Below are 57671 nucleotides of genomic sequence, written 5' to 3'. Positions count from 1 at the left end.
CACAGTTATTGGCAGGACGCGGTGCAACGTACCGTGCTGACCATGGACACGTTGCGCCAGCGCGGTGACGTATTTGTGGAACATGAAGCCGCTGGCTGCCCGCCGGTTCTGATCTACGACTATGAGCTTGTGGTGGACGGTACCGATCTGCCGCGCCCATGCAACTACATGCTGCTAAAGATTACCCCTCCAAACGACTCCAAGTTTCGTGACCATCAACCCTGGAAACGGCCTTACATCATCATCGACCCGCGTGCGGGCCACGGTGCAGGCATAGGCGGTTTCAAGTCCGATAGCCAAGTTGGTGTCGCGCTCCGTGACGGCCATCCCGTCTATTTCGTTGCTTTCAAGCGTTGGCCTGAAAAAGGTCAGACGCTCGCCGATGTCACCAACGCTGAAGCTGCTTTCGTTCGAAAGGTAAAAGAGCTGCACCCGGAAGCGCCAAATCCGATCGTGACCGGCAATTGCCAGGGGGGGTGGGCCACACTTCTCTTGGCTGCCACCAATCCCGATCTGACAGGGCCAATCGTCCTCAACGGCGCACCCGTCAGCACCTGGTCCGGGCGGGTTGGGGAAAACCCGATGCGATACAATGGCGGGATACTCGGCGGAACTTACAACGCCATGTACTATTCCGATCTTGGGCACGGCGTTTTTGATGGCGCCGATATCGTCCAGAATTTCGAATTGCTCAATCCGGCGAGAAATTACTTCGGCAAATACTATGACCTCTATTCGAAGGTCGACACGGAACCGCAGCGTTTTCTGGATTTCGAACGCTGGTGGGGCGGGTATTTTCTGCTGAACGAAGCGGAAATGAAATGGATCGTCGAACAGCTGTTTGTCGGTAACCGACTTGCCAAGAATGAGGCGCAGCTTGAGCCGGGCCGCAATATCGATCTCAAGGAGATCAGGGCACCAATCATTGTCTTTGCCAGCTGGGGAGACAACATCACGCCGCCGCAGCAAGCGCTCAACTGGATCGTCGACAGCTACACGGACGAACGGGAAATCGCAATCCGGGGACAGCGTATCATCTACATGGTGCACGACCAGGTCGGCCACCTGGGCATCTTTGTTTCTTCAAAGATCGCAAAGAAAGAACACACGGAAGTCACATCGACCCTGAAAACCATCGAAGCTCTGCCGCCTGGGCTCTATGAAATGACGATAGATGATTATGCCGGCGACATCCTGGAGCGTGAGTTCACCGTGAGTTTTCATGAACGCACAATGGATGACCTCAGAGAGATAGACGATGGCCGGGATGAAGAACACGCGTTTGCGGCAGTTGCGCGCGCTTCGGAACAGCAGTCTGAATTTTACGACGTCTGTATCCGGCCGTTTGTACAGTCCGGCGTGACTGAGCAAAGCGCGGACCTGCGTCGCCGGCTGCATCCGCTTCGCGTACAGCGGTCCATGATATCCAGCCTCAATCCGTTTCTTGGACTTTTACCGGGTTGGGCGGAAAAAGTGAAAGAAAGCCGGACGCCTGCGGCCCCTGAAAACCCGTTTATAGAACTTGAGCACCTCAATGCGGCGCTCGTCGAACAGTCGATGGATCTCTTCCGGGACCTTCGCGACACCATGTATGAGAACTTGTTCCTGTCCGTTTGGGGCTCGCCCTATATGCGGTGGTTCGGCCGTAGCAGACTGCCGGGACGCACGCTGAAACGAAAAGAAGACCTGCGCAGCTTGCCACCGGTTCAGGCCGCCTTGATGCGGATCGAAGAGGGTGGCTTCTGCGATGCAGTCATTCGCATGCTGATCTTGCTTGCGGAAAGCCGCGGAGCAGTGCGCAAGGATCGACTGGAGCGGTCGGCCCGGGTTCTCACGCAGGATGAGCCCTTCAAGTCACTGGCCCCCGATGAGCGCAGCTTTATCCTTCAGGAACAGACGCTGATCGTTGAATTTGCCCACGACAAAGCGATAGAAAGCCTGCCGAAACTGCTAAAAACGGCCGAAGAGCGAGAGCTTGCGTCCAATGTGGTTCGATATATCCCGGGTGCCTTGAAGGAAATGGCGCCTCATACTCTGGAGACCTTGCAGAAGTTTCAAAAGGTTTTGGGATTGCCGCCGGTCTCGGATGACATCACTGAAAACCCGCTGGAAGCGCAAGTGAAACGGGAACGAGCAGCAGCTGACGCCAAGGCATTGAAGGGCTCAGGCACCGAAATGTCGGGATCTTCCGGACCGAAAGAGGTGGCTTCAAAAAAGTCGACCACCCGTAAAGCGCCGGCACGAAATAGAACAGCCAAAAAGTCAACTTCAGCGCGCAAGCCGCGTCGCGCCGTCGGCAAATCGCAAGAGCCGGCTGAATGAAAAAGGGCGTCCGGGCCTCTCGGACGCCCCTCAGAGCCCCCCTGGATTGTTGTTGGAGTTTGGCTCTGAACAGCAGTGGCAGGAAATGCCAAGCTTGTCTGAAGTTCCGAAATTCGGCACATCGGCTCGTCTCGGAACGGTCGTTCGGTACAGATTCTGCGAAATAGAATACCAAGACAACGACGCTCGGCAAGACCTGAAGCGCCCTGCAAATATTAAATTTTGTCCTTTTGGTGACCGTGCATAGAAAGTATGCATGGCTGCAACCATAAGGTGTGACTTCCGCATGGGGAGCAAAGGTCAACAGGGGCTGTCTCTTCATCGGAAAAGAACCGCTGCCAAACCTTTGGCCCAATTTGCGGTCAACTCTTCCAACAATCGAGTGGTGCTTTGGCAGCCGAATGACTGCTACGGTGGAACACAACGAAAATCGGTGGCAGTGCGGAATGTTCGACTGGGCGTACAAGAAGAGACTGAAAGACGACCTGGAGATCTGGGTGTCCAACGGATGGGTTAACCCGGATGGAGCGGCGCTGATCCTCAAAGAGCAAGAGCAGGGCGATGGCCGGTCCCGATTGCCGATGGTACTCGCGGGTATTGGCATGGTGTGTGTAGCATTGGCCCTATTCGCTTTTATCGCCGCTAATTGGGGGGTGATCCCGAAAGCGGTCAAGCTCGTTGGCATAGCGTGTCTCATTGTAGCGAGCCACAGCCTGGCGGCATTGGCTTCCAAGCGTGGAAAAAGAGGCATTGCGGATTTGGCGACCGGATTTGCTACGCTTGTTTTTGTTGGGGGCATGGCTCTTGTCGGCCAGATCTTTCATTTACCTTCCGACTGGGCTGGCGGTGCTCTACTGGTCTGTCTAGGTGCGCTTGTTGCAGCCTGGATCACAGGGTCCAGGGCATCTGTGGCAGTCGCTGCGGTTGCCGCGATCACATGGCAGGTCATGAGGGAAGACTTCGGTGAACCTGGCCTGCTTCCCGGCCTTGTTGGACTGGCGTTGCTTGTTGCGATTTTCGCACATTCGGTGGTCTATCCGGCACGCCTGTCAAGGTGGGCCGCGATCGTGATCTTTTGGGTGACCTATGGCCGCTGGTTTGCCGAAACAGCTGAAATTCTCAGAGGCGGGGACGACATTGTTCTGGCGATGGCCTTAGCTGGCATCGGCGGCGTGGCAGCGCTCATGGTTCAGCTCGACCCGGTTGCAGATCTGTTCGTCAAATGGTCGAGCGACCGACCGCTGCGAAACCATGGCCATTGGATGATGGCGCGGTCGCTTCAAGATGCCGGTATAATGATCCTTTGCATCTTGCTGGTTGTGTCGCTTATTCTAGTGCCCGAGATTTCCGACAGCCTTGTCTCGGCAGGCCTTCTGGCACTTCCTGCCCTGGTACCGCTCACACTAGCGGTACTCTTATGCGTGGTCGGCCTGGTTCTTTCTTTCAAGACTACGAAGGCCCTTGCACTCTTTGCCGCTGTGGGATTTGCGCTTCTGGCGGTTCTGATGCCCTTGACCACTCTAAATGTTCTGCTTCTATCAGCATTCAGCCTGGCCGCTCTTGTCGGCCTTTGTGCGCTTGGTACCTGGTACAGTAACCGGTTCTGGATGCTCTGCGCCTATCTCGGGCTAACAGCCGTTGCCCTTTGGCTGCTTGAAGTCACCATAGGGTCATTGTTGGGGCAATCCCTGTTCTTCCTGGTCGCGGGCGTGTTGTTGCTTGGAGTAGCGCTTTGGCTGGCGCGCGTCTTCAGAAGGAGCGGGCAGGTAAAACAATCACCGGAGAACGAGGAGGTCCTGCCGACATGAGCGATGTTGCCGGAACACTTCCATCAACCCGACCCAAACCCCTTCGACTTCCGTTTTTGCGGTGGGGACTTGTAGCCGTCGTGCAGCTGTTCCTGATTGCAATTCCACTTGCAGACAGGTTTGACGTCCAGCGCAACGGGCAGGTGGTGCCGTTGGAACTTGTGCCCGTGGATCCGAGGGATCTCCTCAGAGGCGACTATGTCATCATAAATCTCGCGATCAACAATCTCTCCAAAGATCTAAGCGAAGACGGTGAGATCGCAGTCGGAGACAAGGTCTTTGTCGGTCTGAGGGCAGGTGCAGGCAAAGCTGCGCAGCCAATTGTCGTGACTTTAGAGCGGGACAATGCTGGTAATCTCGCCATGTCTGGCACCGTGCGTTCGGTGACTGAAAACGAGATCCGGATTGACTATGGCATAGATGCTTTTTTCCTTCCCGAAGGCGAAGGCAGGGTCATTGAACGTCTTGATACCAGCCGTGTTCTGCTTGAAATCGCTGTGACGGAGGACGGTCGGTCTCTGCCGCTTACATTGCTGGTTGACGGCAAGGCGTTTCAGTCTGACGCAGCCTTTTGACCTGGAGGCCGTCAGACGTTAAGAGCGCTGGGTATCGTCGTCCCTCAATCAGGTTCTAAATGTCCGATCTCGCGCTCGAAACACTGTTGCTACCTCTTTCATCCGGTGAAGTGGTGCCCGGATCCGATCCAAAGGCTCTGTTCCTGCGCGCACGCGCAGGGCAGTCACTGACAGATCTGGCGCTGAACAAGCTCGTTTGCGAGCAGAGCTTTGCTCCGGATCGCGACGCCTTGCACAAGTCGGGTCTTGAGGTTGTGGCCGAGGTCGCCGAAACCGGATTTGATCTGGTGCTCGTGCTGCCGGGGCGCCAGCGCCAGGAAGCGCGATCGCAGCTGGCACGGGCTGTTTCAAAGGCAGTCTCCGGTGGTGTGGTGATTGCCTGCTCCGCAAATACGGAAGGCGCAAAGACGCTTGAAAGCGACCTTTCTGATTTGCTTGGGCACACAGAAAAACTGACAAAGAACAAGTGCCGCGCCGTCTGGGGAGCTGTGCAGCCTGAGGATCTGAACCAGGAACTTCTGGAAGAATGGTCAATCCTGGATCAGCCCAGACCGGTTCTGGAGGGGGCCTATGTCAGCCGGCCAGGCATTTTTGCCTGGGACCGCATAGATCCGGCTTCAGCGTTGCTGGTCAGTTATCTGCCGGAAACCCTGAAGGGACGGGGTGCGGATCTCGGAGCAGGCTTTGGTTATTTGAGCCGTGCGGTCTTGGAAAAAGCTCCGAAAGTTGCGGCAATGGATCTCTATGAAGCCGAGAAACGGGCTTTGGATCTTGCGGAGCGAAACCTCTCGGCCTTCAAAGGAAAGCGCGCCCTGAACGGCGTCTGGTCGGACGTCACAAAAGGCGTCGAGGGTCCTTATGATTTTATTGTTTCCAATCCCCCGTTTCACCAGGCTGGAAGGGCAGATCGGGCCGATGTCGGGCAAGGCTTTATCCGCTCTGCAGCCGGAGGGCTGAGACCGGGTGGAGATTTCTTCATGGTGGCCAACAGGCACTTGCCCTATGAGCAGACACTTTCCGATGTATTCGCCAGCGTGGTTCAATTGGCTGACGAGGGCGGATACAAGGTCATCCGGGCCATAAAGGGAAAGGGAGGGCGATAGCGTGCATCTTGTAAAGCTTCTCGCCAATCTGGGCTATGGCAGCCGCAAGGAAATGCAGCTTGCGATCCGGAATGGATGGGTGACAGACAAGGCAGGCAATGCCCTGAAAGCCGACAGCCGCGTCAGCCATGAAGACATCCTGTTTGACGATGAACCGCTGGATCCGGCACAGGGCGTTGTTTTGCTCATGAACAAGCCCCTCGGATACACGTGCTCAACCAAGGATCAAGGTAGGCTCGTGTATGATCTGCTGCCTGATCGGTTCCGGATGCGTAAACCCGTCTTGTCGACAATAGGGCGTCTGGACAAGGAAACATCAGGCGCCTTGCTGTTTACCGATGACGGGACATTTCTGCACAAGGTGATTTCACCGAAATCAAATGTCCCGAAGATTTATGATGTTGTTCTGGATCGCCCCTTGAAAGGCGATGAAGCTGACATTTTCGGATCCGGTGAAATGATGCTGGACAGCGAGGAAAAGCCACTGAAACCGGCTCTTCTGGATATTGTGGATGAAACTCATGCGCGCCTGACGCTGCACGAAGGTCGGTATCATCAAGTGCGCCGCATGTTTGCAAGTGTTGGCAACCACGTCAATGAACTGAAACGCAGCGCAATAGGTGGTCTTGGCCTTGATGGCGTTGAAGAAGGCAATTGGCAGGCACTCACCGATGAGCGCAAGGCCGCGATTTTCAAGTAATCCCGCAAAATTGGAGTGCCCGGCAACTTGCCGGACACTTTGTCTTTCAATTCAAATTGGGTCCATTCCTGAGGTCAGCTTTCGCGGCTGAGCACCCGAATCCGGCTGTCGAACTCTCCCCGATCGACGTAGCAGCCCCGCAAATGGCGAAAGCCTGTGTTTGGGTCAAATGCCGCCCTGCCATGCAACACACGACGATTGTCAAAGATGACCATCTCGCCGCCATTGAGGCGTGTGGTGATGACGTAGTCGTCCGAGCGGGTCATTTGCATGATTGTCCGATAGGCTCTGTAATATGTTTCCATGATATCTGCCGGCAGGTCGAAAATGCCGGCCAGATGAGCATTGAAATGCAGTTCCTGCAATCTGCCGAATGGATCCAGGTCGATAACTGTCTGGTGGCGCCGAATGTCGAAATCCGCATCGTGGAACCGGAAAGGCACCGGCGTATCGGCCAGTAGCTTGAATGTTTCAGGGTCGTTTTCCAGAAGGTCGGAGGCTATTGCAAAACCGTCGCAGAAGGTCGAGCCACCGCCATCGGCCTCATTGGCCAGACAGTGCAGGAATTGGAAGCCCGGAGGGAGTTCCTGGTTGGCAAGGTCCGTGTGCAGGGGAAGTGCGTGCGATGTGTAGGCCAGATTGTTCGGGTTCGGCTTGGACATAACCTCAAAGGTCGTGCCGAAATTGGTCTGCCGAAGGAAGCCGATCCGGCCTGCGACCGTCATGCCGGCTTCAGAATCATCGGCCATACCGGTAACGATAGACAGGCCGGTTTTCTTGGTTTCTCTCAGAAACTCCAGAAGGGCAGTATCATCGGCCAAAAGATCCTGCGCATCGGCCCGTGGCAGGCTGGCCGGCGGCAGATCTCCACGCCAGAGTGTCGGCTCGATCTTTGCCGGGTCTTTCAATCCGATCCCGGGCCGATGTTTGTGCAGCCAGCCAGTGTCAAACCGGCTGACATGGTCTCCGTGATTCCAGGTCAAAACGATCTCTTCTGTCTCCAGATCGGCATTGGAGACCGAAATGTCCATTGGAATACTTGTCAGGTCGAATTCGCGTTCCTGAGTTTGCGGGTGAAAGCCGCTTGGACAGTTGTCACGCAGCCAGACGAATGGAAAGTCTGCACTTGTACCGTCAACCCAGGCAACATGAAGCACGCGGTCGTCACCGCGCAGGGATATGCTGGTCATTCTAAAGTTCCGTTGATGTCTTTTGGTCGTGGTTAGGCGGCGCTGTTGGCGCGCTTCAACGGCTGGAGAGGGGGCGGCCACCACCAGTAGGCTTTGTTATGCGGATTGCCAGGGTTGCGCCCGAGAATAGCAAACATCAACGTAAGCCTTTTGCAGGGAATACCTGCGATTAAACACGTGAGCAAAGTGACATCAAACAAAACACCCGGCAATAGAGATTTTGCCGGGTGAAACAATCTTTGGAAATCCGGTGGTTACAATGCGTATCTAACCTTTGGCGGCACGCGCTGCGAGGGCGATGGCTATATAGCTCCAGCCGTTGATCAACACGGAGACGCCTGCGATCAGGCCGAGGGCCCAGCTTGCTGAACCGGGCAGGTCGATTGCAATCATCAATCCTGCGGCAAGTGACACGATCCCGGCAACGAGGACCCAGACCCAACCCTCGTGTGGCTTTAGTTTGAAGGCCAGCAGGATTTGACTGATACCTTGTGCCGCAAAAATGGCTGCAAGAAGAAGCGTCAAGGTAAAGGCACCGACAATCGGATTGACGTAGATCAGGATCCCGCCGATCACCGCTACGATGCCTGTAATCAGGTTCCAGAGAAAGCTGGAAGTCCCTTTGGTTTTCAAAGAATTATAGATCTGCACAAGGCCGCCGATGAACAGGACGGCTGCAATCAGAACGGTGACGGCGATTGAAGTTGCCAGTGGGGCCGCAATCAGGATCATGCCGCCGATTACGAGAGCAACGCCGAGCGTCAGAAACCACCCCCAGTTTTCCTGAATTTTCTGTTTCATGTCTTCTACAGCTTGCAACGCGTCCGTCATTTGGATCTCCTCAGATTGCATCGTTCCGGTTGTCGAAGCTGACGGTAATCGCTTCTGGAGAAAACGCAAACTGCAGGTCATTGTACCCGATGGCAACCTTACTCGACGTGCGAACTTGACAGTTAGTGTGTATTTGCACAGTAAAAGACATGGAAGAAGACGACTTCTCTCTTTGTGTAGTGAACAACGCACGGAAGGCCGCGCGTGCCGTCAGCCGTCACTATGATCGATTGGCGCGAACGGTTGGTATGACTGCAGGCCAGTTTTCCGTTCTGGTCGCGATACGCCAGACGCAGGAGGAAACGACTGGGCAGCTTGCGGACCGGCTTTCCATGGAGAGGACAACACTGGTACGGAATGTCGCTTTGCTTGAGCGCAAAGGCCTTGTCGCATCGGGCCCTGTGCATAAAGGACGCGGCAAAACCTATTTGCTGACGACACGAGGGTCTCAATTGCTCGATCAGGCCTTGCCCCTTTGGCGGCAGGCTCAACGCGACGTGGAAACTCTTCTGGGGAAAGAGAACTTCACGAAGACGATCGATGCCTTGAAACAGCTTTCGGAGCTCTGATCAATTTGCGCGGGATTGCTGAGCCAGGGCCGATGTCCTGACAGTTGCGACTGAAACATGCGGCCAATTGAGCCAGCGAAGCGTTTTGCCGCTGCTTGTGTGTTTCGTCCAGTTCGGTTTTCAACTAAATAGCCATGCTGTGCGTTTTAGGAAATAAAGACAGTTCATTTTCAACTTAAGAGAATAAGTAATAATACCACTTATACAATTGTAGATGTTCCTGCGAAGTCTTATCTCAAGTACTGGTGGCGTCGTGATTGTACTAAGTCGCAATCGAGGGTCATTTTAGTTGTGCTTTAGTCTAACTAAATTTGAATCTGATCGGTGGCCAATTTTAAATTGTTGATCTCAGAGGATAATCATTGTGTTAGACGGCGCGGCGACAGAGGGTTTTGTTTGCGAGTCTTATGAGCGCCTGGCAAATATCAAATCAGCTTATGAGATATTTAAGTTCTTGAGATCTGTCGCTGAAAGTTACGACTATTCTCATTTCTCGGTGCTTTACATACCTGTATTCGGAGAAGAACAGCTCCGCCGCAAGATCGTATTGAGCAACTGGCAGCCCGAATTGCTGCGCGCCTATGATGAAATGAAGCTGCTCTCAAACAGTCCAATAATCAGGATGCTTCGGAAGTCTCACAAGCCGCTTGAATGGGAACTCGAGAAGCTGAATCTTGAACGCTCGGAAACGGAGTTGAAAAGGAGTGTCGAGCTGTTCCGAAGCTTCGACATGCATAACGGCGTGTATTTTCCGACATACGATATCAAAGGAATGAAAGGTGCCGTCTCTTTTGCGGGAAAACGCGCGCCGCTGCAGATGAACGAAATTGCCGTGCTTCACATCATTTCCGTGTTTGTGTTCAAGAAACTCTCGCTTTTCCTCGAAGAAGAGGACGATACCGGACCCAGTTTGACAAAAAGGGAACTCGAATGCCTGAGCTGGTCGGCTCAAGGCAAAACGAATGCTGAAATCTCAGTTATTCTGTCAATTTCAGAAAATACGGTTTCAGGCTACATAACCTCAACTTGCCGAAAGCTTGATGCATCTAACAAGGTACATGCCGTCGCTCAAGCACTTCGACTTGGACTGATCAAATAAAAGCATGACTTTCAAATCACTCGCAAAGTATGTCAGGTTAACAATCTGCTAATTTCGATCCCGCAATTTTAAGGGGTCAAAACCTCTCACTCCTCGTTGACCAATTTTATTTGAATTCAGATCACCTTTATAGAGACGGGTGGTAGTACGTATTTTTACGCGCTTGGCGCTAGTAAGGATCGGTTCAAAGAGCAATCACCCCGATCGAAGACCCGCAAATGCGGGCGACAAAAATGATTTTGTGCACTCGGGTGATGCTATGAATTATCTGTCAAATCTGAAAGTTCGAACGCTGGCGGTTGTTGTGATCGTCTTTGCGATCGCAACCGGTGCCGTATTCGTCGGCACGTCTCTTGTGATCGATCACGATGTTACGCAATCGGAGCAGGCCTGGGCGGCCTTCAAGGCCCAAAACGAGCCAAAGGCCAAAGCGCTCAGCGAGATCAAGCGGCACATCGGCTATGGCGGCATGATCCACCAGTTCAAGAATTATGTTCTGCGCCACGATGAAAAACGGATTGGAAAAGTTCAATCGGCCAATGGCGCTGTCATGGCTGCAATTGATTACTACGCAGCAAGCGGGCCCACGCCCGGCGAGGTTGAAGCGCTCAATGTCCTGCGCGAAACCGTGAACTCCTATGCAGCGAAACTCCAAGATGTTCGCGAACTGGTCGCCCAGGGCAAAAGCGCTGCGGAAATAGACAAGGCTGTCAAAATCAACGACGCACCTGCATTGGATGCAATTGCGACGCTGACCAATTCCGTAAGTGGAGCAAAGCCTGACGATGCGGCCATTACCAAAACCGGGCTTCGAGGCCAAATTCGCGCCTCGCTTGGTTACGGCGGCATGATTCACCAGTTCAAGAATTATGTGCTTCGGCAAGATGATGCGCGCATCGCAAAGGTGAGAACCGGACTTAACACAACGCTCGACGCGATAGATGCGTTTCTGGCAAGTCCTGTGGAGCCGGCCGAACGGGAAGCTCTGGAAGATATTCGCACCGTTGTGCAGAAATATGCCGCCGGTCTTGATCAGGCGATCCAACTGGTCAAGCAGGGCAACACGCCCGAGCAGATTGATCAGGTCATCAAGGTGGATGACGGTCCGGCGCTTGCAGGATTGCAGGCACTCACACTTCAGTCCGGTGCAGACACGGTGACGGCAGGTCAGCAACTGTCCCAAAATCTATATGAAGTTGCACAAGTCACCAGAAGCATTGTTTGGATTGCGATTGTCACCGCTGTTGTCTTGTCGCTTCTGGTTTATCTGGTTTTGTTCCGCCAGATTCTCTCGCCGCTAAGAGCTTTGACCTCGGCCATGAAAGGGCTGTCGGAGGGCGATCTTCATGTGGCATTGCCTGAGAGCACAAAGAACGAAATCGGCGATATGATTGCGTCTGTTCAGGTGTTCAAATCGAATGCACTGCGCGGCAAAGAGCTTGAGGCGGAGCAGGAACAGCAAAAGGAACACGCGGAACAGGAACGAAAGGCGCTGCTTGAATCGTTGGCCGATGATTTCGATGCAAATGTCGGCGAAATCATCAACACGGTTGCTTCCGCGTCTTCCGACCTGAACAACTCAGCCAAATTCATGGCTGAAACGACTGCAAAAACCGAAGCCCGGGCAACAGCTGTGTCCCAGGCGTCGCACGAAGCGTCCATGAACGTGCAGACCATCGCAACCGCGGCGGAGGAAATGGCAAGCTCGATTGGTGAAATCAATCGTCAGGTTGTTTCGGCATCGGACGCGTCAAAGCTCGCACTTGCAACAGTCGATCAGACCAGCTCCCGGATTGCACAACTTGCGGAAACCGCGGAAAAGATCGGCGCAGTTGTCGAAATCATTTCCGAAATTGCCGAAAGAACAAATCTGCTGGCCCTGAATGCAACGATCGAATCTGCAAGGGCAGGGGACGCCGGCAAAGGCTTTGCCGTTGTCGCCGGTGAGGTGAAGCAACTTGCAAGCCAGACAGCCAGTGCGACGGCGGAGATCAACAAGCAGATCGAAGGAATTCAGTCTTCCACGAAAGAAGCCGTTGTCTCGATGAACGAAGTGTCGAAGGTCATGAGCCAGCTGGATGAAACCTCGGCCTCTATCGTGGCATCGATCGAACAGCAGGGCGCGACCACCAAAGAGATTTCTCAAAATGTCCATGAAGCGGCAAATGGCACCGCGCAAGTTTCTGAGAATATTTCCGGTGTGACGCAGGCGGCCAAAGAATCAGGTTCTGCAACGACCGGCCTGACAGATTCTGCCAACAGACTGTCCAGTCAATCCGAGATCCTGAAACAGGCAGTCGGTTCGTTCATCTCCCAGGTTCGAATGGGCTGATACATCCGCAATGGAGCCGGGTTCTGGCATTCCAGCGGACTGCTTTCGCGCAACCTTCCCCCCACCCCGGTTGCGCGAAAGCTCTTTTTGTTGGGGGTATTTCATTGCTTCATGACTGGCCTAGCGTTTCTCAAACTGAAAAACCAGGAGTTGTGCGGCGCGTTTTTTCGCCAAGTTGCCTGGCAGAAACTCAAATCCCTGAATTTTTTAAAGCGCGCTGGACAGTTGACGCTTGAGTTGCCGACGTTGGATGTGTAATTACACATTCGAATCCATCAACCAGTAGAGGTCAGATATGCGCCGCGTTGTCGTTACAGGATTGGGAGTTGTCTCACCGGTCGGAACAGGGGTCGAAGGCTTTTGGGAACGACTGACCTCTGGATACAATGGCATCAGAAAGATCAGCCACTTCGAAGCCGGTGATCTTGCTTGCCAGGTTGCCGGTGAAGTGCCGACACGCGCTGAAGACACGTTTGGTTTTGATGTTGATGCTGTCATGGAGCCGCGCGAACAGCGTCGTTCCGATCGCTTCATTCACTTTGCCATGGGCGCCGTTCAGGAGGCATTGGCTCATGCAGGCTGGGCTCCGAAGACAGATGGGGAGAAAGAGCGAACCGGTACGATCATCGGCACGGGGGTCGGTGGCTTTCCGGCAATGACAGCCGGCACGCGGTTGGTGGACGAAAAAGGTCCGCGCAGGGCATCTCCCTTTCTGGTTCCTTCATTCCTTGCCAATCTCGCAGCCGGTCAGGTTTCCATTCGGCACGGTTTGAAAGGGCCGATTGGTGCGCCGGTTACCGCATGCGCGGCCAGCCTGCAGGCAATTGGTGATGCAGCAAGGCTGATCCGTGCAGGTGAAGCCGATGTTATGGTCGCCGGCGGCGCGGAAGCTTGTATCGACCGGGTGTCTTATGCAGGATTTTGCGCGGCCAAGGCCATGTCTTCGAAACGAAACGATGATCCGGCTCATGCCTCCCGGCCATTCGATCAGGACAGGGACGGTTTTATTATGGGGGAAGGAGCCGGCATTCTCGTGCTGGAAGACTATGAGCACGCCAAGGCGCGCGGTGCGAACATGCTGGTGGAATTGACCGGTTACGGCACCAGCGCGGACGCCTATCACGTAACGGCCTCATCTCCTGACGGTGAAGGTGGCTTGCGGGCCATGCGGCAGGCCCTGTCTACGGCAAATCTCAAACCGGCAGAGATTGGTTATGTCAATGCACACTCGACCTCGACACCGGTCGGAGACGCTGCTGAGGTCGCGGCTTTGACAACGTTGTTCACCGGGCGAGGCAAGGATCTGGCTGTCTCTTCGTCGAAATCGATGTTTGGCCATCTTCTGGGGGCAGCAGGCGCGGTTGAGGCAATTGCCTGCGTCAAGGCACTTCTCAGTGGTTTGCTGCCGCCCTCGCGGAACCTGGAAAATGCGGATGAAGGCATGGCGAAATTCGAGATGATCCCGGACCGGGCAATCTCGAGGCAGGTGGATCATGTCCTGACCAATGGTTTCGGCTTCGGTGGCGTCAATGCCAGCGCGGTGTTCTCGAAAGTCTGAGGCCATCGGATGACTTGATAAGAAGATTATTCCCATATATGAGAAAAGTATCATTTATGGGAATAATCGATGACCGATACAGAAGAACACCTGGGGCGCCGCATTGCCGAGCTGCGCAAATCTCGCGACTGGAACCTGGACCTGCTTGCTGAAAAGTCCGGCATCAGTCGCGCCACGCTGTCACGCATAGAACGGGGCGACACCAGTCCGACGGCTGCCTCGCTCGGGCAACTTGCCCGGGCTTTTCAGATTACAATGGCAGAAGTGTTCGGTTTCGGAGCGCCCGTGCTGGATGCAAAGATTGCGCGCACCGAACAGGCTGTTTGGCAGGATCCGGAAACCGGATTCCTGAGACGCTCTGTGTCGCCGGCCTGCAGCGGGTTTCGTGGAAGTGTCATTGAAGGTGAGTTGCCTGCCGGTAAGACAATCTCTTATTCGGTGCCACCGCTTCCGGATCTCGAGCATCACCTGGTGCTTCTGCAAGGAGCATTGGTAATGACTATTGGCGATGAGCGTCACGAACTCACCGCCGGAGACTGTCTGCGGTTTCGTCTCAACGCCGCGAACTCCTACCATGCAACCGGTCCTGAGCCGGCGCGTTATCTTCTGACGGTGGTCACGCCATGAGTTCCATAAACTTTGTCCCGGAAACGCCAGTTGCCCTTCTGACTGCTGGTGAAGCAGATGCTGCCTTGCCGCAACTTTCCAACCTTCTCAAAGTCTGCGTCGAGGATGGTGCGGGCATCGGTTTTATTCTGCCCCTGTCATCCGAAAAAGCGGAAATCTTCTGGAAAAAACAGGTGGCGGCGATTGAGAAGGGCGAAGCGTTCCTGATGGTCACCCGTGATCATGGGCACGTGACTGGTGTTGTCATGCTGGTGCCCGCAGCACAAGACAATGGTTCACATCGCGCAGACGTCGCCAAGCTGATGGTGCATCCGGACCACAGACGCAAAGGTCTGGCACGCAGGTTGATGGCTTCTGTCGACGGCTTGGCGTTATCAATTGACCGCTGGCTGCTCGTTCTGGACACGGTAACAGGAGACCGGGCGGAATTGCTCTACCCGACATGCGGCTACAACAAGGTTGGCATCATACCGGACTACGCTTTTGGGAGCCGCGGTGCCCTGGACGCGACAACGGTTTTTTACAAGGATCTGCGTCAATCGTAACGGGGGAGGGCAGATCACCCAACCAGCCAAGTTTGTCGAAGGCTTTGGCAGGTCTCGACAAGTTTCGCCTTAATGTTTTGAAACGGGAAAATCAGCATTTTGTAGGCTTAAAAGCCTGCTTCGGGAAAACATCCGCACGAGACAGTTTGAAGATATTCGCAACAGGGGGAGGCTAGAGGCAGGTTACCAGGCAACTGAAAGGTGCTTCTAGCTTTCCTCACTCAGCATTTCCAACTCCAGCCATTGCTCCTCGGCAGCATCCTTTTCTTCTGTAAGATCAGTGATTTGTTGCGATAACTTGGCAAATTTATCAGGGTTCTTGACGTAAAGCTGCGGGTCATTCATTTCCGCCTGAAGCTTTTCAAGTTTTGCTTCAAGTTGCTCGATTGTGTCTGGCAGCGTTTTCAAAAGATGCTGCTGGGTGAAACTGAGCTTCGACTTCGATTGCGGCCTTTGAACCGAACCGTTTGAAGAAGAAGACTTTTCCTTCTTTGCCGGTGCGGGTTTTTCGTCCTTGCGCGCCTTCACGCCTTCACCGCGTTGAGCCAGCATGTCGGTATAGCCACCGGCATATTCGCGCCAGACGCCGCCGTCCTCAGAGACAATAACCGAAGTGGCCACCCGGTCGAGGAAATCGCGATCGTGCGAAACTATCAGGGCTGTGCCGGGATAATCCGCGAGCAATTCCTGCAACAGATCCAGCGTCTCCAGGTCAAGATCGTTGGTCGGCTCGTCGAGCATCATCATGTTGGACTTGTTGGCAAGTGCACGCGCGAGCATGGCGCGGGCCCGTTCACCGCCGGAAAGGACACCGACCGGCGTTCGCGCCTGTTCGGGTGAAAACAGAAAGTCCTTCATATAGGACATGACGTGTTTGGTTTCGTCACCAATGACGACCATGTCCCCACGGCCACCGGTGAGAACCGTGGCAAGTGTCTCGCTGAGATCGAGCTTTTCCCGTTTCTGATCGAGGGTTACTATTTCAAGATTGGTGCCGAGACGCGTCGTGCCGCTGTCCGGTGCAAGCTCTCCGGTGAGCATTTTAAGGAGTGTCGTCTTGCCGGCACCATTGGGGCCGACGAAACCGATCCTGTCGCCACGCTGGATGCGCGTAGAAAAGTCCTGAACGATCCGCCGGTCACCATAAGTTTTCGAAATACCCTTTGCTTCCACGACAAGCTTGCCGGAAACCTCTGCCTCTGTTGCGCTGAGTTTGGCGGTGCCCTGTGGTCCGCGATGCTCCCGCTTCTGCTTTCTCAAATCGGCGAGTTCGCGTACCCGGCGCATGTTCCGTTTGCGACGCGCGGTGACCCCGTAGGTCATCCAGTGTTCTTCGCGTTTGATCTTTTGCGCGAGTTTCTGCTGGTCGATTTCCTCTTGCTCGAACACTTCGTCGCGCCACGCTTCGAAATGGGAGAAACCTTTTTCCATGCGCCGGGCAATACCGCGGTCTATCCAGACCGTTGCACGTGAAAGATTTTCCAGGAAGCGGCGGTCGTGAGAGATCAGGACCAGAGCCGATTTGAGGCTTTTGAGCTCCTCCTCGAGCCATTCGATGGCAGGCAGATCCAGGTGGTTGGTCGGCTCGTCCAGAAGCAGAATGTCCGGTTCCGGTGCCAGCGTGCGCGCAAGCGCCGCCCGGCGCGCCTCCCCGCCAGACAGGGATTGTGGGGTCTCTTCTCCACTCAGGCCCAAAACCCCAAGCAGATAGGCACCGCGATAGGGATCATCACCCTCCGTGAGACCTTCGTTCACATAGTCCAGAACAGATGTGTACGAGGAAAGGTCAGGATCCTGTGGCAGGTAACGAATGGTGCGGCCGGGCTGAAAGAAACGTTCGCCCTTGTCCATCTCGATCTGGCCCGCAGCAATTTTCAAAAGCGTCGATTTGCCGGAGCCGTTGCGGCCAACAAGACACAGGCGCTCGCCCTCGGAAACCGACAGGTCCGTGCCGGTCAAAAGCGGTGTCCCGCCAAAAGTCAGGTGGACGTCGCGGAGCGTAAGAAGCGGTGGGGCCATGTGTGCCTGTCGGTCAGGGTTCAAGGATCACGAACGGCGCCCGGTTTACTGGTCGAGCAAGCGCACTGCAAGCGCACCGAACGACCCGTTGGCCAATTTTGATCGGAACGACCCGAGATTTTCGGTTCGAATTCGGTTATGATCTACCCGACGTGGACAGGGGCGACCACCAACGTTCAGCCAAAACGGCTGACAGGAGAGAGCATCATGTCTTATCGGCTAGTTGGCCCGAACTGGGCCGCACGCCTGAAAACGACCTTCAAATCCTGCCTCGCAGCAACGGTCCTGACTGTGGCTGCAGGAACATCTTCCGTATTGACCGGAGCTGGTGAGGCCCGCGCTGATGCGTTCTATTTTGGCGGCAGCGGTGTCGGCATTGCGATTGGGACACGAGGGTATCGCGGCTATCGAAGCGGATTTTATTATGGGTTCGGTCCATACGGATTTTCAGGCCCTCCCTTCAGACCTTATGGCGCTCCCTACTACTATCATCCATATGACAGGCGGGCTTATCCGTACCGCTCAAGGGTCTATGTTAACCCGCCGAGACGCGCCTACGGACAACCACAGCGTGTTCCTTACACGAAGACCGGATTAGCCCCGTTTACGCCCCAGTGGGTGGCCTATTGTTCGCGGAAATTCAAGTCTTTCAATCCAAATACGGGCACTTACTTGGCCTATAGCGGAAAATATCGATTTTGCCGATGACTCCGGCATAATGTTGCCCATCTCTGCGGGTGATCCATTGGCAATATCGGAAAAGAGCGGAATTTTTTTCCGGTTGATGCGCGTTTCCCGCAAAAACATAGCCTATTTTCGACCTTCGTCGAAATGTGCCGTTGGGGGATGCTTGATTGCGCGCAAAGGTCGTGGAATCTTGTCCGGTATCGTTCCTGTAACTTCAAACATAACCGACGAGGGGAGAGCGATATGATCAAGTCTATGCGCGTGACTGCGCTTGCGGCTGCTCTGATGGCTGCTACATCTCTTACCGCCTTTGCTGAAGTGGTTTACCACCGCGGCAACACTGCTGACCCGGAAACACTGGACCAGCACAAGACTTCCACCACATACGAAGCGCATATTCTGCGTGACCTCTACGAAGGCCTGGTTGCCTACAGTGCCGACGGTCAGGTGATCCCGGGCGTTGCGACCGATTGGACGATTTCCGATGACGGTACCGTCTATACCTTCAAATTGCGCGACGATGCCAAGTGGTCCAATGGCGACCCGGTCGTAGCTGGTGACTTCGTCTACTCGTTGCAGCGTATCATGACGCCTGAAACGGGTGCCAAATACGCCAACATTCTTTATCCGATCAAAAATGCGGAGAAGGTCAACAAAGGCGATCTGAAGCCGGAAGAAATCGGCGTAAAGGCGATTGACGACCACACGCTCGAGATCACGCTTGAAGCTCCGACACCTTATTTCATCGATCAGCTGACGCACCAGACCGGCCTGCCGGTTCATCCGGCCTCCGTCGAAGCGCACGGCTCTGATTTTGTGAAGCCGGAAAACATCGTTACCAACGGTGCCTTCACACTGGCTGAGTTCATTCCGAACGCGCACGTCAAGGCGACGAAGAACCCGAACTTCCACGACGCCGACAACGTCAAAGTCGACACAGTCTTCTTCTACCCGACAGAAGATCGTGGCGCTGCACTCCGCCGCTTCCAGGCAGGTGAACTGCACACAAACAACGATGCTCCGACCGAGCAGGTTGCCTTCATGAAGGATAACCTGGGCGAGCAGTTCCGCGTTGCACCGTATCTGGGAACCTACTACTACGCGCTGAACCACGAAGATGAGGCGCTGAGCAATCCTGACGTCCGCCAGGCTCTGTCCATGGCGATTGACCGGGAGTTTCTGGCTGACGAAATCTGGGGCTCCACGATGGTTGCGGGCTACTCCTTCGTACCGCCGGGCATCGGCAATTACGGCGAGCCGGCCTATGCCGACTACAAGGAAATGTCCCAGATCGATCGTGAAGAAAAAGCGATCGAAATGCTTGAAAAGGCCGGGTTCAGTGAATCCAATCCGCTCAAGCTGACTATCAACTACAACACTTCGGAAAACCACAAGAACACGGCTGTTGCGATTGCCGACATGTGGGCGCCACTGGGTGTTGAAATTTCGATGGTCAACACCGACACCAAGACCCACTACGCCATGCTGCGCGATCGTCAGGACTTCGACGTTGCCCGTGCTGGCTGGATTGGTGATTATTCCGACCCTCAGAACTTCCTGTTCATGGTCGAGAGCGACAACACCGGTTTCAACTACGCTCGTTACGAGAATCCGGAGTATGACGCGCTTATGGATGAAGCCGCGGCGACCATTGATCTGGAGAAGCGTGCCGGCATCCTGAAGCAGGCGGAAGAAATGTTCATGCGTGACCTGCCGTTCATCCCGCTGATGTACTACGGCTCCATGAACCTTGTTTCCGACAAGGTTTCCGGCTTTGAGAACAATCTTCTCAACGTTCATCCGACCCGCTTCATAAGCATCTCCGAATAATCGATAACGCCAGGACCGGCAGGGAACTCCCTGCCGGTCTTTTGCAAGGCGGCAAGCAAAGACCGCCGGCAAAACAACAGGGGCAAACCTATGCACCGCTATGTGCTCGGTCGATTGCTAGGAGCAATCCCGACTCTTTTCTTGATCGTGACCATTTCCTTTTTCCTGATCCGGATTGCGCCTGGTGGCCCGTTCGATCTTGAGCGCCCGCTAGAGGCCAAGGTGATGGAAAATCTCAACAAGATCTATCACCTGGATGAACCGCTCTGGAACCAGTACCTGCTTTATCTGAAAAGCATTGCGCAACTGGATTTCGGGCCGAGCTTCTATTTCAGAGATTTCACAATCAATGAGCTTTTTGCCCAAAGCCTGCCTATTTCGATCCAACTCGGCCTGACCGCGCTGTGTCTGGCGCTTGTGGTCGGAGGAACGCTCGGTGTGGCGGCTGCCCTTCGCCAGAACAAACCGGCGGATTATTCGATCATGGCGGCGGCAACCCTCGGTGTGACGATCCCGAATTTCGTCGTTGCCCCCATTCTCACGCTGATCCTGGGGGTCTGGCTCGGCTGGCTCCCGGTGGGGGGGTGGAATGGAGGCGCTTTCGTCAATGTCATCTTGCCGGTCGTGACGCTGGCGTTGCCACAGGTTGCTGTGGTCGCGCGTCTGACACGCGGCTCGATGATCGAGGCGCTGCGCTCAAATCATGTGCGCACCGCACGTGCTTATGGCCTGACCGGCTATATGGTCATTGTGGTGCATGCACTCAGGGGGGCAATCCTGCCGGTTGTCTCTTATCTGGGACCGGCTGCAGCGGCCCTGTTGACCGGATCCGTGGTGATCGAAACGATCTTCGGCATTCCCGGTATCGGTCGCTACTTCGTCCAAGGAGCACTCAATCGTGACTACACGCTTGTGATGGGGACCGTGGTGGTCGTGGCCTGCTTCGTCATCTTGTTCAATCTCGTCGTGGATCTGCTTTACGCACTGCTTGATCCACGCGTGCGTTACGATTGAGGAGGGGCGTTTCAATGACCATTGCCATGTCAAACAACGAAGCCCCTGCCAAGGGCCGATCTCTTTGGGACGATGCTCGCGACCGGCTCCTGGCCAACCGCGCTGCCGTCGCCTCAATGATTGTTTTGGTGATCATCGCGGTGCTTTCGGTGCTTGGGCCGATCTTGTCACCCCATAAATTTGATACCGTCTACCGCGACTACGTCAAAGTGCCTGCCAGCCTTGAAGCCTACCCGCGACAGGACCAGGTCGAGCCGGGCTTTGAAAGGGCAGTCAAGCGCGCTCGCGTGACGTTGGACAGCTATGAGCAAGTGGGTGATCGGGTGGTTGCGCGCATCAGCTCTCGCCGCGAAATCGACCCGCGAACGACGCGTTACATTGACCGCAGTGACCTGTTCAAAAATGCCGAGATTGATGAGTTTTCGGCCGACAAGAAACAGGCAACGCTTCGCGCTGACATCAATTATATCCATTTCTATTTCGGCACGGATGCCAATGGCCGGGATATGATGACGCGGACGTTCATTGCCGGCCGGGTGTCGCTGACCATTGGCCTCTTGGCGACAATCGTTGCGATCAGCATTGGCGTCCTCTACGGCGCTACTTCCGGATATCTTGGCGGACGTGTCGATCAGATGATGATGCGCGTCGTCGATATTCTCTATTCACTTCCCTTCATCTTCTTCGTGATCATGCTGGTGGTGTTTTTCGGTCGTAACTTCATCTTGATGTTCATCGCCGTTGGCGCTGTCGAATGGCTTGACATGGCACGTATCGTGCGCGGTCAAACGCTTAGCATCAAACGCCAGGAATATGTGCAGGCCGCCGAGGCGATGGGCGTTGCGGATGGTGGCATCGTACGACGCCACATCATTCCGAACACGTTGGGACCGGTCGTTGTCTATATGACACTGCTCGTGCCCAAGGTCATTCTGCTGGAGAGCTTTCTGTCCTTCCTGGGCCTGGGCATTCAGGAACCGATGACAAGCTGGGGTGTCCTGATTTCTGAGGGCGCGCGCAATCTGCAAGGGGCTGCCTGGATGCTAATCTTCCCGTCCATTTTCCTGACATCGACGCTGTTTGCGCTGAACTTTATCGGCGACGGTCTGCGCGATGCGCTGGACCCGAAGGATAGGTAAGGAGAGGGCCATGACAGATACAACGACCAAAACGGTGCTCTCCATCAAGGATCTCGTTGTCGACTTTGAGACGGCAACGGGCACGGTCAACGCGGTTCGCGGCGTCAACATTCATGTCGATGCTGGCGAAACGGTTGCCATCGTTGGTGAAAGTGGATCCGGCAAAAGCCAGACACTGATGGCTGCCATGGGCCTGCTGGCCTCCAACGGCAAGACCCAGGGTGAAGTGATATATGAAGGCCGTAACATATTGGGGTTGCCGGTCCGGCAACTGAACGGCATACGCGGTGCCAAGATCACGATGATCTTCCAGGAACCCATGACGTCATTGGACCCACTCTACACCATTGGCCGTCAATTGGCGGAACCCATGGTCGTGCATGGCGGCCTGTCCTGGAGGGCCGCAAAGGCAAAGGCGCTCGACCTTCTGAAGCTCGTCAACATTCCCGAACCTGAGCGAAAGATCAAAGCGTATCCATATGAAATGTCCGGAGGCCAGCGCCAACGTGTCATGATCGCCATGGCACTTGCGAATGATCCTGATGTTCTGATCGCGGATGAACCCACTACGGCGCTCGACGTGACGACGCAGGCGCAGATCCTGGACCTTCTGGCCGATCTTCAAAAACGGCTTGGAATGGCGGTGATCTTCATCACCCATGATCTGGGTATTGTCCGGCGCATCGCCGACCGGGTCTATGTGATGAAAACGGGTGAGGTGGTTGAAAACGGAGAGACGAACAGCATCTTCACGCAACCAGAGCATCCCTACACGAAAATGCTGCTGGACGCAGAGCCCACCGGTCATAAACCGCCGGTTCCGGACACTGCTCCTGTTCTCCTGGAAGCTCAGAAAGTCGAGGTGGAATTTGAACTGGATTCAGGGTTCCTGAAACCAAAGCATGTTCTGCGGGCAGTTGACGACATCAGCTTTTCGCTGCGCAAGGGCCAGACCCTCGGGATCGTTGGAGAAAGCGGTTCCGGTAAGTCAACTCTGGGCCGGGCGGTTCTCAACCTGCTTCCGGCAGGTGGGCGTGTCGTGTTCCAGGGGCAGCAGATTACCGGCAGAGATCGAGCAGCGATGCGGGAGCTGCGCAAGGACATGCAGCTCATTTTCCAGGATCCGTTCGGCTCCTTAAGTCCACGCATGACCGTTGGACAGATCATATCTGAAGGGCTTTTGGTGCACGAACCGTCGCTAAGCGGAAAAGACAGGGACGTGCGCGCCTGCCAGGCGCTTGAAGAAGTCTCGCTCGATCCCGCAATGCGCAACCGCTACCCCCACGAGTTTTCCGGCGGTCAGCGCCAGCGTATCGCAATAGCACGCACGATGGTGTTGAAACCGGAGCTGGTTGTCCTCGATGAGCCGACATCCGCGCTAGACCGAACCATCCAGAAGCAGGTGGTTGAATTGCTGAGAGATCTGCAGAACACGTATCATCTGACCTACCTTTTCATCAGTCACGACCTTGCGGTCGTGCGCGCTCTCTCAGATACGGTGATGGTCATGCAGCGCGGAAAGGTGGTCGAAGCCGGTTCGGTCGACGACATATTCGAAGCGCCGAAGTGCGATTACACCAAAGAACTGATCGGTGCGGCCATGCTGACACAACAGCAAATGATGGAGAGCGCCTGACGTTACGGCGCAGACTTGAGCTTAAAACCCGGTCAGACCGAGCGCTTGAACGGGTTCATGGTCGTATTCATTCTTGAGTCTGCCGAGATCTGAACCATAGAAGTGTGGCGCGAGCAGAACGGCGCTTGAGAGAATGTGCGCCTGCAGCGAATTGATCGCCCCTTGGACGTTTCGTGCCTGCAGCGCGTCGAAAATATCCTTGTGAGGGGTCACATTTGGCCTCGACCATGCCTTTTCCGATCTGGGGGTCGGTAGCATCACACGCTGCAGCATCATTGTTGTCCGGACCAGTACAGGTTCCAGAACAGGCATTTGTGCAATCCGGAAGAGCTTTAAGTGCAGGTATCTGTCGACTTCCGCGCATCCAAAGACATCCCGCACGGCGCGGTATTCCTCAAAGTCCCGGTCAAGTTCCCTGAGTTCCTCGATCTGCTTTGGCGTGACCAGTTTGGCTGCTTCCAGAATGCCGGTGGATTCAATGTCGAAGCGCAGCTTCAGCATCAGTTTTGCTTCAAGCGGTGTCGGGTTCGTGACAAACGTGCCCTGGTAACCGCGCCTGACCACAAGTCCGTATTCCTGAAGCAGCATCAAAGCTTCGCGTATCGTGCTCTGCGAACAAGCATAATCGCTGGCAAGAGACTGCTCGGTGATTGGACTGTCGGCGCTTAACGCTCCCGTCAGGATCTTGCGTTTGAGATCCTGGTAGACGGCATCTGATTTGCGCGCTCGTTTCTTACTGACCTTTGTCTTGGCTTGCGGCACGTTTTCCGCAATTACAATCTCGTCCAAGCCGTTGCCTCCCCCTGGCAGCGAATAAGACTGGCAGCACCACAAAAACTGTCGCCGGAGAATAATCTCAGGCCACTGTTTTTTCGAGTCTCTACCCGGTGTTCCAAGTTAGGAAAGCCGGTCGATGGGGCATGTCAGTCATGGACAGCCAATGGCCCAATGGAAGCACCTGTCTGCGTCTCTACCTGCAAAACAACGACAAGAGCAAAAATGCGCAGTTACGATGCAAAATCAGAATAATGGCTGTTAGAAATTACAGTGCAGGCATTCTTCCGTTTAGGGCAAGCAATTGCAATCGCGATTTCGACAGCATTAGTAACAAAAATGAGAGCAGGTTCGAAAAGCGCGTCCGCATGCAGCGCTGGACAAGACACCTTTCCAGCTCGGCTCGGCGACCACTTGGCTTCCGCGTCAGTGGCTCGCCGGGACAATCTTTAAGCTGCTGCCTTCTCAAGAGCGGAGAGCCAGTTTTTGTACGCAATTTTTTCCAGAAGCTGGGCATTGAAGCCACGGGCATCAAAAGCTTCCATCAGACGATAAAGCCCGGTGACATCCTTGAGGTCTTTGGGAAGCATGCAGCCATCGAAATCGGACCCGAGCGCTACGCAGTCCTCGCCAACACGATCAACAAGATAAGCTGCGTGATCGGCCATGACATCAAGCGGCATGTCTCTGGCGTAAGCGCCATCGGGACGCAAGAATGCAATATGGAAATTGATGCCTACGAGCCCTTCGCTTTCCTTGATTGCATCGAGCTGCTTGTCAGTCAGGTTCCGGCTGCTGGCGCAAATTTCGTGAACGTTGGAATGACTGGCAACGATGGGGCGGTCCGTGATGCGGGCAAGGTCCCAAAAACCTTTTTCATTCAGGTGTGAGACGTCGAGAAGGATGCCCAGTTGATTGCAGGCGCGGACCAGGTCTCGTCCTGGGCCTGTCAGCCCGGGGCCAATGTCCGGTGACGCGGGATGTGCCATCGGAACACCATGACCAAACGCGTTCTCTCGGCTCCAGACGAGGCCGAGTGACCTGAGACCGCGCTTGTGAAGGTCCTCAAGGGCATAAAATTGTGTATCTATTGCCTCCGCGCCTTCCATATGGAGGCTGATGGCCATGGTTTGTGCTTCGATTGCCGAGCGGATTTCTTCCGGTGTTCGGCATATAGCAACGCGTTGGTACGAATCCTCGACAATCCGCTCGGCGTGCTCGAGCAACCGGTAGGTGAAATCCAGGGCTTCTTTTTGCGGGACCGGCTGATAGTTGGCCGGGTCTTTCGGGTTGAATGGTTTTGAAAAATCCTGGTCGGGATTGGAGGGCACAAACATTGCAAAAAGGCCGCCAGCAAATCCAGCTTCCGCGGCGCGTACCATATCGATGTGGCCGGTCTCGGAACGTTCGAAAAAGCTCCGTTCCTTGCCTTTTATCTTGTCGATTTCCAACTTGAGCAATGTGTCGTTGTGACCGTCGAACACGGGAAAGGGGGACTTGGTCGTCTCGTTTTGCAAGTTAAAGTCCTTCAAGCAATGGCAATAAACGGCAGGGAAGTGAGGCGCTCAGGTAACAGGCTCCGTTAATCTAGGCAATCATGCGAAGAATGTAAGGCAGATCGGCAGAATGTGACTTGCAACTGTTGAAAAGCTGTCTCAAGAAGAAGCCTGAATTTCAGGAGGTCCCATGAAGCGTACCAAATCGCTGAATGATACTGTTTCGGCGCAAGAAAGCTTTCTCAGCCGCCGCTTTCTTCTTACCGGGGGTCTTGCGCTTGCCGGATCCGCTCTCGCCGGTTGCCAGACTGCAACCATCGTCGGCTTGCCGGACCAGGCAGAACTGCCTGATGAAGAATTTGACTATGCTTCGGCCTATGCAGCCTTGCCAGACGGGGATTTCACCTGGCCTGCGATCAACTACAAGAAATTCGACAAGCAATACTGGCGTCAGGTGGTTGAATACAAAACCCGAGAGAAGCCAGGTACGATTGTCGTCGACCCCTACAATAACTTTCTTTATTGGACGCTTGGGAACAACAAGGCTCTGCGCTATGGCATCGGTGTCGGGCGTGCAGGGTTTGCATGGTCAGGCGAGGCTCTGATTCGGGTGAAACGCCCTCATCCTATCTGGCGCCCTCCTCGTGAAATGATCGCGCGCAAGCCATCGCTGGAGCGATACTGGGAAAAAGGCTTTCCTGCCGGGCTGCGAAATCCGCTCGGTGCCCGCGCCATGGATTTGTGGCAGGGTGCAACAGACACGCTTTACCGGATTCACGGCACAAATCAGCCGAATTCCATCGGCAAGAGTGTCTCTTCCGGCTGCATCCGCATGTGGCAGCAGGACGTGATTGACCTGTTCAATCGAGTGCCCCTCAGGACCAAGGTCGTTGTGCTGACGAAAGACCCGAACGCCGAAGCCTGACGAAATGCGATGTTACAGAAGTGCAGCTTGCTGATTGCAGGCTGCACTTTTTATTTGTCACGCTGTCATTATGGGGTCATGGCCAGTGCTACGTCATGAAAGACGGCTGTGAAATGACAGACCGCTGCTGCCAGGACGAACGCATGCCAGATCGCATTCTGGAATGGCAGTTTCTTCCAGGCATAAAACACGGTTCCGATCGTATAGAGCAGCCCCCCGGCCAGGATCATTAAAAAGCCGAAACTCGAGGCCCTTTCGATCAGCGGCTGGGCCGCAAAAACAACCACCCAACCCAGGCCGAGATATATTGGTACCGTCAAACGGTCCAGGCCGGTCAGGTGTGCCAGCTTGAGAATAGCTCCCGCCACAGCACCGGTTCACACAATGGCCAGCAATATGCTTCCCGTCCATCCTCCGATGATGATTGCGGCCAATGGTGTATATGTGCCTGCAATCATGAGGAAAATTGCTGCGTGATCGAGACGGCGCAAGATGCCGGACTTATGGTCCTTGGCCAACATATTGTAGAGCGCTGAACAGATCAGCATCGTCATCAGACAGGTGGCATAGATCATGACCGTCACCTGGCGTGCGCGATCCGCAACGTCCCACATCGTCACGGCCAGTATGACCGTTGCCGTTATGCCCAAACATATGCCGACCAAATGAACGGCACCGTCGGCGATCAGTTCTGCCATTGTCAGCCGCCTGATTTCAGGCATCCAGGATATCCTCGCTGCTTTCCGTGGCCGAAGTTTCGGCAATACCCATCATAACTTGAAAGAGGTGTTGGTCGAAATTGAGGTAAGTCAAGGAAAGGACCATCACAACGGCCAGAGACTTCATAAGTAGCATTGGCAGTTCAGCCAAGGAATGTGACCTTGCTGAAACTGTAGAGACTTGCTTTAACTGTCACCCCGATCGGCATATAGCCTCGGCACTTGATGGCAAACTTGGGATTTCTTGATGAGCAATCACCTTTTCGACGCGCTGACCGCCTTTATTCCGGATCCGGACAAAGTGTTTCTGGAAACCGGAGACGGAAATCGGTTGACCTATCAAGGTGTGCTTGCTCGCTCGGCGCAATATGCAGGGGCGCTGCAAAAGCTGGGCGTGAAACCGGGCGACAGGGTTGCGGTTCAGGTTGAAAAGACGCCTGACGCATTGATGCTCTATCTCGGCACCATTAGGGCGGGCGGTGTTTTTCTGCCGCTCAACACAGCCTATACAGCAGCTGAAATTGCCTATTTTGTCGGTGACGCCGAACCGGCTGTGTTTGTCTGCGATCCTGCGAAAGCCGATGCGCTTGCCGGAACGGCACAAAAATCCGGCGCCAAGCTGCAGACGCTTGATGCTGAGGGCGGCGGCACGCTCGCGCAGTTGGCTGATGAAATGGCGGACGACTACGAGACCCGACCTCGGGATGAAGACGATCTGGCCGCAATCCTTTACACCTCCGGCACGACTGGCCGATCCAAAGGAGCGATGCTCAGCCATGGAAACCTGGCCTCCAATTCCCAGACTTTGGTCAAGGTTTGGAGGTTCACTGAAGATGACATTCTGCTGCACGCGTTGCCGATCTTTCACACGCACGGTCTTTTTGTTGCAACGAATTGCCTGATGATTGCAGGTGGCTCGCTTTTGTTCCTGCCCAAATTTGACCTGGAGAGGATGCTTGCACTGTTGCCGCGTGCCACAGCGATGATGGGGGTTCCGACATTCTATTCGCGATTGCTCGGATCGGACGAGTTTAGGCGAGATCTTGTGGCCCATATGCGGCTTTTCATATCCGGTTCCGCGCCGCTTTCGGCGGAAGTTCACAAGGAATTTTCGGACCGCACCGGGCACGCCATTCTGGAACGCTATGGCATGACCGAAACCAACATGAACACCTCCAATCCTTATGATGGCGATCGGCGGCCGGGCACCGTCGGCTTTCCGTTGCCTGGTGTTGGCATCAGGATCGCCGATCCAAAGACCGGCCGGGAGGTGGCGCAAGGCGACGTCGGAATTATCGAGATCAAGGGTCCGAATGTCTTCCAGGGCTATTGGCAGATGCCGGAAAAGACAGCTCAGGAGTTCCGTGTCGACGGCTTCTTCATCAGCGGCGACATGGGCCGCGTAGACGAAGAAGGCTACATCTCTATCGTCGGCCGTTCCAAGGATCTGATCATTTCCGGTGGCTTCAATGTTTATCCCGCCGAAGTTGAGGCTGCACTGGACGAGATGCCAGGTGTGGCGGAAAGCGCGGTGATCGGAGTACCGCACCCCGATTTTGGAGAAGCTGTTGTCGCGGTATTGGCCCCAAAACCTGGAGCAAGTCTGGAGAGTGGAGACGTTCAATCGGCGCTTTCCAGCAAATTGGCCAAGTTCAAGCAGCCCAAACGGGTCCACGTTCTGGAGACACTGCCGCGAAACACGATGGGCAAGATCCAGAAGAATGTTCTGAGAGACCAGTTTCAGGACGACTTCGCCTGAGAAGCATCGGTCCTAGCTGACAGGTTGCGCCGGGAACTACTGTTCTTCCGGCGCATCATCTGTAAATGCGGTCAAACCGTAGAGCGCACACAAAATGATCAGAGCGCCTGTCACCCAGAAAATGGCAGGAAAGCCGGCGTTCATGGCCAATAACACGCTGCCAAGAGTGACGCCGAGAGTTCCCCCGACCAGCCTGACAGTAATCACGACGCCACTGACTTCGCCCTGTTTGTCTTGCGGCACGGCATTGGCGTTCAAACGTGTTGCGGGGATCATGGCAATCGGCAGCGCGGTGCCCCATAGAATAAGGGCCGGCGCAATGGCCCAGTAGCTGTTGAAATGCATCAGCGCGCCAATCAGGATACAGGCAAGACCAATCAGAAATAGAGAAATCACCACCGGTCGTCGTGACCCGTGTTTGTCGACAAACTTGCCCGCAGGTGCCGCCAGGAACGGGAAGGGGAGCACGGCTATTGCGGTCCCTATACCGGCCCAAAGGGCCGCAAAATGGAGTTCCAACTGGAGAAAATGCGGAACGAAAATTGCAACCATGATCTTGCTCATCTGTGTCAAAAGGATCACCGCCGCGCTGGCATGAAAGGGTTTCAGCAGGAACAGCGAGACATCGACCAACGGTTTGCTTTGCTTTGCTTCAAACAGCACAAACGCAACAAGACCAATGATGCCGCCCGCCAGGCTGGTGAGAATAACCGGTGTGGCCCAGCCGAAATCGGGGCCTTCCATTAGGCCGAAAATCAATGCGGTTAGACCGATCAAGAGCAGGACAAGGCCAATACGGTCAATGACAGGCCGAGGCCGGGGATGCTCCGGATTGCGCCAGAGCACACAGGCGAGACTACCGCCAGCCACGACAATCGGGATGTTGATCCAGAAAACCCAGCGCCAGGACAGAAAATCGGTCAGGACGCCGCCAAGCATCGGGCCTGCTGCCAGAAAGATCGTCGCCATCCCGGCCAGAATGCCGATGGCTCGCCCACGTTCCTTTTCACCAAAAGACAGTGTTGTGGCTGCAAGCGACATGGGGAACATGATCGCCGCACAAAGACCCTGGATCACGCGCATTGAAATCAGCATGGCCGCACTGTCGGAAAATCCGGCGAGAAGGCTCGCAATCGCAAAAATAGTGCAACTCACGATCAGGGCTGGTCTCAGCCCGAACAGATCGATTGCTTTGCCGCCAATGGCAGCAAAACATGTGAAGGTGAGCATGTAGGAGTTGATGATCCAGTGTGCGGTTGTCGGCGAAAGGTCAAGTTCGGTTCGTATTGCTGGCAGCGACACGCCCAAAATGGTCTCGTCCAGCATGACAAGCCCTCCAAGGCCGCCGACGGCGAGTACAAGACCGCGCTTTCGCTCCTTTTCAGATAGTCCTGCCACGTGCCGTCCCCCAACCTGCAAAAGCAATTTCCACCACCTTAAGTCACCTCGGCAATTTGCACCCGGTTTTTTTGATCCGTGTGCTTCTTCGAACGTGCTCGGAAATGCAAATTATCTTTTATAAAAGAATCTTGATATCAAGATAAAGATTGACTATCTCGGGCAAGACAGGGCGGATAGAAGCCCAAGAAAGAGCTGGAGTAACGAATATGAGCGTCAGAACACCTGATCATCCGGTAACGGATCTGTTTGTCGAGCGCTGGTCACCGCGCGCCTTTGATGGATCGTCGATGCCCGAGCAGGATCTGAAGACCATTTTGGAAGCCGCGCGCTGTGCGCCTTCCGCATTCAATATACAGCCATGGCGTTTCGTCTATGCATTGCGGGGCGAGAATGCGTGGCAGCCATTGGTCGAGTTGCTGAACCCGTTTAACCGTGATTGGGCGCAACATGCATCCGCACTTGTTTTTCTCTTCACAGATCAGGAAGTTGACGGCAAGGATGGCAGGCCGAACCGGGCCAATGGCGCGCACTCATTTGATGCAGGCTCTGCTTGGGCGCATGCGGCCCTCCAGGCAACGGCACTTGGTTATCACACCCATGGCATGGCCGGTATCCTGAAGGATGAGATCCACGAGAAACTCGGTGTTCCTGAGCGTTTCAAGCCGGAAATAGCCTTTGCCGTTGGCCGGCGCGGAAATGCCAACCAATTGCCGGAGAGCTTGCAGTCCAGGGAAGCGCCAAGTGGCCGCAAACCGCTGACGGAAATCGCCTTCCCTGGTCGCTGGACCTGACGGAGAAACGTTCGCCTTCTGGTGTCAGAACAAATGTGCTGGAAACGCTGATTGCGGCAATCTGCTCAGCGTTTCCGGCAAGATCCTGGTGTAATGTCTTTACGTTCTATCAATGGATCCGGAGCTGAAGATGAGCATTGCCGACACTCTTCCTCAAGACAGTCGCCTCAACGCCTATCATTCGAAAGGCGACTATATGGACACTTTTTCCGTCTCACTGAGAGGGCGTCCAGACCTGCAGTCGGTCGATGTTAGGGTGCTCGCGGATCACATGCTAAATGCGGATATCGGCTGGATGAACAAGCTTCTGGCGGCCCGCGACGCGGTGGTCAAGCCACTGGGGCTGAAAACAACCGATGATCTTCTCAAAGAGCAGTCAGACATACCTTTGGAAGAGCGTGAGGCCGGAGACAGGGTCGGGTTTTTCAAGATCTACAGTGTCGGGCAGAATGAGATCATTCTGGGAGAAGACGACTGGCACCAGGATTTTCGCCTGTCCATCTTCCGCAGCGTTGGGAAGACCCCGCGCGTTTATGCCACGACCTGCTGCAAACGGCACAACCTGTTCGGCTACGCTTACCTAGCGCTGATCTTGCCCTTCCACAAAAAGATCGCTGCAACTGTGCTCGACACAGCCATTGAGGAAGACCTTGCAGCTTAGGGATCGGGACCTGAGTTCGACGAAGGGAGCTTTGTTTTCGATTCATTGTGACTTCGTCAGCAGGAACTTGTGTCAGAAGGTCAAAACGCCAAATGAACTCGTTAGCAATGAAAATTTTGTATAAAAAAGAGTATACGAAGTAAAATGAGCTTAGATAACTTCATAGGGGCTGTTGGTTTAATTGCTTGGATTGCCTCAGGTTTGTTCTTGTTGGGATGCTTGACCGCGCAGGACAAGTTGTTGATCAAGTGGAATGCTAAAGATAAAAAATGGGTAAATGAAGGAAATATGGGCCTCAATACTCACCTAAATATGGAAAATAATCCACCGCAAGAATTCATAGAAGAATTCAATAACCGACCTATCAAAAGATATCGCTGGGTATTTCTCGTTTCCATATTCGGTATTTTTGCATTCATATTTGCGACCAACTAGATGGAATTTTTACTGCAACGACTAAAAATTACTATCAATATTTGTCTGATATAAAATAAATTTAAATGCCTGCTAGTATTAGATAGAAAGAGGCGATTAAACAATCTCTCACAGTTGACGTTAGTAATATAGAAAAAATTGAGATGCCTAAATTTACAAACTCTGCTGTTGCGCTTGAAGAATTTGTTGAGATTGAAAATCTGAGAATATTTTTTTGGTGTTATTAGATTTACTGCAGGTGTGAAATCTTTTGACTGGTTTCCTCATCCTATTGCCGCGCGGGGGCGGACCACATGAAATTTTGGGTTTTTGCCGTATTTGTTCCTTTTCTCGCAGGGTGCGTGTCCGACACGTCTGTTTCAGAGACAAAGTCTGAAAAAGCTGAGCGGATATGCGCTGGGGAATTCACTCCAGGCACCGTGGAGTTTTCGCAATGCGTGGCTCTTCTGAAGGCACAAAGCGAATCTCTCGCTGATTACAAAAAAGAACAAGAAAAACAAAAAGAAGAAGAAGAAGTAATGAGCGCCGATATTGCGATCCAGATTTGTAATGATTTCGCGCGCAAAGCCATCTTCAAGCCAATTGAGCGTATTTCAAGTTCAAGATCCCTTGGATCACATCGCAAGAACGTAGATATCGACTATCGGATCAAAGATGAATCAAAGGTGGTGAAGGCCTACTGCAAGATGCGCGGGCGAGAGATCGTGGATTTTAACTTAAGTTAGAATCCAATGTCGAAAAGCTGGACTCATGGAGCGGTGAATTTTCGTTCGGCGTTCACAAGAAGGTGGGTGTGAGCCGTAAGATTTTGAAAAAAGATATTTTTTTGTAATTTTTATTTCTTTGGGTTCGTAAAGGTCATCAAAGAAGGCCGAACGATTGGCGCGCTTATTTAAAATAGGGAGGCTTTATTTCCCCCGGAACATCCGGGTCAAGCGCCATAGATTCCTCTATTTGCACCCGTTCGCTTCAGACAACATCTGTAAACCCGCCGCATTCAGCTCTGGCGCCCGGTGGAATTCTGGGAAAACCCGGCTATCGAAGGTCCACGGCTTTGCAACGTCAGAGGAATCGTGCTGACTACCGCACTGCAGGAAACATGGTCTGGGGAATGAATGGCGCGGCAGAAGCGGTGTCTCAAGTGATCGTATGACAGTACAGATCGATATCGGGGAAATTAGGGGCGGGACACGCGCCGAGCTTGATCTTGAAGAGCTCCTGGCGACCCGGCTGTTGGTGCAGGGCAATTCCGGGTCCGGAAAGTCGCATTTGCTGCGCCGTTTGCTGGAGCAGTCAGCAGCCTGGGTTCAGCAAGCGATCATCGATCCTGAAGGCGATTTTGTCTCGCTTGCCGAAAAATACGGTCATGTGGTGGTCGACGCCGTCGGCACGGAAAAAGATCTGCAGATGATCGCGGGCCGCGTGCGTCAGCACCGCGTGTCGGTCGTTCTCAATCTGGAAGGTCTGGATGCCGACCGGCAGATGAAGGCAGCAGCGACATTTCTGGACGGCTTGTTCGATGCGGACCGGGATCTTTGGTATCCGATGGTCGTCGTCGTCGACGAAGCACAGCTGTTTGCCCCGGCCGCAGCCGGAGAAGTGACGGAAGAAGCCAGGCGCCGGTCGCTGGGTGCCATGACCAACCTGATGTGTCGTGGCCGCAAGCGCGGTTTGGCCGGTGTCATCGCAACACAGCGTCTTGCAAAACTTGCCAAAAACGTTGCGGCGGAAGCCTCAAATTTCCTGATGGGCCGGACCTTTCTTGACATCGACATGGCACGAGCAGCCGACCTGCTCGGAATGGAGAGACGTCAGGCGGAAAGTTTCCGCAATCTGGACCGTGGTCATTTCATCGCGCTCGGCCCGGCAATGTCACGGCGTCCGATCCCGGTCAAGATTGGCCCGGTCGAAACCGCGGGAAGGGGAGGCAGTCACAAGCTGATGCCACTTCCAGAGCAGCCAAAAGAAGAGGCAAAGGACCTGATTTTCACGCCCGGTGCTGACGAAGTACGGCCCGTGCGCCAGCGCTATATCGAACCGGTCGCGTCGACGGGAGAGGTGCTGGACCGCCTCACAAGTGCGGAACGGGCTAGTGAAGCTGAAACGCCACAAGCTGAAAGCCTGCTGGAATTTGGCGAACGGGACGAGAAAATATCGGAGATCATTGCCGGCATTCTTGAAGACGACGATGCTGCCTTTCAGCCGATCGCATCGCTCTATCAGGATTTTCAGGTTCGCTGCCGGATTGCGAAATTGCCGGGTGGAGCACCCGATCTGCAAGCTTTCCGTGAAAAGCTATCGGTAGCACGGGCCGGGGTTGAAAAGGGTGAAGTGGACGATGGTGCCTGGACACAGGCCGAGTTGATAGCAGCCGAACTGCCCGACGATATGCGCGGTGTCTATTTGCTACTGGCCAAGGCTGCACTTGCCAAGGCTCCCTGTCCGGGAAATCTGGAAATCGCGACAGCCTATGGAACACGCTCACCCGGTCGTGCCCGCTGGCTTCTCAGTCACATGGAAGAGCGCGGTTTCCTAGTCTGCGCCACCGATTTGCGGGGCAACCGTATCGTGACGCTCACCGATCTCGGCTGGCAAACCGAGCCGGGAGATGAGGCGGCTGCCTGACGGGCCAGGATCTCGATCTGATCCCGGAAATTGTGGCAAGTTCGTCGATTTTCGCGCATTCTTGTTTCAAGGGAGGCGAGAGTGACTCTTGAAGAGACCATCGACATCTATTGCGCTGCCTGGTCGGAGCGGGATCCCACCCATCGCCGGGAGCTGCTCGAACGTGTTGTTACAATCGACATTCGTTACACCGATCCGGAAACGGACGTTCACGGCCGGGCTGACCTGGTAAATCACATTTCGGATGTGCTGGCTGGGTGCGTCGGGGCCAAGATCGTCCGTTGTAGTGACATTGATGCGCATCATTACATGGCCCGTTTTGCTTGGCGGCTGGTCAAGGCCGATGGAACGGAACTGCCGGAAGGTCTGGACATCGTGTCGGTCGATGAGCAATCCGGCAAACTGAAGACGGTACTCGGGTTCTTCGGACCGCTCAAGGACGGGATCTGAACCTGCTATTTAGCGTCAACCTCGGAATGTTTCGAACGCAGGCAGAGCCTCCAGATCCTTGTCCCATGCGGCCCGGCTTGCCGCAAAGATATGCGCATTCGGTTGCAGGTTGAGGTTGGTGTCCAGGCTGCCTGCGGGAACGACAAGCAGCTTTCCATCCATTTGCAATGACGGAGCGGCGGAACCGCAGGTCTTGCAAAACGCCTTGGTGTGCCGCGAGCCCTGAAGCGTGAAGCAGGTGACACTATCTGCGCCGGACACCCAGGTCAGCCGGGCTGTCGTTGAAAACAGGTTGGCGGCATGTGCCGAGCCGCTGTCCTTCTGGCAGTGATTGCAATGGCAGAGGAAAAAGCTCTCAAACTCTCCCTCGACCTGAAAGGAAACATTGCCGCAAAGGCAGGAGCCGGTGTGCATTGAGGACATGATCAACCTTGCTTGGCCTTGGAGGAGAAGGGACGGCGTGCTACGCCCGGTGAAGAAAAGTGTCAAGCTGGGATGACCTAAGTGCTTGACTTGCCCATTCTGCTGCAATGCTTGCGGGCGAGTTGGTCGGTAAACCCTTTGGAACGGGAATGTCATTGATCGTTAGTTGTGCCTACAGAAAAGCACCCTACGTCTGGCTTTGATCGATTTATATGAGGATGAACCATGTTTCGTTGGTTGCTGCTTCTGTGTTCCCATGGCGCGATGCTTGCCGCCGGGTTTGCGCTTGGTGTCTATTTCCTGCCCATACTGACAGCTCCTGAAGGACCGGATGCGGCTTCTCTGTCAGCTGCAACCGAACAGGCGCAATACAAAGCCGAACTGACCAGAGACTTGAAAGGCAGTGATCTTCTGCATTGGGGGGAAGGCACAATCAGCCTGTCGAAAAACCAGATTGTTCACGAAGGTGAATTGTCGCCAGGCCCCGACTACAAGCTTTATCTTGCCAAAGAATTTGTCGAGGACGAAGCCGGGTTTGAGGCCATCAAGGCAAGCGCCCTCAGACTTGGCGATATCAAGACCTTCAATGGGTTTATTGTCGATGTGCCCGATGACGTGAATATCGATGACTACACCACTGTTCTTGTCTGGTGCGAGGCCTTTGGCGAATTCATCACGGCTGCCAAGTACCGCTGACGTTCAGACACTGAATTCAAAGTGTGCACCGATACGAGGCTGACCGACGTGCGAACAGGTATCAGATAGCCGGGCGCATTCTCCGTTTTGATTTCTTGTCTGAGGACGCGTCGGCCGGCTTGCAGGCAAGCAGATATTCCAGTTGGGACAGTTCCAGTGTGATGCCGTCGATCGTGCGTTTCAGCACACCTTCAAGATAACTTCCCGCCGGAGCGCGATCGCGAATGTCGATGGCTCGATCCCGTGCCTTTCTCAGATAAAGCATCATGGTTCGAACATCCTGCACAGTGACATCAGTTGTCGACTGAGTGTCCAATTGTGGTGTGTGTGAAGCCACAAGCACGGACGATTGCTCACGGATCGGATCTGCAAACCGCATTGGTCACCTCAAGTGTTCATGTTATGTTCTCATGTGTATCAGCTCATCAAATTTCTGGCAAGACTGAATCTTTGCCGCCCTGACAGATACTTTTCTCCTCGAAAGAGCTGTTTGAGTAAATTGTGAAAACTGAAAGCATTTCAGATGTTTGGAGTAAAAGAGCACGTAACGCCACGTGGAAGTGTCCAATCCAGCTTGACGCCGTAGAGGTGAAAAGTTACATCTGTAACTAAATTTAAACTGAACCGGGAGGTCATCATGGATCAGAGAACAGACAGTTCGGCTGGGTCCCGGAGCGCTGGACACAATTCTTCGGATCTGGGTTACATGCCGGGCTTTGGCAATGATTTCGAAACAGAAGCCTTGCCGGGGTCCTTGCCACAGGGCATGAACAGCCCTCAAAAATGCGCCTATGGTCTTTATGGCGAGCAATTGTCCGGCACTGCCTTTACAGCGCCAAGCCACCAGAACGAGCGTACCTGGTGTTACCGGATCAGGCCTTCGGTCAAGCATACGAGCCGGTTCCGAAAGATAGATCTGCCTTACTGGAAAAGCGCTCCGAATGTCCTTGAGGATGTGATTTCGCTTGGACAATACCGCTGGGATCCGGTGCCTCATTCCGATGAGAAACTGACCTGGCTGACCGGCATGCGAACCATGACGACCGCGGGCGACGTCAATACCCAAGTCGGCATGGCAAGCCACATCTATCTGGTCACCCGGTCGATGGAAAATGCCTATTTCTTTTCCGCCGACAGCGAGCTGCTGGTTGTTCCCCAGGAAGGCATATTGCGCTTTGCAACCGAACTCGGTGTCATTGAGCTGGCGCCGAAGGAAATTGCGATCCTGCCGCGCGGTCTTGTCTACCGGGTTGAGGTTTTGGAGGGCCCGGCCCGCGGCTTTGTGTGTGAAAATTACGGCCAAAAATTCGAGTTGCCGGGCAGGGGCCCCATCGGTGCCAACTGCATGGCCAACCGCCGCGATTTCAAAACACCTGTCGCCAGCTTCGAGGATAAGGAAGTGCCCTCGACGGTCACGGTAAAATGGTGCGGGCAGTTTCATGAAACCAGGATTGGGCATTCACCGCTCGATGTCGTGGCCTGGCATGGCAACTACGCGCCTTGCAAATATGACCTTCGAAACTATTGCCCGATCGGGTCCATTTTGTTCGACCATCCGGATCCGTCGATCTTTACTGTACTGACAGCTCCGTCGGGAGTGCCGGGTACCGCCAATATCGACTTTGTACTGTTCCGTGAGCGCTGGATGGTGATGGAGGATACGTTCCGCCCGCCCTGGTACCACAAGAACATCATGTCCGAATTGATGGGCAACATATACGGTCAGTATGACGCCAAACCTCAGGGCTTCGTACCCGGTGGCATGAGCCTTCACAACATGATGCTGCCGCACGGGCCCGACAACAATGCCTTCGAAGGGGCTTCGAATGCCGATTTGAAGCCGGAGAAGCTCGACAATACAATGTCCTTCATGTTCGAGACCCGTTTCCCTCAGCATCTGACGGAATTCGCCGGCAAGGAAGCACCAATGCAGGACGACTATATCGACTGTTGGGAGACGCTTGCGAAGAAGTTCGACGGCACGCCGGAAGGAACCTGGAACGCAGAATGAGCGGAACGAAACTGCCTGAACTTCAGGACCGGCTGGTCATTCTCGGGTGCAAGGGCGGTCCGGCAATTCGGCCAGGTGGGCCGTCGCCAACCAGCTCTCTGCTCGAGATTGGCGGTCGTCGCTGCGTCGTCGACTGCGGGCTCGGCGTAACACGCGGGCTTGTGGAAGCCGGCATTGTTCTGAAGCAGCTCGATCTCGTTTTTATAACTCACATGCACTCAGATCATGTGCTGGAACTTGGGCCGCTGCTCCATACAGCCTGGACCACGGGTCTTTCCAGCACCGTGAAAGTCTATGGTCCGCCCGATCTCATGGAGTATTGGGACGGTTTCCTGGCATCTATGCGCTATGATATCGACCTCAGGATCGAAGATGAAGGCCGCCCGGATTTGCGCGAATTGGTGGAAATTCATCTCTTGAAGGAAGGCGAGGTCGCTCTGGAGGACGGAACCCTTGGTGTCAGGGCGTTCAAAGTGGACCATCCTCCGGTCGTTGATTGCTTTGCCTTGCGGTTCGAGACGGAAGACTGGTCTGTCGTTTTCTCTGCCGACACCACTTTTTTTCCCCCATTGGCCGATTTTGCGAAAGGGTGTGATCTGCTGGTCCACGAAGCGATGCTGTCTCGTGGGGTAGACAAGATCGTTGAAATCACGGGGAATGGAGACAGGCTGCGCCAGCACTTGCTGGCAAGCCACACAATGGCACCCGATGTTGCGAAAATCGCCGAAGAAGCGGGGGCGGGAAGACTTGTTTTGAACCACCTTATCCCGGCGGATTTGCCGGGCTTTGAACACGCGGAATGGATCGAGGCAACCAAGGCCTTTTCGGGGGAAACCATCGTTGGCCATGACGGTCTGACGATCACAAGGAAACAAAGTCAATGAAGCTGGCAACGCTGAAGGACGGCACCCGGGACGGCAAACTTGTCGTCGTGAATGAAAGGCTCACCTATTGTACGGAGGCCGGCCATATTGCACCCACGCTTCAGGCCGCGCTCGATGACTGGGCTAAGGTCGCGCCGAAGCTTGCATTGCTTGCCGAAAGCCTGTCGCACGAAGCCGTTCCCATGCTTCGCTTCCATGAACACGACGCGCTGTCGCCACTCCCGCGCGCCTATCAGTGGGCGGATGGGTCGACCTATGTCAACCATGTCGAACTGGTGCGCCGTGCACGAGGCGCAAAGATGCCGGAAACCTTCTGGACGGATCCGCTGATGTACCAGGGCGGATCCGACACATTTGTCTCGCCGCGTGACCCGATCAGGATGCGGGACGAGGCCTGGGGCATTGATATGGAAGGCGAGATCGCAGTTGTCACCGGCGATGTTCCCATGGGCGCCAGTCCCGAAGAGGCCCGCAACGCAATTCTGCTTGTCCTGCTGGTCAACGACGTGTCGTTACGGGGCCTGATCCCGGCGGAGCTTGCGAAGGGCTTCGGTTTCTTCCAGTCAAAACCATCCTCGGCCTTTTCACCGGTTGCTGTGACGCCCGATGAGCTTGGCGATGCCTGGAAAGGCGGGAAACTTCATTTGCCCTTGCATGTTGATCTCAATGGCGAGCCTTTCGGCCGCGCCAATGCCGGCATCGACATGACATTCGAATTTGGCGAACTCATTGCGCATGCGGCAAAGACACGAGACTTGTGCGCGGGAACCATAATTGGTTCTGGAACGGTCTCCAACAAACGGGACGGCGGTCTGGGCAAGCCTGTTGCGCAAGGTGGTGCCGGTTATTCATGCATCGCTGAAGTCCGCATGATTGAAACGATCGAGACCGGCGAAGCCAAAACGCCATTCCTGAAGTCGGGCGACACTTTACGCATTGAGATGTCTGATGAGGATGGCCATTCGATCTTCGGTGCCATCGAGCAGACCGTTGAAGTGTCGGATGGGGCCTAGCCTTTCTTTTTTTGTTCGGTTGATCAAAGACAAATTGAAACAGACTGCCAGGGTGCAGATTGGGAGATGAGATGAGCAAGCAATTCGCATCCGCCGGAGACATGGCAGAAAAACAAATCTCGTTCACCGAGATTGGCCGGGACCTCTGGGCCTTTACCGCTGAAGGTGACCCGAACACCGGCGTCATCATCGGCGATGACAGTGTCATGATCATCGAGGCGCAGGCGACCCCTGAACTCGCCAACAAGGTGATCGAGAAGGTGCGCTCCGTAACCGACAAACCGATCAGTCATCTTGTGTTGACCCACTATCACGCCGTGCGTGTGCTGGGGGCTGCCGCCTATCAGGCACCGACCGTGATCATGAGCCAGAAGGCTCGTTCGATGGTTGTGGAACGCGGCGCGGAAGACCGGGAATCTGAATTCATGCGCTTCCCGCGTCTGTTCATGGGCTATGACAACGTCAGTGATATTCCGCCCCTGACCTGGCCGACAACCACCTTCAACGACCGCATGACCGTCTATCTTGGCAAACGTCGGGTTGACCTTCGCTTCCTTGGCCGCGCCCATACGGCGGGGGACATCGTTATTCATGTACCGGACGAGAACGTCATGTTCACCGGTGACATCGTCGAATACCATTCTGCATGTTACTGCGGTGACGGCCATTTCAACGACTGGCCGACGACGCTTCAGGCCATCCGTTCCTTTGATGTGGAAGCCATAGCGCCTGGCCGCGGCGAAGCGCTGGTCGGCAGGGAGATGGTCGGCAAGGCGTTGACCAACACCGCCGATTTCGTGTCTTCGACCTTTAGGCCTGTGGCCCGGATCGCCCAAGGGGGTGGTTCGCTGAAGGACGCCTGGGACGCCTGCCGTGCCGAATGTGATCCGAAGTTCAAGGACTACGCAATCTATGAACACTGCCTGCCGTTCAACGTCGCCCGGGCCTATGACGAAGCGCTCGGCATAGACACGCCGCGCATCTGGACGGCGGAACGGGACGCAAAGATGTGGGCGGATCTGCAAGGGTGAGCGATGACAGGTGCCTTGGATCAACTCCGCCTCATGGCACGTAACAACGCTTATGCAAATGAGCGTTTGTTCGAGGCCTGCTGCCAGCTGTCTCAGGACGCGTTTGAGGCAGAACGAACCAACTTCTTTCCGTCGATCCGGGAGACGCTCAACCACAATTGGGAGGTCGATCGCTACTACATTGATGCGCTGAAGGAGGTGGGGCAGGGAAGAGCTGTTTTCTCAGTTCCTCATTTGGAGACAGTGGAAGAGCTTCGGATTGCTCAGGGGAAGGAAGATCTGAAGCTGATCGGATTTTGTGACGCGCTCAAGGATGAGGATCTGGATCGCAAGGTTGTGCAGGACCGGGGCAAGAACGGTCGGTTTGAAGAAACAATTGGCAGCACTATGCTGCACCTGTTTCAGCATCAGATACATCATCGTGGGCAGGTTCACGCCATGTTGGCTGGGACTGAAGTTGCGCCGCCGCAGCTTGACGAGTTCTATTTAGATTTCGACCGGCATCCGATTGCCGCCAAGTTTTTATAAGGTCAGGAGCGGGAGGACGACTTGTGACCAAATTGTTCGAGGTGCCGCTCTATCCCTATAAGTGGAGCGATGATCAGGGGGCTGCGGCACCCGTTCGCCATCCGGTCGTCATCATCGGCGCCGGACCGGTCGGGCTCGCCATGGCGATCGACCTGGCCCAGTCTGACATTCCCGTTGTGGTGCTGGATGACAACGAACGTGTCAGCGTCGGCTCACGCGCCATCTGTTTCTCCAAACGCTCGCTGGAAATTTTCGATCGGCTCGGCTGCGGAGACGAGATGGTCTCGAAAGGCGTTGTCTGGAACACCGGCAAGGTGTTTTTCAGCGACAGGCAGGTCTACGCGTTCGACCTGTTGCCTGAAGAAGGTCACAAACGGCCAGCTTTCATCAATCTCCAGCAGTACTATTGCGAGCTCTACCTTGTTGAGCGTATCCGGGCACTGCAGGCTGAGGGAAAACCAGTTGAAATCCGCGGCGGCAATCGGGTTGCGAACCTTCAAAACCACGATGACCATACACTTGTGACCGTGGAAACCCACGAAGGCGCCTACAACATTGAGGCCGACTGGTTGATCGCTTGCGATGGTGCCGGCTCACCGGCAAGGCACATGCTGGATCTTGATTTTGTCGGCAGGGTCTTTGAGGACAACTTCCTGATTGCCGATGTGGTTATGAAGGCGGATTTCCCGACCGAACGCTGGTTCTGGTTTGATCCACCGTTCAACAAGGACCAGTCGGCTCTGCTGCACAAGCAGCCAGACGGCGTTTGGCGCATTGACCTTCAACTTGGTTGGGAAGTCGACAAGGACGAGGAAAAAAAGCCTGAAAACGTCGTGCCGAGGCTGCGGCAGATGCTTGGGCCGGACGTTGAATTCGATCTGGAGTGGGTCTCAATTTATACGTTCCAGTGTCGGCGGATGGAGAAATTCAGGCACGGCCGCGTCCTCTTTGCCGGCGACAGCGCGCATCAGGTGTCGCCATTTGGTGCTCGGGGTGCAAATTCCGGATTTCAGGATATCGACAACTTGAGCTGGAAGCTGAAACTTGTGCTTCAGGACAAGGCTCCGGAAACGTTGCTGGACAGCTATGGTTTCGAGCGCGAACTGGCCGCTGACGAAAACATCCTTCAAAGCTCGCGCTCAACGGATTTCATAACGCCCAAGTCGGAAATGAGCAGGATATTCAGGGACGCTGTTCTGGATCTTTCCGAACACCATTCTTTTGCCAGGCCATTGGTAAATTCAGGCCGCCTGTCCGTGCCAGCGATCTACGATGGATCGTCTTTGAACGGTGAGGACCAGGTTGACCTGCCCGCTCGGACGAGGCCCGGCAGTCCTGCTATTGATGCTCCATTGGGCAAATCTTGGCTGGTAGACAGTCTCGGAGACAGATTTGTACTGCTGGGCTTCGGAGTGGAAGTACCTGAAAAGTGCGATGTCCTGGGTGTTCAGATAGAAGGCAGGAGCTTGCCAGAAACTGAAATCGGCCCCGAAATCAAAGAGCGGTACCTGGGCGACCTTGAGGCAGCAGTCTATCTGTTTCGACCGGATCAGCACGTTGCCGCAAGGTGGCGCGACTTCGATGCGGACAAATTGGCAATCGCGTTCAAGAAGGCGATCGGCAAGGGAGAGCAAAGCGCATGAGCAGGCAGGGAATTGGGCTCAATCTGGAAGCGCCGGACGACTTTTATGCTGATCTTTTGTCGGCTCATGAAGGCCTGACCCAACAGGAAAGCGATGCCTTGAATGCGCGCCTCATCTTGTTGATGGCAAATCAAATCGGTGAACGCGCAACTTTGAAGAAACTATTGGACGCTGCACATCTGAAAGAGGTCGTTGGTGAATGAAACGATCTGCGGCAAGCATTCATCGAGCGGAAAAAAGTATAGAATCGTTCTACGGATAACTACATAGCAATCAGCACTCAGAGGTCATATTCGAGCTCTGACGTGCTTTGGCAGATATGCATCATTTAATTTAGGCAAAAAAAATTGAATGAATTTTTGCCCTTATCTTATTGTTAAAAATCACACATTCGTCTTCGATTTAATTCACCGTCCGAATGGAATTTCGACGGCCTGATCTCTTCACCAATTGTTTATCTGCCCCGCATTCTATGAAAGAAAGTGCGGGGTTCACATGTCCAAGTTACTTACACCATTAAAGAATGCGCGCTTCTCGGCTAAAGTCGGGGGCGGGTTTGTCACAATGATACTTGTTGCAGCGGCAGTTGGTGCTGTCGGAACTGTTGCAATTCTTGGATTGCGGGCTCAATCGGATGTCAGCGCCAAGGCCACGGCGGCGATGGCAAATCTACAGCAAGTTGCCCAGGCGCAGGAGGCCTACCTGGCCGATAGCAGCCCGGACCTGGCACAGTCAGCGACCGCCCGGATCGGACAGTTGGAGCAGGCACTGGTTTCTTTGGACAGTGTGTCCGAAAGCGGGGCAGGTGGTGAGGCGACCGAAGAAGCTATTGCGCTTGTGGGACAATTGAGTGGAGAATTTTCCGGATTTGTGGAGGCAGTGGACAGCCGGCAGGCACAGGTGGACAGTCTTCTGAAGTCCGCTGTCCGGTTGGAGACGCTTTCCGTTCAGATCACTGACCAGATGAACAAGATACAAAGGGATGCCGGAAGCGCCGCAAAAAAGGCGACCGGTACCCGAAACCGGGCCGACAAGGTTGGCCGCATGCTTTCCGATATGGAAGACACCAGCTCTGAATTGTCGGTGTCAGTGGCCGAAGTCGGGGAGAATGCAGATCTGCCTGTTGAAGTGTCTGCAGCTCTATCCGATGGTGTCTCGTCTCTTGCCAAATGGGCCAAAAAAGCTGCCAAACTGAAGGTTGAAGGCCTGGATCCTGAAAAGATGAAAGGCCTTTCAGCGCTTGCCGTTGGTTTAAAAGAAAAATTGCCGAAGATCGAGGGGGAAAGCGCTCCGGCTGCACTGGTGTCAGCTGATCTTGCCGCCGAATTGGTTGTCGGGCTCCACAGCATACATGATCAGGCAGCTGTGTTGCGTAAAGTCGTTTACGCGGCGAGCGACGACGCCAAAAAGGTCGCTGGAAAGGCGTCATCCAAGCTTGGTATCGTTGATCTAGTGAACGTCAATGCCATTAAGTTTCAGCGGGCGGCACTCGAGATTCGCTCGGTCACAATGGAGTTTTTCGCCGGCTTTGAATCCATGGGCGCAGATGACGTTACAACGCGCATCGGAATTCTTCGCAATCTTGCGAACACGCTCAAGGCCGACAGCGCTGCCTTTCCTGAAATAACCGATGCGGTTGCCTCTATCGAGCAGGAGGTGAACAACTACGAAGCAGAATTTGCCAATATGGTCTCTGCCAAGGAGGTGTTTGACACCAAAAGGCTCGAACTTGCGGCGATCTCCGACAAGGTCCGGTCCGTCATCACGGCATTGACCGAAGCACAATCGGCCAGCGCATATGCGCGCGCCGACACGGCTCTCGGTCTGATTGCTGTCGCGCTGTTCGCGGCGGTGCTGGTTGGCGGTTTGCTGGCCTTTGTCGTCTCGCTTGTCATTACCAAGCCAACAAGAGCTTTGACAGCTGCGATGGGTCGTCTCGCGGAAGGTGACACGGATGTGGAAATTCCGTCGACAGATCAACGCGACGAGATCGGCGACATGAGCCGCACAGTGCAGGTCTTCCAGGAAAATGCCCGCGAACGTCTTCGCCTGGAAATCGAGGCTGATGACCACAGGCAGGAACAGTTTACCCGTCAGGAGGCTGTTGAAGGTCTGATCCAGGGGTTCCGTGAAGAAGTTCAGGGACTTTTGAGCGCACTCGACGAAACTGCGGCCGGCATGAGCGGCACAGCGTCTTCGCTCGGCGGCATTGCAAGGAACAGTGCGGAGCAGGCCGGGGATACATCGCGCGTTAGTGAAGATGCTTCCATGAGCGTTGAAAACGTCGCGGGTGCCGCCGAAGAACTGTCCGCCTCGATCGCCGAAATTGGTGAACAGGTACGAAGGTCATCAGATATCGTGACGCAGGCAACCGGAGCCGTTCACGAGACCAACGGCAAAGTTCAGGGGCTTGCGGAAGCCGCATCCAAGATTGGCGAAGTGGTCAACCTCATTCAGGCCATCGCTGAACAAACAAATCTGCTGGCTCTCAATGCCACCATTGAAGCCGCGCGCGCCGGCGAGGCGGGCAAGGGCTTTGCGGTTGTCGCCGCCGAGGTCAAGGAGCTGGCGAACCAGACTTCGAAAGCGACTGAGGAAATCTCCTCCCAGATCCAAACCATTCAGGACTCCACGACTGAAGCGGTTGCTGCGATTGGCGAGATCTCTGACACGATGGAAGAGGTCAATGGTTATACGCAGGGCATCTCAACTGCTGTTTCTCAACAAGGCTCGGCCACTAACGAGATTTCCGGAAACGTACAGCGGGCCGCACAAAGCACGATGGCGGTGAAATCCAACATGGACCGGCTGGCAAAAGCGGTGGTCGAAACAAAGGATGCTTCAGGCAATGTGCTTGCGGCTTCCGATGACCTGAGCAACCGCAGTCTTGCACTGAAGCAGGGGATTGAAACCTTCCTGGACAAGGTTTCAGCCGCCTGAGGCAACAACGCTGGGTGTCTTTTTGGCTTGCAGAAACCGCCGGACCTTGGGCCGGCGGTTTTATTTTTGCCGAGGCTGAATTCAGTTTGACAGGTTTTTAATATTGCAACTCATTCGCAACAAGCTTGACAGTTGCGAATGAGTTGCAATATCACTTGCAAGAAGATACTTTTCTGTTTGGGAGAATTGAATGACCGGTAGCAAGCGCTTTTCAATGACAGCGGCCGTGTTGGCGACGGCGCTGGCGTCATTTTCATCGACAGCGACCTGGGCTGACGACAAGATGAAGGTCGTGACGACCTTCACTGTTCTTGCAGACATTGCGCAAAATGTTGCTGGAGACACGGCTGAAGTGGTTTCCATTACCAAGCCGGGTGCGGAGATCCACGGATATCAGCCGACCCCGCAGGATATCGTCCGTGCGTCTGACGCCGACCTGATCCTTTGGAACGGTATGAACCTTGAACTCTGGTTTGAACAGTTTCTCGGCAATCTGGGAGATGTTCCGTCAGCGACCCTGACGGATGGCATTGACCCTATTTCGATCCGCTCCGGCTCATATGAAGGCAAACCCAACCCGCATGCATGGATGGGTCTCGACAACGCGCTGATCTATATAGACAACATCGTCGATGCATTCTCCGCCCAGGATCCTGACAATGCCGACGCTTATCAGAAAAATGCCGAAGCTTATAAAGAGCAGTTGCGCGCGACGATCGAACCGCTTCGCGAAGCCGTTGCGGAAATTCCGGAACAACAACGCTGGCTGGTAACCTGCGAGGGAGCCTTCAGCTACCTTGCCCGGGATTTCGGCATGAAGGAGCTCTATCTTTGGCCGATGAACGCTGATCAAGTGGGAACGCCACAGCAAGTGCGTGCCGTCATCGATGGCGTACGCGAAAACGAAATTCCGGTCGTTTTCTGCGAAAGCACAGTCAGCACCGCACCGGCGGAACAGGTTGCACGGGAAACCGGTGCTGCCTATGGCGGCGTGCTGTATGTGGATTCCCTTAGTGAAGCCGGCGGACCGGTGCCGACTTACCTTGACCTGCTAAAAGTGACTGCCGGAACAGTCGTGGACGGATTGAAGTCGGCGGCAAACTAACCACTGCCTCGCCGCGTAAAAACTGCAATTGCGGTCAAGAGTTGGCCGCAATTGTGATCGTTTCAATAGTGTTCTTTAATGGCTTTTCGTGATGCTTCAAATCCTCAAGGACCCGGACATGGACATGACCGCTCAAGCAGCCGGTGATGGCATAACCGCCGAAGACGTCACGGTGACCTATCGCAATGGACATACCGCGCTTTGGAATGCCAGTTTTGAAATACCGCGTGGCACCGTAACGGCTCTCGTTGGCGTCAATGGAGCGGGCAAGTCCACGCTGTTCAAGGCGATTATGGGATTTGTGCCAGCCGCCAAGGGGCGGATCCGGATCCTCGGTCAGCCGGTTCAGGAGGCCCTGCGCCGGAATCAGGTGGCCTACGTGCCGCAGTCCGAAGAGGTCGACTGGTCGTTCCCGGTGCTTGTCGAAGATGTCGTGATGATGGGGCGCTATGGCCACATGGGCTTCCTGAGACGGCCGAAACAGGCTGACCGCGACGCCGTCGACCTGGCGCTGCAGCGGGTCAACATGCAGGACTTCCGTCATCGCCAGATTGGCGAACTGTCAGGAGGGCAGCGCAAGCGCGTCTTTCTTGCCAGAGCGTTGGCGCAGGACGGCCAGGTGATCCTTCTCGACGAGCCGTTCACCGGCGTTGATGTCAAGACCGAGGAACAGATCATCGCGCTGTTAAAGGAACTGCGCGACGAGGGCAGGGTGATGCTCGTTTCCACTCACAATCTGGGCTCTGTTCCGGAGTTTTGCGACAGGACGGTTTTGGTCAAGGGCACTGTTCTGGCCTTTGGGCCGACCGACACAACGTTCACGCGCGACAATCTGGAACTCGCTTTTGGTGGTGTTCTGCGCCATTTCACGATCTCCGACGAGACGCTGCACACCGATGGCGATCAACGCAAGGTCACCATTCTGACAGACGACGAACGGCCATTCGTTCAATATGGCGACCAGGTGCAGACGGCCAAGAAGACACCAGGGCAGACCGGTGCAGAAGAGGCTTCTGGGTGATGGAAGTGCTCCTGGAGCCATTTGGTTACAACTACATGACAAACGCCATGTGGGTCTCCGCGCTCGTTGGCGGTGTTTGTGCTTTCCTGTCCGCTTATTTGATGCTGAAAGGCTGGTCGCTTATCGGGGATGCTCTTGCGCATTCCGTCGTGCCGGGTGTCGCAGGTGCCTACATACTTGGTTTGCCGTTCGCGCTTGGTGCGTTTCTGGCCGGAGGGCTTGCGGCGACCGCCATGCTGTTCCTGTCCGAAAGGTCGGGACTGAAAGTCGATGTCATCATTGGTCTGATTTTCACGTCCTTCTTCGGACTTGGACTGTTTGTGGTCTCGATCTATCCGACATCCGTCTCCATCCAGACCATCACGATGGGGAATATCCTTGCCATTACGCCGGAAGACACGATGCAGCTGGCGATCATCGGCTTCGTCTCCTTGGCTATCCTGCTGACGAAATGGAAGGATCTGATGGTGACCTTCTTCGACGAAAATTACGCCCGGACCATTGGTCTCAGACCCGGTTTGCTGAAAGCGATTTTCTTTGTGTTGCTGTCGGCATCCGTGGTCGCCGCGATGCAAACTGTGGGCGCTTTTCTTGTCATCGCCATGGTTGTGACACCAGGTGCCACCGCCTATCTGCTTTGCGACCGCTTCCCGCGATTAATCGCACTTTCGGTCGTGATCGGCGCATCGACAAGCTTCATAGGCGCCTATGTCAGCTATTTTCTGGATGGTGCGACCGGCGGCATCATTGTCACTCTGCAAACGCTGATTTTCCTGGCTGTGTTCATGTTTGCGCCCAAGCACGGATTGCTGGCGGCAAAACGCAAGGCCGCTCAAGCGCTGCTAAAGGGACCGCCCGAAGATTTGGCAACCTTGGATGATACAGGTAATGGCGCGCACCGTTCCAAGAAGGTGGAAGGAGCTGTTTGATGGATCTGGAGACAGTTCTTCTGCCATTTCGGTTCCCGTTCATGCAGAACGCACTTCTGATCTGCGTCATCGTTTCCGTTCCGACAGCGCTCCTGTCTTGCTTTCTCGTCATGAAGGGTTGGGCTTTGATGGGGGATGCGGTCAGCCACGCGATCCTGCCAGGCATTGTGGTTGCCTATATTTTCGGACTTCCCCTTTTGGTCGGTGCCTTTGCGGCCGGAATGATCTGCGCGCTCGCGACCGGGTACCTGTCTGGCAACAGCCGGGTGAAACAGGACACCGTCATGGGCGTGGTGTTTTCCGGCATGTTTGGTCTCGGGATCGTGCTCTATGTTTCCGTTGAGACCAACGCCCATCTTGACCATATTCTCTTTGGAAACATGCTCGGCGTCGGGCAGGAGGATCTCCTAACGGCCGGCATTATTGCCGTTCTTGTCGGCACCGCCCTCATATTGAAGTGGAAGGACCTCGTGCTGCACAGCTTTGATGCAGCCCAGGCACAGGCATCCGGTTTGCCGGTCAATCTATTGCACTATGGATTGCTGGCAGCCTTGTCTCTGACGATTGTCGCAACTTTGTCTGCAGCCGGTTTGATCCTTGCGATTGGTTTGTTGATTGCGCCGGGTGCAATCGCCTTCCTGCTTGTGCGAACATTCGGCACAATGCTTTGGGTTGCCGTCGGTGTGTGCATGGCATCCATGCTCGCCGGAACCTATGCGAGCTTCTTCCTTGATAGCGCTCCGGCTCCGACAATCATCCTGATCCTGACTGCACTGTTCGTGCTTGCTTTCATCCGCCGTATGCTGCTGACACGGAAGATGTCTCGGCAGCGCATGGAAATCCCTTCAACGGCGGAGTGATTGATCATTTCCTGAAGCGGTTGCCTTGGGATACAGCAAAGTTTCGCGCACGTGATGCGCGAACACAGAAAGAGGGCGGGACTTCAGCCACGCCCTCTCTGTTGTTATGCAGTCGGATCAGTCAGGCTTTGCGTACTGATCAAGGAACTCAAGAATGAGCGCTCCTTCCTCTTCCGTGACGCCTGCATTCACGAACATGCTCTCCGTAATACCGCGCCACTGATTTTTTGTGTGCGACGCCGGATCCTGAGGCACGTGGCACAAGGTGCAGTACTCGTAAAAGAGTTTTTCACCTGGCTCCATGTTCGCGGTGAAGGTTTCCTGAAGATTATCTGCACGCTCCAGTCCGAACCCCGATGTATCCAGAGAGACGACATCAGTCGTGGTCTTGGGAGGTTCATACGCCTGGTTCGGACCATCAACATCCGTGGCCTTGCGCATTTTGGCGATACATGTGTTGGCTGTCGTTGCCTGACTCAAGCCGCTGGAGGCCCGGCTGGACGTGAGAATGTTGATCGCACCGGAATTGCAGCGACCCTTGCTGTCGAAAGACAGCCAGGCCCCTTCATAGAGCGATGCGACACCGCGCATGATGTTGTCGGAAACGCGCGCTCCGGCTATCAGCGCTCCGCGCTCGTTGTGAAGCTCAACGAGATCCCCATCCTCGATGCCGCGCTCAGCCGCATCTTCCGAATTGATCAGCAGGAATTCACGATCCTGGACATTCAATTCGTGCCGCAGATCGGACTGAGCAAACTGCGAGTGGATCCGGTTAAAGGGGTGCGGACTGACGACGTGAATATCGTCCGGTTCACTGTTACCCAGATATTCGTCGGGCTCCAGCCACATCGGCATTGGCGGGCAATCCGGAATGTTCATCTTGGCGATTGTCTCGCTGTAGATTTCGACCTTTCCGGAAGGTGTTCTGAGCGGATTGGCGTCAGGGTCCTCGCGGAACTTGCCATGACGGACCCACTCGAATTCTTCCTGCGGCTGAGGCACACGGGCGACCCCGGTGGTCCAGAATTCATCGAAATCCATATGATCAGCCGCCGTAGACTTCTCATAAGACTCCTGAATGATGTCCATGCGTTCCATGTTGTTGGTGAACGGGCCCTCAACACCGAATTTTTCCGCCAGGCGCCGGAATATCTCAAAATCATCGAGAGATTCACCAACCGGGTCTATGAGCTTGCGCATGGCATAGACCTTGTCCTTGGAATAGGTGCCGCCGGAACTGATTTCATCCCGCTCAACATGCGATGTTGCCGGAAGGACGATATCGGAAAACCGGGCGGCCGCAGTCCACCAGGGGTCCTGACAGACGACCGTTTTCACCTTCTCCATTGCCTTCAGCAGTTCATTGGTGTCTTGCTGGTGCGACGCGAAGTTGTTGCCGGAATTGTAGATGAGATGAACATCCGGGAACTTGAAAGTACTGCCGTTTCGAGTGAATTCCTTGCCCGGATTGAGCAGCATCTCGTTCAACCTTGACGCAGGGCAGATGCCGATGACGCGGTTTCGTCCCTGAGGCAAGCCGCCTGGAACACGCGCTTGGGCGAACAGGGCGCCACCTTGGCCCCAGTGCCAACTGAAACCGACGCCGCCGCCCGGAAGGCCGATCTGGCCGGTCATTGCCGCAAAGGCCGTTATCGCCCAATACGGCATTTCACCGTGCTGAGCGCGCTGGATTGCCCAGGAGCCTGCAAACTGGGTTCTGGTGGTGGCACACCGATCGGCGAGGGCGCGGATCTGATCAGCATCGATGCCAGTGATCGCTGCTGCCCATTCCGGTGTTTTGGGACGGTCGTCGGTCTTGCCGGTCAGGTAGTCAATGAACTTGTCTGCACCGACCGTGTACTTGTCGAGGAATTCCCGGTCGTAGCTGCCGTTTTCATGGACGTGATAGCTCATGGCAAGGAAGAGCGCCGTATCCGTGTTTGGAACGATCTTGATCCATTCTGCATTCAGCCACTCGTCGGTGGTTGTACGCTGTGGGTTGATCGAGATGAAGTCGACACCGGCTTCCTTGATCTGTTCCCATCTCGGATACATGGAGTGATCGGTCGTACGGCCCTCTGCACGGCCGTTTTTATGCATATCGGTGCCAATCATCACGAAGGTCTCGCAATGCTGCAACATTTGCCACCAGGAAGTCTGGCGCGAATAAACCTCCATGTCGCCCAGAACGTGCGGCATGATGATTTGTCCAGCGCCACCTGAATAGTCGCCAACGGTGACAGCCGCACCACCGATCAGATTGAAAAAACGGCCCTGTAAAACATTGGGCGTCAGAACGCCGCCATGAGACCAGCCCCCGTAGGAGGTTGAAAACAGACCCTCGTTGCCGTGCTCATCGATTGTATCGAGGATCGCACGTGCCACCAAAGACAGCGCAGTGTCCCAATCCACGCGCACAAAGTCTTCCCGCGCACGCAGATCCGGCCGTACATCGCCGTTTTCATAACCTTCAAGATAAGACCGGCGGACATGTGGATATTTGACACGTGTCTGGTGATAGGTTCGGCTGACGACCCCATCGCTGATCATTTTTGTCGGGCGTGGATCAAATTCTGTCCGTGGGATCGCCTTGATCAGCTGGCCATCCTTGATCATGCCCCAAAATGCACCGGCCTGACCGGCATGGGGAACGAATGTCACACCGCGGTTCGCCGCAGCATGCGCCGAGATCGGAAACATACTTACCAGAAGAGTTGAGCAAGTCGATTTCAAGAAGTTTCGACGCGATAGAGTTACAGACATCATCATCGTCCTGTTGATTTAGGAATTTGCGCCGCAAGGCAGAGACACGAAATTGCGCCCGGATATCAATCCGAGGCTGAGGTAACGTGTTCAATTTTCATCAGAAAACCTTGGGGCACCTCGCACAGAAGTCATGCGATGTAACTAGTTACAAAAAAATCCGGCACGTCGGCATTGAGGTGTATCAATTTGCTGCTGCAATTTTTGGGGGTGGCGATTCAACGCGCGGAAATGAGGACTGAAATTGCCCTCATTTCCGAGATCAAAGTCTAGAAATTCGTACGCTGAAAGATCCTTTGCCCTTGGCCTCAGCTCTCGGGAAATCCGTCGCCGAGATCCCAGAACAGGCCGGTCATCATCTGAAGGCCTTCTTTCATCAAATGCGGCAGGACATGCTCGTCCGGGGCATGCTGGGAGCAGCCCGTGTAGCTGTGCGGAACCCAGATCGTGGGCATGCCGATGATGTTCAGGAAAATATCGTTCGGCAAGGAGCCGCCCGCGTTTGGGATGACCGTAACGGGTTTGCCTGTTGTCTTTTCGATTGAGGTGACGGCCCAAGCCACCGCCGGGTGCTCTGGATCCAGGCGGGATGCTCGCAGCATCGACATGCGGGCCGGTTCAACGGTGATCCCGTCGAAACCCTGCGCTCTAAGATGTTCGCGGATCAGCGGAAGGAAAGTGTCAGGATCTGTATCAACCACGAAGCGTATCTGGCAGATGGCTTCTGCGAAGGGCGGCACGGCATTCTGAGTTTTCACAGGATCGCCGGTGATGAAAGACAACACCTCGAACGTGTTCCAGCCGAACACTTTCTCCGCCCCGCTAAGGCCGGGTTCACCCCACCAGGGATCGATCTCAGGATCGTCAGGTCCTGAAGTGACCGTCACGTTGGCCAAGGCAGCGCTGACTGAAGGTTTGATCTGCCCAGGCTTCAAACCGGGATGAAGGATTTCACCGTTTCGGCTCACCAGAGTGGTGAGAGCATGCATGAGCACAATTGCGGGATTGGCAAGCAGCCCCCCCCAATTGCCGGAGTGATGTCCGCCGTCGCGATACTCCAGTCTGAAGCGAAGATTCAGGCCGCCCCTGGTGCCGAGCTTGATATCCGGTCCGTCCGTCGAAAAGCGAGGGCCATCGGATGCGATCAACAAATCCGCCGCCAGCAAATCGCGGTTTTTGCGGCAGAACTCTTCAAGGCCCGGAGACCCCATTTCCTCCGCCGTCTCGATCAGAAAGGTGACGTTGTATCCAAGTCTGCCGCGTGTCTGGAGAACGTGGCGCATAGCTTCCATGTTGATGGCATGTTGGGACTTGTTGTCCGCTGTTCCGCGGCCAAACCATCGTTCACCGGATGGCGTTTGGGCAACTGTGAGGGCCCAGGGGTCGCGTCCTTCGCTCCAGCATCCGTCTTCACCGGGCACTGTGTCACCGTGTCCGTAGCAAAACAAAGTGGGCAGGGAAGGGTCTTCAATGCGTTTTGCCACCAGAAACGGCGCGCGCTCCAGCATTTCATTGCGATATATCTCGACCGTAAATCCCATCGCCTCAAAGCGGGCCCGCATCAGGTCATCCAGATATCGTGTCAGCTCTTTCTGGTGCTCGAGTTCCCTGCTCGATGTTCGAACCGCCACCCTGTCGGCCAGTTCGGTCTGAAATCCACCGGTTTCGAAATAGTTGGATACGGCCTTGATCGCCGCCTCGCGCGTCGCCATTCGCGACCTCCCTCGGTTAAAAAATCTTGTCAGGTATCGCGTCTTGCCAGTCTTACTGCCGTTTGCCCGCGCCAGAGCCGTTTGGAAGGCATCACGAGCATGAGATCGTCTTCAGGCGTTCGAACGGGAGTTGTCCCATCGTATCCGATGAGTGTTCCTTTCTGCGCGATAACTTCTCCCCCTGAAAACGGTTCTGCAAAGACGAATCCTTCGTTTTGAATGGTGATTGCCTCCACGACGGTGAATGCGGATTGCGTGACACTCGGTTTGGAAAATGCCGCAAGTGCCTCCTTGCCAAGTGTCCCTGTGGCAACCAGAAAACGGATAGCAGCCTCCTTTGCAAGATCCTCCGCCGAGGCTTGCCAATGCTGGCCGCATTCGATCAATAGTGCCGTATTTCTCGCATCTGGATCATCGAAGGCTCCATAGTCCCGCATGCGCCGGCCTTCGGCATGACCGGCATCGCCAACGACGCGTTCCGGCACGCCAACAGACCCTGCGAGTGTCTTTGCGCGCTTCTGGCGTCCCGACATCATCAAGGGAGGCGCAAGATGCTGCATGCTGTGAATGTCCAGGAGACAGTCGATGTCATTCAGCGCCGGTCGGACTTCCCGTGCTCGGCGCAATTCGACACTGTCTCGCTCTCCTTCAAGCACTGCGACATCCCAGACCCGGTTGAAGTCCTCGTCAATCCACCTCGTTGCATTCGGGTCTGCCGGGTCGAAGGCTTCATAGGCAGCAATGTTCATGAAAGCCAAGGTCAGGCTGCCGGCTGCTGGTCTTACGTCCCTGTTCAGCAGCCAATCGAGCGCAATCGCCCCGCAAGGCTCATTGCCATGAACGATTGCGCTGATCATGACATTTGCTCCGGGCTTGCCGCTGTCAAACCGCCAGATGTAAGGGATGCCAGTATTTCCGGACTTGTACGGCGACAGATCAGGAGCTTTGAGTTCGACCGGGTATTCGTTTGGAATGTTGATTTCGGCCACTGGAACGTGCTCCTTTTTCATTGAAACCAGATTAGGGAGAGACGCTGGTGCATACACCCAAGGTTGCTTTGCTGGGTATGATTTTGGAATCGAACCGCTTCTCGCGCCCCGCCACGGAAGACGACTTTCGTTCGCTGACATGGCTGGATGGCGAACGACTGCTCGAAGAATCCCGGTTGGAAACACCTGCGCTTGCTGCCGAATTCGCTGCATTCGTCCGCGCCATGGATGCGACGGGACCCTGGCAACCCGTGCCCTGTACGCTCGCAGCCAGTCACCCGGCGGGACCCGTTGAACGGGCGGTGTTTGAGAAGATCGCCGACAGTGTAATCGCTCAATTGACGGCGGCGGGTCCTGTTGATGCAGTCTACATTTGCAATCACGGTGCCATGGTCGCCGAACATCTTCATGACCCGGACGGCGAATTGATGGAGCGTGTCCGCTCGTCCGTCGGTCAAGAACCGATTATTGTGAGCACGCTCGATCTTCACGCAAACATTTCGCAAAGGATGGCGAATGCTTGCGACCTGATCGTTGGATACCGGACCAATCCGCATGTCGACATGATAGAACGCGGAGAAGAAGCGGCCTTCTCGTTGCGGCGCTGCCTTGCAAGCGGAAGCAGGCCGAAAATAGCGCTTCAGAAACCACCGATCGTTCCGGCCTCCGTAACCCTCTTGAGTGCCGAGGCTCCTTACGGTGAGTTGATCAATTTCGGGCAGCAAAGACAGGCAGAGCTGGGCAGTGCGATTATCAATGTCTCGGTGTTCGGCAATTTTGTATTTTCCGACACGCCGGACAACGGCTTGAGCGTGGTCGTGACAGCGCGCGAGGACCAGAAGCTCGCAGATGATCTGGCTCTGGAAATTGCGCAACGCGCCTGGAACCAACGAGAAAGCTTCTCGCGCACTCTGACTTCGGTACAACAGGCTGTTGCGCTTGCGCTCAATCCTGGAAAACTGCCGGTGATCTTTTCCGACGCCGGCGACAATCCAGGGGGCGGTGGATCGGGGCGTACGACTGAGCTTCTTGCAGCGCTCAAGGAAAGCGGTGCCGATCGCGTTCTTTATGGTTCGTTTTTCGATCCTGACCTTGCCCGTGAAGCTCATGAGGTTGGCGTTGGTGCCAGTTTTACTGCGAAGTTCAACCGCAGCGCGGGCGCTGAGGTTTGGGAGAAATGGGACAGGCCGTTCGATGCTTCGGCCAAGGTACTTGCCTTGCATGACGGCAGTGTTGTGGGGGAACGCGGCATGACCAAGGGCCGCCGACTTCATCTCGGGCCCTGTGCAGCTCTCGATCTCGGCGGGGTCCGCGTTGTTGTCATTTCCGATCGTACACAGACGGCGGACCCGGTGTTCTTCCATATGCTTGGGCTGGACGTCGGCAGTGCCAAATGCGTGGTGGTCAAGTCCCGAGGACATTTCCGTGCCGGATTTGCGAAGTGGTTCGCGCCCGATCAGGTTTTCGAAATCGACACCGCTGGCCTGACCAGCCCGGTGCTTG

Annotated in this window: 49 protein-coding genes and 1 pseudogene (2 of these 50 only partly in view); 38 read left to right on the top strand and 12 right to left on the bottom strand. The window is 54.9% G+C overall.

Translation table 11 applies throughout. The annotated features are described in order from the left end of the window. The 5 genes from Q0835_RS03820 to Q0835_RS03800 all read left to right on the top strand — a co-directional run. On the top strand, positions 1–2322 hold the 3' portion of the coding sequence (locus Q0835_RS03820; protein WP_298958515.1) for a DUF3141 domain-containing protein. Its footprint begins 282 nt before the window's first position; the window shows 2322 of its 2604 coding nt (coding positions 283–2604); its start codon lies off the left edge, out of view; its stop codon occupies positions 2320–2322. Between the two features lie 446 nt (positions 2323–2768). Continuing rightward, positions 2769–4130 carry a DUF2157 domain-containing protein gene (locus tag Q0835_RS03815; RefSeq protein ID WP_298958514.1) on the top strand — a complete coding sequence of 454 codons (1362 nt, stop codon included), beginning with the start codon at positions 2769–2771 and terminating at the stop codon, positions 4128–4130. Next, a complete protein-coding gene (locus Q0835_RS03810; protein WP_298958513.1) occupies positions 4127–4705 on the top strand; it encodes a GDYXXLXY domain-containing protein in 579 nt (192 codons plus the stop codon). Before Q0835_RS03815 ends, Q0835_RS03810 begins: the two co-directional genes overlap by 4 nt. A gap of 59 nt (positions 4706–4764) precedes the next feature. Next, positions 4765–5808 carry a class I SAM-dependent methyltransferase gene (locus tag Q0835_RS03805; RefSeq protein ID WP_298958512.1) on the top strand — a complete coding sequence of 348 codons (1044 nt, stop codon included), beginning with the start codon at positions 4765–4767 and terminating at the stop codon, positions 5806–5808. A 1-nt stretch (position 5809) separates the two neighbouring features. Next, positions 5810–6508: a pseudouridine synthase gene (locus tag Q0835_RS03800; RefSeq protein ID WP_298958511.1), complete on the top strand. Its 699-nt coding sequence runs from the start codon at positions 5810–5812 to the stop codon at positions 6506–6508. 74 nt (positions 6509–6582) lie between these two features. Here Q0835_RS03800 and Q0835_RS03795 read toward each other — a convergent pair whose 3' ends face one another. Both Q0835_RS03795 and Q0835_RS03790 read right to left on the bottom strand, forming a co-directional pair. Continuing rightward, positions 6583–7698, bottom strand: coding sequence for a TauD/TfdA family dioxygenase (locus tag Q0835_RS03795; RefSeq protein WP_298815724.1), 1116 nt, complete (start codon positions 7696–7698; stop codon positions 6583–6585). 267 nt (positions 7699–7965) lie between these two features. Further along, the gene (locus Q0835_RS03790) at positions 7966–8529 is read right to left on the bottom strand and encodes an HdeD family acid-resistance protein (RefSeq protein ID WP_298958510.1); all 564 of its coding nucleotides are present in this window, start codon (positions 8527–8529) and stop codon (positions 7966–7968) included. A 149-nt stretch (positions 8530–8678) separates the two neighbouring features. Here Q0835_RS03790 and Q0835_RS03785 point away from each other — a divergent pair, with 149 nt between their 5' ends. The 6 genes from Q0835_RS03785 to Q0835_RS03760 all read left to right on the top strand — a co-directional run bounded on the left by Q0835_RS03785 (position 8679) and on the right by Q0835_RS03760 (position 15259). Next, complete coding sequence (locus tag Q0835_RS03785) at positions 8679–9098, top strand: MarR family winged helix-turn-helix transcriptional regulator (RefSeq protein WP_298958509.1); 420 nt, start codon at positions 8679–8681, stop codon at positions 9096–9098. Between the two features lie 364 nt (positions 9099–9462). Continuing rightward, complete coding sequence (locus Q0835_RS03780; RefSeq protein WP_298958508.1) at positions 9463–10197, top strand: LuxR family transcriptional regulator; 735 nt, start codon at positions 9463–9465, stop codon at positions 10195–10197. 259 nt (positions 10198–10456) lie between these two features. Next, on the top strand, positions 10457–12529 hold the full coding sequence (locus tag Q0835_RS03775; RefSeq protein ID WP_298958507.1) for a methyl-accepting chemotaxis protein: 2073 nt from the start codon (positions 10457–10459) through the stop codon (positions 12527–12529). 295 nt (positions 12530–12824) lie between these two features. Beyond that, entirely contained in the window at positions 12825–14087 is a 1263-nt protein-coding gene (fabF, locus tag Q0835_RS03770; protein ID WP_298958506.1) for a beta-ketoacyl-ACP synthase II, read from the top strand. Between the two features lie 69 nt (positions 14088–14156). Beyond that, positions 14157–14714 carry a helix-turn-helix domain-containing protein gene (locus tag Q0835_RS03765; protein ID WP_298958505.1) on the top strand — a complete coding sequence of 186 codons (558 nt, stop codon included), beginning with the start codon at positions 14157–14159 and terminating at the stop codon, positions 14712–14714. After that, a complete protein-coding gene (locus tag Q0835_RS03760) occupies positions 14711–15259 on the top strand; it encodes a GNAT family N-acetyltransferase (RefSeq protein ID WP_298958503.1) in 549 nt (182 codons plus the stop codon). Before Q0835_RS03765 ends, Q0835_RS03760 begins: the two co-directional genes overlap by 4 nt. A 207-nt stretch (positions 15260–15466) precedes the next feature. Here Q0835_RS03760 and Q0835_RS03755 read toward each other — a convergent pair whose 3' ends face one another. Continuing rightward, entirely contained in the window at positions 15467–17278 is a 1812-nt protein-coding gene (locus Q0835_RS03755; RefSeq protein ID WP_298958501.1) for an ATP-binding cassette domain-containing protein, read from the bottom strand. A gap of 207 nt (positions 17279–17485) precedes the next feature. On the opposite strand from Q0835_RS03755, the gene Q0835_RS03750 reads away from it, so the two are divergent. From Q0835_RS03750 to Q0835_RS03730, 5 genes are all read left to right on the top strand, one after another. After that, on the top strand, positions 17486–17986 hold the full coding sequence (locus tag Q0835_RS03750; protein ID WP_298958500.1) for a BA14K family protein: 501 nt from the start codon (positions 17486–17488) through the stop codon (positions 17984–17986). 222 nt (positions 17987–18208) lie between these two features. Next, positions 18209–19795: a peptide ABC transporter substrate-binding protein gene (locus Q0835_RS03745; RefSeq protein ID WP_298815745.1), complete on the top strand. Its 1587-nt coding sequence runs from the start codon at positions 18209–18211 to the stop codon at positions 19793–19795. 90 nt (positions 19796–19885) lie between these two features. Further along, entirely contained in the window at positions 19886–20809 is a 924-nt protein-coding gene (oppB, locus tag Q0835_RS03740; RefSeq protein ID WP_152502716.1) for an oligopeptide ABC transporter permease OppB, read from the top strand. A gap of 14 nt (positions 20810–20823) precedes the next feature. After that, complete coding sequence (locus tag Q0835_RS03735; protein ID WP_298815751.1) at positions 20824–21948, top strand: ABC transporter permease subunit; 1125 nt, start codon at positions 20824–20826, stop codon at positions 21946–21948. Positions 21949–21958: 10 nt separating this feature from the next. After that, the gene (locus tag Q0835_RS03730; protein WP_298815753.1) at positions 21959–23584 is read left to right on the top strand and encodes an ABC transporter ATP-binding protein; all 1626 of its coding nucleotides are present in this window, start codon (positions 21959–21961) and stop codon (positions 23582–23584) included. 21 nt (positions 23585–23605) lie between these two features. Here the strand turns inward: Q0835_RS03730 and Q0835_RS03725 are convergent, their stop codons facing one another. Continuing rightward, on the bottom strand, positions 23606–24373 hold the full coding sequence (locus tag Q0835_RS03725; protein ID WP_298815755.1) for a GntR family transcriptional regulator: 768 nt from the start codon (positions 24371–24373) through the stop codon (positions 23606–23608). A 434-nt stretch (positions 24374–24807) separates the two neighbouring features. Next, entirely contained in the window at positions 24808–25875 is a 1068-nt protein-coding gene (locus tag Q0835_RS03720) for a dipeptidase (RefSeq protein WP_298958498.1), read from the bottom strand. Between the two features lie 169 nt (positions 25876–26044). Between Q0835_RS03720 and Q0835_RS03715 the strand changes: the two genes are divergently transcribed. Beyond that, complete coding sequence (locus tag Q0835_RS03715) at positions 26045–26779, top strand: L,D-transpeptidase (protein WP_298815759.1); 735 nt, start codon at positions 26045–26047, stop codon at positions 26777–26779. Between the two features lie 68 nt (positions 26780–26847). Here Q0835_RS03715 and Q0835_RS03710 read toward each other — a convergent pair. Beyond that, positions 26848–27477, bottom strand: a pseudogene (locus tag Q0835_RS03710) (hemolysin III family protein). A gap of 268 nt (positions 27478–27745) precedes the next feature. On the opposite strand from Q0835_RS03710, the gene Q0835_RS03705 reads away from it, so the two are divergent. Further along, complete coding sequence (locus Q0835_RS03705) at positions 27746–29257, top strand: malonyl-CoA synthase (RefSeq protein ID WP_298958497.1); 1512 nt, start codon at positions 27746–27748, stop codon at positions 29255–29257. Between the two features lie 36 nt (positions 29258–29293). On the opposite strand, the gene Q0835_RS03700 is transcribed toward Q0835_RS03705, so the two are convergent. Further along, complete coding sequence (locus Q0835_RS03700; RefSeq protein WP_298958495.1) at positions 29294–30655, bottom strand: MFS transporter; 1362 nt, start codon at positions 30653–30655, stop codon at positions 29294–29296. Between the two features lie 209 nt (positions 30656–30864). On the opposite strand from Q0835_RS03700, the gene Q0835_RS03695 reads away from it, so the two are divergent. The 6 genes from Q0835_RS03695 to Q0835_RS03670 all read left to right on the top strand — a co-directional run bounded on the left by Q0835_RS03695 (position 30865) and on the right by Q0835_RS03670 (position 35620). Next, positions 30865–31449, top strand: a complete 585-nt coding sequence (locus Q0835_RS03695; protein ID WP_298958494.1) for a nitroreductase family protein — start codon at positions 30865–30867, stop codon at positions 31447–31449. Positions 31450–31579: 130 nt separating this feature from the next. Next, positions 31580–32110 (top strand): DUF2867 domain-containing protein, encoded by a 531-nt coding sequence (locus Q0835_RS03690; protein ID WP_298958492.1) that lies wholly within the window; start codon positions 31580–31582, stop codon positions 32108–32110. 144 nt (positions 32111–32254) lie between these two features. Next, complete coding sequence (locus Q0835_RS03685) at positions 32255–32545, top strand: hypothetical protein (RefSeq protein ID WP_298815771.1); 291 nt, start codon at positions 32255–32257, stop codon at positions 32543–32545. Positions 32546–32838: 293 nt separating this feature from the next. Beyond that, a complete protein-coding gene (locus Q0835_RS03680) occupies positions 32839–33270 on the top strand; it encodes a hypothetical protein (RefSeq protein WP_298958490.1) in 432 nt (143 codons plus the stop codon). A gap of 424 nt (positions 33271–33694) precedes the next feature. Then, positions 33695–35170, top strand: coding sequence for an ATP-binding protein (locus tag Q0835_RS03675; protein ID WP_298958488.1), 1476 nt, complete (start codon positions 33695–33697; stop codon positions 35168–35170). A gap of 81 nt (positions 35171–35251) precedes the next feature. Then, positions 35252–35620 carry a hypothetical protein gene (locus Q0835_RS03670; RefSeq protein ID WP_298958486.1) on the top strand — a complete coding sequence of 123 codons (369 nt, stop codon included), beginning with the start codon at positions 35252–35254 and terminating at the stop codon, positions 35618–35620. A 15-nt stretch (positions 35621–35635) separates the two neighbouring features. Here Q0835_RS03670 and Q0835_RS03665 read toward each other — a convergent pair whose 3' ends face one another. Beyond that, positions 35636–36043 carry a GFA family protein gene (locus Q0835_RS03665; RefSeq protein ID WP_298815778.1) on the bottom strand — a complete coding sequence of 136 codons (408 nt, stop codon included), beginning with the start codon at positions 36041–36043 and terminating at the stop codon, positions 35636–35638. A 225-nt stretch (positions 36044–36268) separates the two neighbouring features. Between Q0835_RS03665 and Q0835_RS03660 the strand changes: the two genes are divergently transcribed. Beyond that, positions 36269–36739 (top strand): DM13 domain-containing protein, encoded by a 471-nt coding sequence (locus Q0835_RS03660; protein ID WP_298958484.1) that lies wholly within the window; start codon positions 36269–36271, stop codon positions 36737–36739. A 61-nt stretch (positions 36740–36800) separates the two neighbouring features. Here the strand turns inward: Q0835_RS03660 and Q0835_RS03655 are convergent, their stop codons facing one another. Then, positions 36801–37118, bottom strand: coding sequence for a hypothetical protein (locus Q0835_RS03655; protein ID WP_298958482.1), 318 nt, complete (start codon positions 37116–37118; stop codon positions 36801–36803). Between the two features lie 327 nt (positions 37119–37445). On the opposite strand from Q0835_RS03655, the gene hmgA reads away from it, so the two are divergent. The 12 genes from hmgA to Q0835_RS03595 all read left to right on the top strand — a co-directional run bounded on the left by hmgA (position 37446) and on the right by Q0835_RS03595 (position 50704). Then, positions 37446–38750 (top strand): homogentisate 1,2-dioxygenase, encoded by a 1305-nt coding sequence (hmgA, locus tag Q0835_RS03650; RefSeq protein WP_298958619.1) that lies wholly within the window; start codon positions 37446–37448, stop codon positions 38748–38750. After that, complete coding sequence (locus tag Q0835_RS03645) at positions 38747–39634, top strand: MBL fold metallo-hydrolase (RefSeq protein ID WP_298958480.1); 888 nt, start codon at positions 38747–38749, stop codon at positions 39632–39634. The genes hmgA and Q0835_RS03645 overlap by 4 nt, the downstream gene beginning before the upstream one ends. Beyond that, complete coding sequence (locus tag Q0835_RS03640; RefSeq protein WP_298958478.1) at positions 39631–40647, top strand: fumarylacetoacetate hydrolase family protein; 1017 nt, start codon at positions 39631–39633, stop codon at positions 40645–40647. Before Q0835_RS03645 ends, Q0835_RS03640 begins: the two co-directional genes overlap by 4 nt. Before the next feature lie 71 nt (positions 40648–40718). Further along, on the top strand, positions 40719–41678 hold the full coding sequence (locus Q0835_RS03635) for an MBL fold metallo-hydrolase (protein ID WP_298815788.1): 960 nt from the start codon (positions 40719–40721) through the stop codon (positions 41676–41678). 33 nt (positions 41679–41711) lie between these two features. Further along, positions 41712–42206: a DinB family protein gene (locus tag Q0835_RS03630; protein WP_298815790.1), complete on the top strand. Its 495-nt coding sequence runs from the start codon at positions 41712–41714 to the stop codon at positions 42204–42206. A gap of 23 nt (positions 42207–42229) precedes the next feature. Beyond that, a complete protein-coding gene (locus Q0835_RS03625) occupies positions 42230–43849 on the top strand; it encodes an FAD-dependent oxidoreductase (protein ID WP_298958476.1) in 1620 nt (539 codons plus the stop codon). Beyond that, positions 43846–44052, top strand: coding sequence for a DUF2783 domain-containing protein (locus tag Q0835_RS03620; protein ID WP_298815794.1), 207 nt, complete (start codon positions 43846–43848; stop codon positions 44050–44052). Before Q0835_RS03625 ends, Q0835_RS03620 begins: the two co-directional genes overlap by 4 nt. A 292-nt stretch (positions 44053–44344) precedes the next feature. After that, complete coding sequence (locus Q0835_RS03615) at positions 44345–46789, top strand: methyl-accepting chemotaxis protein (protein ID WP_298958475.1); 2445 nt, start codon at positions 44345–44347, stop codon at positions 46787–46789. A 190-nt stretch (positions 46790–46979) separates the two neighbouring features. Then, entirely contained in the window at positions 46980–47894 is a 915-nt protein-coding gene (locus tag Q0835_RS03610) for a metal ABC transporter substrate-binding protein (protein ID WP_298815798.1), read from the top strand. Positions 47895–48018: 124 nt separating this feature from the next. Further along, positions 48019–48915: a manganese/iron ABC transporter ATP-binding protein gene (locus Q0835_RS03605; RefSeq protein WP_298958474.1), complete on the top strand. Its 897-nt coding sequence runs from the start codon at positions 48019–48021 to the stop codon at positions 48913–48915. Next, positions 48915–49844, top strand: coding sequence for a metal ABC transporter permease (locus tag Q0835_RS03600; RefSeq protein ID WP_298958617.1), 930 nt, complete (start codon positions 48915–48917; stop codon positions 49842–49844). Before Q0835_RS03605 ends, Q0835_RS03600 begins: the two co-directional genes overlap by 1 nt. Beyond that, a complete protein-coding gene (locus tag Q0835_RS03595; protein ID WP_298958473.1) occupies positions 49844–50704 on the top strand; it encodes a metal ABC transporter permease in 861 nt (286 codons plus the stop codon). Before Q0835_RS03600 ends, Q0835_RS03595 begins: the two co-directional genes overlap by 1 nt. A gap of 117 nt (positions 50705–50821) precedes the next feature. On the opposite strand, the gene Q0835_RS03590 is transcribed toward Q0835_RS03595, so the two are convergent. From Q0835_RS03590 to Q0835_RS03580, 3 genes are all read right to left on the bottom strand, one after another. Next, positions 50822–53467 (bottom strand): molybdopterin-dependent oxidoreductase, encoded by a 2646-nt coding sequence (locus Q0835_RS03590; protein ID WP_298958472.1) that lies wholly within the window; start codon positions 53465–53467, stop codon positions 50822–50824. Positions 53468–53775: 308 nt separating this feature from the next. Continuing rightward, complete coding sequence (locus tag Q0835_RS03585) at positions 53776–55179, bottom strand: M20 family metallopeptidase (protein WP_298958470.1); 1404 nt, start codon at positions 55177–55179, stop codon at positions 53776–53778. Positions 55180–55208: 29 nt separating this feature from the next. Next, positions 55209–56168 (bottom strand): succinylglutamate desuccinylase/aspartoacylase family protein, encoded by a 960-nt coding sequence (locus Q0835_RS03580; protein ID WP_298958469.1) that lies wholly within the window; start codon positions 56166–56168, stop codon positions 55209–55211. A gap of 47 nt (positions 56169–56215) precedes the next feature. Between Q0835_RS03580 and Q0835_RS03575 the strand changes: the two genes are divergently transcribed. Continuing rightward, positions 56216–57671: the 5' portion of a M81 family metallopeptidase gene (locus tag Q0835_RS03575; RefSeq protein ID WP_298958467.1), read on the top strand. 83 nt of this gene lie beyond the right edge of the window; 1456 of the gene's 1539 nt are visible here — the first part of the coding sequence; its start codon is at positions 56216–56218; the stop codon falls past the right edge of the window.

Source organism: uncultured Roseibium sp. (assembly GCF_947499295.1).
In the GTDB taxonomy this organism is placed as follows: Bacteria; Pseudomonadota; Alphaproteobacteria; order Rhizobiales; family Stappiaceae; genus Roseibium.
Note: the sequence above shows the minus strand (reverse complement) of the source record. Positions and strands in the feature narration are given on the sequence as shown.

Excerpts from the sequence above, each read along its gene's own strand:
- Q0835_RS03590 (WP_298958472.1), bottom strand. The coding sequence starts at position 53,467 with ATGTCTGTAACTCTATCGCGTCGAAACTTCTTGAAATCGACTTGCTCA.
- Q0835_RS03745 (WP_298815745.1), top strand. The coding sequence starts at position 18,209 with ATGATCAAGTCTATGCGCGTGACTGCGCTTGCGGCTGCTCTGATGGCT.
- Q0835_RS03730 (WP_298815753.1), top strand. The coding sequence starts at position 21,959 with ATGACAGATACAACGACCAAAACGGTGCTCTCCATCAAGGATCTCGTT.
- hmgA (WP_298958619.1), top strand. The coding sequence starts at position 37,446 with ATGCCGGGCTTTGGCAATGATTTCGAAACAGAAGCCTTGCCGGGGTCC.
- Q0835_RS03605 (WP_298958474.1), top strand. The coding sequence starts at position 48,019 with ATGACCGCTCAAGCAGCCGGTGATGGCATAACCGCCGAAGACGTCACG.
- Q0835_RS03755 (WP_298958501.1), bottom strand. The coding sequence starts at position 17,278 with ATGGCCCCACCGCTTCTTACGCTCCGCGACGTCCACCTGACTTTTGGC.
- Q0835_RS03635 (WP_298815788.1), top strand. The coding sequence starts at position 40,719 with ATGAGCAAGCAATTCGCATCCGCCGGAGACATGGCAGAAAAACAAATC.
- fabF (WP_298958506.1), top strand. The coding sequence starts at position 12,825 with ATGCGCCGCGTTGTCGTTACAGGATTGGGAGTTGTCTCACCGGTCGGA.
- Q0835_RS03595 (WP_298958473.1), top strand. The coding sequence starts at position 49,844 with ATGGATCTGGAGACAGTTCTTCTGCCATTTCGGTTCCCGTTCATGCAG.
- Q0835_RS03795 (WP_298815724.1), bottom strand. The coding sequence starts at position 7,698 with ATGACCAGCATATCCCTGCGCGGTGACGACCGCGTGCTTCATGTTGCC.
- Q0835_RS03775 (WP_298958507.1), top strand. The coding sequence starts at position 10,457 with ATGAATTATCTGTCAAATCTGAAAGTTCGAACGCTGGCGGTTGTTGTG.
- Q0835_RS03715 (WP_298815759.1), top strand. The coding sequence starts at position 26,045 with ATGAAGCGTACCAAATCGCTGAATGATACTGTTTCGGCGCAAGAAAGC.
- Q0835_RS03785 (WP_298958509.1), top strand. The coding sequence starts at position 8,679 with ATGGAAGAAGACGACTTCTCTCTTTGTGTAGTGAACAACGCACGGAAG.
- Q0835_RS03630 (WP_298815790.1), top strand. The coding sequence starts at position 41,712 with ATGGCACGTAACAACGCTTATGCAAATGAGCGTTTGTTCGAGGCCTGC.
- Q0835_RS03685 (WP_298815771.1), top strand. The coding sequence starts at position 32,255 with ATGAGCTTAGATAACTTCATAGGGGCTGTTGGTTTAATTGCTTGGATT.
- Q0835_RS03695 (WP_298958494.1), top strand. The coding sequence starts at position 30,865 with ATGAGCGTCAGAACACCTGATCATCCGGTAACGGATCTGTTTGTCGAG.
- Q0835_RS03675 (WP_298958488.1), top strand. The coding sequence starts at position 33,695 with ATGACAGTACAGATCGATATCGGGGAAATTAGGGGCGGGACACGCGCC.
- Q0835_RS03620 (WP_298815794.1), top strand. The coding sequence starts at position 43,846 with ATGAGCAGGCAGGGAATTGGGCTCAATCTGGAAGCGCCGGACGACTTT.
- Q0835_RS03600 (WP_298958617.1), top strand. The coding sequence starts at position 48,915 with ATGGAAGTGCTCCTGGAGCCATTTGGTTACAACTACATGACAAACGCC.
- Q0835_RS03655 (WP_298958482.1), bottom strand. The coding sequence starts at position 37,118 with ATGCGGTTTGCAGATCCGATCCGTGAGCAATCGTCCGTGCTTGTGGCT.
- Q0835_RS03815 (WP_298958514.1), top strand. The coding sequence starts at position 2,769 with ATGTTCGACTGGGCGTACAAGAAGAGACTGAAAGACGACCTGGAGATC.
- Q0835_RS03760 (WP_298958503.1), top strand. The coding sequence starts at position 14,711 with ATGAGTTCCATAAACTTTGTCCCGGAAACGCCAGTTGCCCTTCTGACT.
- Q0835_RS03615 (WP_298958475.1), top strand. The coding sequence starts at position 44,345 with ATGTCCAAGTTACTTACACCATTAAAGAATGCGCGCTTCTCGGCTAAA.
- oppB (WP_152502716.1), top strand. The coding sequence starts at position 19,886 with ATGCACCGCTATGTGCTCGGTCGATTGCTAGGAGCAATCCCGACTCTT.
- Q0835_RS03750 (WP_298958500.1), top strand. The coding sequence starts at position 17,486 with ATGTCTTATCGGCTAGTTGGCCCGAACTGGGCCGCACGCCTGAAAACG.
- Q0835_RS03640 (WP_298958478.1), top strand. The coding sequence starts at position 39,631 with ATGAAGCTGGCAACGCTGAAGGACGGCACCCGGGACGGCAAACTTGTC.
- Q0835_RS03660 (WP_298958484.1), top strand. The coding sequence starts at position 36,269 with ATGTTTCGTTGGTTGCTGCTTCTGTGTTCCCATGGCGCGATGCTTGCC.
- Q0835_RS03585 (WP_298958470.1), bottom strand. The coding sequence starts at position 55,179 with ATGGCGACGCGCGAGGCGGCGATCAAGGCCGTATCCAACTATTTCGAA.
- Q0835_RS03705 (WP_298958497.1), top strand. The coding sequence starts at position 27,746 with ATGAGCAATCACCTTTTCGACGCGCTGACCGCCTTTATTCCGGATCCG.
- Q0835_RS03765 (WP_298958505.1), top strand. The coding sequence starts at position 14,157 with ATGACCGATACAGAAGAACACCTGGGGCGCCGCATTGCCGAGCTGCGC.
- Q0835_RS03805 (WP_298958512.1), top strand. The coding sequence starts at position 4,765 with ATGTCCGATCTCGCGCTCGAAACACTGTTGCTACCTCTTTCATCCGGT.
- Q0835_RS03810 (WP_298958513.1), top strand. The coding sequence starts at position 4,127 with ATGAGCGATGTTGCCGGAACACTTCCATCAACCCGACCCAAACCCCTT.
- Q0835_RS03690 (WP_298958492.1), top strand. The coding sequence starts at position 31,580 with ATGAGCATTGCCGACACTCTTCCTCAAGACAGTCGCCTCAACGCCTAT.
- Q0835_RS03680 (WP_298958490.1), top strand. The coding sequence starts at position 32,839 with ATGAAATTTTGGGTTTTTGCCGTATTTGTTCCTTTTCTCGCAGGGTGC.
- Q0835_RS03610 (WP_298815798.1), top strand. The coding sequence starts at position 46,980 with ATGACCGGTAGCAAGCGCTTTTCAATGACAGCGGCCGTGTTGGCGACG.
- Q0835_RS03790 (WP_298958510.1), bottom strand. The coding sequence starts at position 8,529 with ATGACGGACGCGTTGCAAGCTGTAGAAGACATGAAACAGAAAATTCAG.
- Q0835_RS03735 (WP_298815751.1), top strand. The coding sequence starts at position 20,824 with ATGACCATTGCCATGTCAAACAACGAAGCCCCTGCCAAGGGCCGATCT.
- Q0835_RS03645 (WP_298958480.1), top strand. The coding sequence starts at position 38,747 with ATGAGCGGAACGAAACTGCCTGAACTTCAGGACCGGCTGGTCATTCTC.
- Q0835_RS03665 (WP_298815778.1), bottom strand. The coding sequence starts at position 36,043 with ATGTCCTCAATGCACACCGGCTCCTGCCTTTGCGGCAATGTTTCCTTT.